56 protein-coding genes, 1 rRNA gene, 1 pseudogene and 1 riboswitch are annotated in these 55,458 nt (G+C 70.7%); of the genes and pseudogenes, 33 read left to right on the forward strand and 25 right to left on the reverse strand.

The window, feature by feature from the left end; translation table 11 throughout:
- The 11 genes from rrf to ACZ66S_RS21155 all read left to right on the forward strand — a co-directional run.
- Positions 1–95, forward strand: a 5S ribosomal RNA gene (gene rrf / locus ACZ66S_RS21105); the annotation flags it as partial.
- 109 nt (positions 96–204) lie between these two features.
- On the forward strand, positions 205–813 hold the full coding sequence (locus ACZ66S_RS21110) for a CDP-alcohol phosphatidyltransferase family protein (protein WP_469903044.1): 609 nt from the start codon (positions 205–207) through the stop codon (positions 811–813).
- A 114-nt stretch (positions 814–927) separates the two neighbouring features.
- A complete protein-coding gene (locus ACZ66S_RS21115) occupies positions 928–3,423 on the forward strand; it encodes a sugar phosphate nucleotidyltransferase (protein ID WP_469903045.1) in 2,496 nt (831 codons plus the stop codon).
- A gap of 105 nt (positions 3,424–3,528) precedes the next feature.
- Positions 3,529–4,428, forward strand: coding sequence for a DUF881 domain-containing protein (locus ACZ66S_RS21120; RefSeq protein WP_469903046.1), 900 nt, complete (start codon positions 3,529–3,531; stop codon positions 4,426–4,428).
- Positions 4,425–4,757 carry a small basic family protein gene (locus tag ACZ66S_RS21125; protein WP_003988855.1) on the forward strand — a complete coding sequence of 111 codons (333 nt, stop codon included), beginning with the start codon at positions 4,425–4,427 and terminating at the stop codon, positions 4,755–4,757. The genes ACZ66S_RS21120 and ACZ66S_RS21125 overlap by 4 nt, the downstream gene beginning before the upstream one ends.
- Positions 4,758–4,762: 5 nt before the next feature.
- On the forward strand, positions 4,763–5,602 hold the full coding sequence (locus ACZ66S_RS21130; RefSeq protein WP_469903047.1) for a DUF881 domain-containing protein: 840 nt from the start codon (positions 4,763–4,765) through the stop codon (positions 5,600–5,602).
- Between the two features lie 61 nt (positions 5,603–5,663).
- Positions 5,664–6,569 carry an FHA domain-containing protein gene (locus ACZ66S_RS21135; RefSeq protein WP_469903048.1) on the forward strand — a complete coding sequence of 302 codons (906 nt, stop codon included), beginning with the start codon at positions 5,664–5,666 and terminating at the stop codon, positions 6,567–6,569.
- Positions 6,570–6,587: 18 nt separating this feature from the next.
- A complete protein-coding gene (gene ftsR / locus ACZ66S_RS21140; protein WP_469903049.1) occupies positions 6,588–7,325 on the forward strand; it encodes a transcriptional regulator FtsR in 738 nt (245 codons plus the stop codon).
- Between the two features lie 77 nt (positions 7,326–7,402).
- Positions 7,403–7,876, forward strand: a complete 474-nt coding sequence (locus tag ACZ66S_RS21145) for a bifunctional nuclease family protein (RefSeq protein ID WP_004002801.1) — start codon at positions 7,403–7,405, stop codon at positions 7,874–7,876.
- A gap of 258 nt (positions 7,877–8,134) precedes the next feature.
- Positions 8,135–8,818, forward strand: a complete 684-nt coding sequence (locus ACZ66S_RS21150) for a MerR family transcriptional regulator (RefSeq protein WP_469903050.1) — start codon at positions 8,135–8,137, stop codon at positions 8,816–8,818.
- A gap of 55 nt (positions 8,819–8,873) precedes the next feature.
- Positions 8,874–10,232: a DNA polymerase IV gene (locus tag ACZ66S_RS21155; protein ID WP_469903051.1), complete on the forward strand. Its 1,359-nt coding sequence runs from the start codon at positions 8,874–8,876 to the stop codon at positions 10,230–10,232.
- 125 nt (positions 10,233–10,357) lie between these two features.
- Here ACZ66S_RS21155 and ACZ66S_RS21160 read toward each other — a convergent pair whose 3' ends face one another.
- On the reverse strand, positions 10,358–10,735 hold the full coding sequence (locus ACZ66S_RS21160; RefSeq protein WP_469903052.1) for a PRC-barrel domain-containing protein: 378 nt from the start codon (positions 10,733–10,735) through the stop codon (positions 10,358–10,360).
- 133 nt (positions 10,736–10,868) lie between these two features.
- Positions 10,869–10,964, forward strand: a riboswitch (glycine riboswitch).
- A gap of 175 nt (positions 10,965–11,139) precedes the next feature.
- Here ACZ66S_RS21160 and gcvP point away from each other — a divergent pair.
- Positions 11,140–14,025, forward strand: a complete 2,886-nt coding sequence (gene gcvP, locus ACZ66S_RS21165) for an aminomethyl-transferring glycine dehydrogenase (protein WP_469903053.1) — start codon at positions 11,140–11,142, stop codon at positions 14,023–14,025.
- A 47-nt stretch (positions 14,026–14,072) separates the two neighbouring features.
- Here gcvP and ACZ66S_RS21170 read toward each other — a convergent pair whose 3' ends face one another.
- Positions 14,073–14,492: a TOBE domain-containing protein gene (locus tag ACZ66S_RS21170; protein ID WP_469903054.1), complete on the reverse strand. Its 420-nt coding sequence runs from the start codon at positions 14,490–14,492 to the stop codon at positions 14,073–14,075.
- 47 nt (positions 14,493–14,539) lie between these two features.
- Positions 14,540–16,492 carry an APC family permease gene (locus ACZ66S_RS21175; protein ID WP_469903055.1) on the reverse strand — a complete coding sequence of 651 codons (1,953 nt, stop codon included), beginning with the start codon at positions 16,490–16,492 and terminating at the stop codon, positions 14,540–14,542.
- Between the two features lie 712 nt (positions 16,493–17,204).
- Here ACZ66S_RS21175 and ACZ66S_RS21180 point away from each other — a divergent pair.
- The 4 genes from ACZ66S_RS21180 (at position 17,205) to ACZ66S_RS21195 (ending at position 21,464) form a co-directional block, all read left to right on the forward strand.
- On the forward strand, positions 17,205–18,500 hold the full coding sequence (locus ACZ66S_RS21180) for an extracellular solute-binding protein (protein WP_469903056.1): 1,296 nt from the start codon (positions 17,205–17,207) through the stop codon (positions 18,498–18,500).
- Between the two features lie 6 nt (positions 18,501–18,506).
- The gene (locus tag ACZ66S_RS21185) at positions 18,507–19,505 is read left to right on the forward strand and encodes a carbohydrate ABC transporter permease (protein ID WP_469903057.1); all 999 of its coding nucleotides are present in this window, start codon (positions 18,507–18,509) and stop codon (positions 19,503–19,505) included.
- Positions 19,502–20,335: a carbohydrate ABC transporter permease gene (locus ACZ66S_RS21190; RefSeq protein WP_469903058.1), complete on the forward strand. Its 834-nt coding sequence runs from the start codon at positions 19,502–19,504 to the stop codon at positions 20,333–20,335. Before ACZ66S_RS21185 ends, ACZ66S_RS21190 begins: the two co-directional genes overlap by 4 nt.
- Before the next feature lie 91 nt (positions 20,336–20,426).
- On the forward strand, positions 20,427–21,464 hold the full coding sequence (locus tag ACZ66S_RS21195; protein ID WP_469903059.1) for an endo-1,4-beta-xylanase: 1,038 nt from the start codon (positions 20,427–20,429) through the stop codon (positions 21,462–21,464).
- A 149-nt stretch (positions 21,465–21,613) separates the two neighbouring features.
- Here the strand turns inward: ACZ66S_RS21195 and ACZ66S_RS21200 are convergent, their stop codons facing one another.
- The 3 genes from ACZ66S_RS21200 to ACZ66S_RS21210 form a co-directional block, all read right to left on the reverse strand.
- Complete coding sequence (locus ACZ66S_RS21200; protein WP_469903060.1) at positions 21,614–22,651, reverse strand: LacI family DNA-binding transcriptional regulator; 1,038 nt, start codon at positions 22,649–22,651, stop codon at positions 21,614–21,616.
- Between the two features lie 193 nt (positions 22,652–22,844).
- On the reverse strand, positions 22,845–23,042 hold the full coding sequence (locus ACZ66S_RS21205; protein WP_037711724.1) for a DUF5999 family protein: 198 nt from the start codon (positions 23,040–23,042) through the stop codon (positions 22,845–22,847).
- A gap of 374 nt (positions 23,043–23,416) precedes the next feature.
- Positions 23,417–23,983: a hypothetical protein gene (locus ACZ66S_RS21210; RefSeq protein ID WP_469903061.1), complete on the reverse strand. Its 567-nt coding sequence runs from the start codon at positions 23,981–23,983 to the stop codon at positions 23,417–23,419.
- A 525-nt stretch (positions 23,984–24,508) separates the two neighbouring features.
- Between ACZ66S_RS21210 and ACZ66S_RS21215 the strand changes: the two genes are divergently transcribed.
- Complete coding sequence (locus ACZ66S_RS21215) at positions 24,509–26,026, forward strand: glutamate-cysteine ligase family protein (protein WP_469903062.1); 1,518 nt, start codon at positions 24,509–24,511, stop codon at positions 26,024–26,026.
- A gap of 51 nt (positions 26,027–26,077) precedes the next feature.
- Here the strand turns inward: ACZ66S_RS21215 and ACZ66S_RS21220 are convergent, their stop codons facing one another.
- Positions 26,078–27,850, reverse strand: coding sequence for a substrate-binding and VWA domain-containing protein (locus ACZ66S_RS21220; protein ID WP_469903063.1), 1,773 nt, complete (start codon positions 27,848–27,850; stop codon positions 26,078–26,080).
- A 184-nt stretch (positions 27,851–28,034) separates the two neighbouring features.
- Here ACZ66S_RS21220 and ACZ66S_RS21225 point away from each other — a divergent pair, with 184 nt between their 5' ends.
- Positions 28,035–28,835, forward strand: coding sequence for a CPBP family intramembrane glutamic endopeptidase (locus ACZ66S_RS21225; RefSeq protein WP_469903064.1), 801 nt, complete (start codon positions 28,035–28,037; stop codon positions 28,833–28,835).
- Here ACZ66S_RS21225 and ACZ66S_RS21230 read toward each other — a convergent pair whose 3' ends face one another.
- The 3 genes and pseudogenes from ACZ66S_RS21230 to ACZ66S_RS21240 form a co-directional block, all read right to left on the reverse strand.
- Complete coding sequence (locus tag ACZ66S_RS21230; RefSeq protein ID WP_469903065.1) at positions 28,836–29,648, reverse strand: PhzF family phenazine biosynthesis protein; 813 nt, start codon at positions 29,646–29,648, stop codon at positions 28,836–28,838. It lies immediately after the preceding gene.
- A gap of 224 nt (positions 29,649–29,872) precedes the next feature.
- Positions 29,873–30,210: pseudogene (locus ACZ66S_RS21235) on the reverse strand (aminoglycoside phosphotransferase family protein); the annotation flags it as partial.
- A gap of 57 nt (positions 30,211–30,267) precedes the next feature.
- Positions 30,268–30,942 carry a formylglycine-generating enzyme family protein gene (locus ACZ66S_RS21240; protein WP_469903066.1) on the reverse strand — a complete coding sequence of 225 codons (675 nt, stop codon included), beginning with the start codon at positions 30,940–30,942 and terminating at the stop codon, positions 30,268–30,270.
- A 129-nt stretch (positions 30,943–31,071) separates the two neighbouring features.
- Here ACZ66S_RS21240 and ACZ66S_RS21245 point away from each other — a divergent pair, with 129 nt between their 5' ends.
- On the forward strand, positions 31,072–31,695 hold the full coding sequence (locus ACZ66S_RS21245) for a PadR family transcriptional regulator (protein ID WP_469903067.1): 624 nt from the start codon (positions 31,072–31,074) through the stop codon (positions 31,693–31,695).
- A gap of 75 nt (positions 31,696–31,770) precedes the next feature.
- Here the strand turns inward: ACZ66S_RS21245 and ACZ66S_RS21250 are convergent, their stop codons facing one another.
- Positions 31,771–32,199, reverse strand: a complete 429-nt coding sequence (locus ACZ66S_RS21250; RefSeq protein WP_469903068.1) for a type II toxin-antitoxin system Rv0910 family toxin — start codon at positions 32,197–32,199, stop codon at positions 31,771–31,773.
- A 141-nt stretch (positions 32,200–32,340) separates the two neighbouring features.
- Entirely contained in the window at positions 32,341–32,529 is a 189-nt protein-coding gene (locus ACZ66S_RS21255; protein WP_469903493.1) for a hypothetical protein, read from the reverse strand.
- 198 nt (positions 32,530–32,727) lie between these two features.
- Here ACZ66S_RS21255 and ACZ66S_RS21260 point away from each other — a divergent pair, with 198 nt between their 5' ends.
- From ACZ66S_RS21260 to ACZ66S_RS21270, 3 genes are all read left to right on the forward strand, one after another.
- Complete coding sequence (locus ACZ66S_RS21260) at positions 32,728–33,294, forward strand: Clp protease N-terminal domain-containing protein (protein ID WP_469903069.1); 567 nt, start codon at positions 32,728–32,730, stop codon at positions 33,292–33,294.
- A gap of 52 nt (positions 33,295–33,346) precedes the next feature.
- Positions 33,347–34,342, forward strand: a complete 996-nt coding sequence (locus ACZ66S_RS21265) for an EamA family transporter (protein WP_469903070.1) — start codon at positions 33,347–33,349, stop codon at positions 34,340–34,342.
- 191 nt (positions 34,343–34,533) lie between these two features.
- Positions 34,534–35,517 (forward strand): DMT family transporter, encoded by a 984-nt coding sequence (locus tag ACZ66S_RS21270; protein WP_469903071.1) that lies wholly within the window; start codon positions 34,534–34,536, stop codon positions 35,515–35,517.
- Positions 35,518–35,586: 69 nt separating this feature from the next.
- On the opposite strand, the gene ACZ66S_RS21275 is transcribed toward ACZ66S_RS21270, so the two are convergent.
- Both ACZ66S_RS21275 and ACZ66S_RS21280 read right to left on the reverse strand, forming a co-directional pair.
- Positions 35,587–36,219: an FMN-binding negative transcriptional regulator gene (locus ACZ66S_RS21275; protein ID WP_469903072.1), complete on the reverse strand. Its 633-nt coding sequence runs from the start codon at positions 36,217–36,219 to the stop codon at positions 35,587–35,589.
- Positions 36,219–36,902, reverse strand: coding sequence for a pyridoxamine 5'-phosphate oxidase family protein (locus ACZ66S_RS21280; protein WP_469903073.1), 684 nt, complete (start codon positions 36,900–36,902; stop codon positions 36,219–36,221). The genes ACZ66S_RS21275 and ACZ66S_RS21280 overlap by 1 nt, the downstream gene beginning before the upstream one ends.
- 35 nt (positions 36,903–36,937) lie before the next feature.
- On the opposite strand from ACZ66S_RS21280, the gene ACZ66S_RS21285 reads away from it, so the two are divergent.
- A complete protein-coding gene (locus tag ACZ66S_RS21285; RefSeq protein ID WP_469903074.1) occupies positions 36,938–38,272 on the forward strand; it encodes an aminotransferase class I/II-fold pyridoxal phosphate-dependent enzyme in 1,335 nt (444 codons plus the stop codon).
- A 92-nt stretch (positions 38,273–38,364) separates the two neighbouring features.
- Here ACZ66S_RS21285 and ACZ66S_RS21290 read toward each other — a convergent pair whose 3' ends face one another.
- Positions 38,365–39,288, reverse strand: a complete 924-nt coding sequence (locus tag ACZ66S_RS21290) for a DMT family transporter (RefSeq protein WP_469903075.1) — start codon at positions 39,286–39,288, stop codon at positions 38,365–38,367.
- A 74-nt stretch (positions 39,289–39,362) separates the two neighbouring features.
- Here ACZ66S_RS21290 and ACZ66S_RS21295 point away from each other — a divergent pair, with 74 nt between their 5' ends.
- Positions 39,363–40,265 (forward strand): LysR family transcriptional regulator, encoded by a 903-nt coding sequence (locus ACZ66S_RS21295; RefSeq protein WP_469903076.1) that lies wholly within the window; start codon positions 39,363–39,365, stop codon positions 40,263–40,265.
- A gap of 1 nt (position 40,266) precedes the next feature.
- On the opposite strand, the gene ACZ66S_RS21300 is transcribed toward ACZ66S_RS21295, so the two are convergent.
- On the reverse strand, positions 40,267–40,734 hold the full coding sequence (locus tag ACZ66S_RS21300; RefSeq protein WP_469903077.1) for a pyridoxamine 5'-phosphate oxidase family protein: 468 nt from the start codon (positions 40,732–40,734) through the stop codon (positions 40,267–40,269).
- A gap of 178 nt (positions 40,735–40,912) precedes the next feature.
- Between ACZ66S_RS21300 and ACZ66S_RS21305 the strand changes: the two genes are divergently transcribed.
- Positions 40,913–41,554 (forward strand): cysteine hydrolase family protein, encoded by a 642-nt coding sequence (locus ACZ66S_RS21305; protein ID WP_469903078.1) that lies wholly within the window; start codon positions 40,913–40,915, stop codon positions 41,552–41,554.
- A 4-nt stretch (positions 41,555–41,558) separates the two neighbouring features.
- Here ACZ66S_RS21305 and ACZ66S_RS21310 read toward each other — a convergent pair whose 3' ends face one another.
- Positions 41,559–41,999 (reverse strand): Rieske (2Fe-2S) protein, encoded by a 441-nt coding sequence (locus ACZ66S_RS21310; protein ID WP_469903079.1) that lies wholly within the window; start codon positions 41,997–41,999, stop codon positions 41,559–41,561.
- Positions 42,000–42,090: 91 nt separating this feature from the next.
- Between ACZ66S_RS21310 and ACZ66S_RS21315 the strand changes: the two genes are divergently transcribed.
- The 7 genes from ACZ66S_RS21315 to ACZ66S_RS21345 all read left to right on the forward strand — a co-directional run bounded on the left by ACZ66S_RS21315 (position 42,091) and on the right by ACZ66S_RS21345 (position 48,112).
- Positions 42,091–42,846: a HipA family kinase gene (locus tag ACZ66S_RS21315; RefSeq protein ID WP_469903080.1), complete on the forward strand. Its 756-nt coding sequence runs from the start codon at positions 42,091–42,093 to the stop codon at positions 42,844–42,846.
- Positions 42,843–43,259, forward strand: a complete 417-nt coding sequence (locus tag ACZ66S_RS21320) for a DUF3037 domain-containing protein (RefSeq protein WP_125190520.1) — start codon at positions 42,843–42,845, stop codon at positions 43,257–43,259. Before ACZ66S_RS21315 ends, ACZ66S_RS21320 begins: the two co-directional genes overlap by 4 nt.
- 153 nt (positions 43,260–43,412) lie before the next feature.
- Positions 43,413–44,174, forward strand: coding sequence for a 3-oxoacyl-ACP reductase FabG (gene fabG / locus ACZ66S_RS21325; protein ID WP_469903081.1), 762 nt, complete (start codon positions 43,413–43,415; stop codon positions 44,172–44,174).
- Between the two features lie 12 nt (positions 44,175–44,186).
- Positions 44,187–44,951 carry an SDR family oxidoreductase gene (locus ACZ66S_RS21330; RefSeq protein ID WP_469903082.1) on the forward strand — a complete coding sequence of 255 codons (765 nt, stop codon included), beginning with the start codon at positions 44,187–44,189 and terminating at the stop codon, positions 44,949–44,951.
- Positions 44,952–45,142: 191 nt separating this feature from the next.
- Positions 45,143–46,723 carry an ABC transporter substrate-binding protein gene (locus tag ACZ66S_RS21335; protein WP_469903083.1) on the forward strand — a complete coding sequence of 527 codons (1,581 nt, stop codon included), beginning with the start codon at positions 45,143–45,145 and terminating at the stop codon, positions 46,721–46,723.
- 68 nt (positions 46,724–46,791) lie between these two features.
- The gene (locus ACZ66S_RS21340) at positions 46,792–47,475 is read left to right on the forward strand and encodes a uracil-DNA glycosylase (RefSeq protein WP_053850687.1); all 684 of its coding nucleotides are present in this window, start codon (positions 46,792–46,794) and stop codon (positions 47,473–47,475) included.
- A gap of 118 nt (positions 47,476–47,593) precedes the next feature.
- Positions 47,594–48,112 (forward strand): hypothetical protein, encoded by a 519-nt coding sequence (locus ACZ66S_RS21345; RefSeq protein ID WP_469903084.1) that lies wholly within the window; start codon positions 47,594–47,596, stop codon positions 48,110–48,112.
- A 13-nt stretch (positions 48,113–48,125) separates the two neighbouring features.
- On the opposite strand, the gene ACZ66S_RS21350 is transcribed toward ACZ66S_RS21345, so the two are convergent.
- Positions 48,126–48,476, reverse strand: a complete 351-nt coding sequence (locus tag ACZ66S_RS21350) for a hypothetical protein (RefSeq protein WP_469903085.1) — start codon at positions 48,474–48,476, stop codon at positions 48,126–48,128.
- A gap of 316 nt (positions 48,477–48,792) precedes the next feature.
- Positions 48,793–49,305 carry a DinB family protein gene (locus ACZ66S_RS21355; protein ID WP_469903086.1) on the reverse strand — a complete coding sequence of 171 codons (513 nt, stop codon included), beginning with the start codon at positions 49,303–49,305 and terminating at the stop codon, positions 48,793–48,795.
- 121 nt (positions 49,306–49,426) lie between these two features.
- Between ACZ66S_RS21355 and ACZ66S_RS21360 the strand changes: the two genes are divergently transcribed.
- Positions 49,427–50,332: a Gfo/Idh/MocA family protein gene (locus ACZ66S_RS21360; RefSeq protein ID WP_469903087.1), complete on the forward strand. Its 906-nt coding sequence runs from the start codon at positions 49,427–49,429 to the stop codon at positions 50,330–50,332.
- Here ACZ66S_RS21360 and lnt read toward each other — a convergent pair.
- The 6 genes from lnt to ACZ66S_RS21390 form a co-directional block, all read right to left on the reverse strand.
- On the reverse strand, positions 50,256–51,815 hold the full coding sequence (lnt, locus tag ACZ66S_RS21365) for an apolipoprotein N-acyltransferase (RefSeq protein ID WP_469903088.1): 1,560 nt from the start codon (positions 51,813–51,815) through the stop codon (positions 50,256–50,258). The genes ACZ66S_RS21360 and lnt overlap by 77 nt on opposite strands.
- A 64-nt stretch (positions 51,816–51,879) precedes the next feature.
- The gene (locus ACZ66S_RS21370; RefSeq protein WP_469903089.1) at positions 51,880–52,362 is read right to left on the reverse strand and encodes a nuclear transport factor 2 family protein; all 483 of its coding nucleotides are present in this window, start codon (positions 52,360–52,362) and stop codon (positions 51,880–51,882) included.
- A 94-nt stretch (positions 52,363–52,456) separates the two neighbouring features.
- Positions 52,457–53,629 carry an FAD-dependent monooxygenase gene (locus tag ACZ66S_RS21375; protein ID WP_469903090.1) on the reverse strand — a complete coding sequence of 391 codons (1,173 nt, stop codon included), beginning with the start codon at positions 53,627–53,629 and terminating at the stop codon, positions 52,457–52,459.
- 43 nt (positions 53,630–53,672) lie between these two features.
- Positions 53,673–53,852, reverse strand: a complete 180-nt coding sequence (locus tag ACZ66S_RS21380; RefSeq protein ID WP_469903091.1) for a hypothetical protein — start codon at positions 53,850–53,852, stop codon at positions 53,673–53,675.
- 68 nt (positions 53,853–53,920) lie between these two features.
- A complete protein-coding gene (locus tag ACZ66S_RS21385) occupies positions 53,921–54,481 on the reverse strand; it encodes a DUF1877 domain-containing protein (RefSeq protein ID WP_469903092.1) in 561 nt (186 codons plus the stop codon).
- A gap of 7 nt (positions 54,482–54,488) precedes the next feature.
- Positions 54,489–55,364 carry an undecaprenyl-diphosphate phosphatase gene (locus ACZ66S_RS21390; RefSeq protein WP_469903093.1) on the reverse strand — a complete coding sequence of 292 codons (876 nt, stop codon included), beginning with the start codon at positions 55,362–55,364 and terminating at the stop codon, positions 54,489–54,491.
- Between the last annotated feature and the right edge of the window lie 94 nt (positions 55,365–55,458).

Here is a 55,458-nt window from a genome sequence, read left to right on the forward strand (position 1 = left end):
AAACGCCCGGTTACATTTCGAACCCGGAAGCTAAGCCTTACAGCGCCGATGGTACTGCAGGGGGGACCCTGTGGGAGAGTAGGACACCGCCGAACTCCTTTTAGAGCTCTGGCTCTTGGGCACGCAGCCCAAGAGCCAGAGCTTTTTTGCGTTGAGGTAGGGTCAGGGAGCATCGTTGGCACGTTTCCCACAGGAGGCCCCCGGGTGGAGGTCCAGGAGACCCGGGTCCAGACGGACCGGGTCCTCACCATCCCCAACATTCTCAGCATGGCGCGGCTCGTTGGGGTGCCGCTCTTCCTGTGGCTGATCCTCAGGCCCGAGTTCGGAGGGCCCAAGAGTGACACCTGGGCGTTGCTGGTACTGGCTCTGAGCGGCATCAGCGACTACCTGGACGGCAAGCTCGCCCGCCGGTGGAACCAGATCAGCAGCCTCGGCCGGCTGCTCGACCCCGCGGCCGACCGCCTCTACATTCTCTCGACCCTGGTCGGCCTTACGTGGCGCGAGATTCTGCCAATCTGGTTGACGGCTGCACTGGTCTTGCGGGAGCTGATGCTCCTGGTGATGGTGGGCATCCTCAGGCGTCACGGTTATCCGCCGCCGCAGGTGAACTTCCTCGGCAAGGCCGCCACCTTCAACCTGATGTACGCCTTCCCGTTGCTGCTGCTCAGTGACGGAACTGGATGGATCTCGTCACTCGCTGCTATTTTCGGATGGGCGTTCGCCGGATGGGGTACAACGCTGTACTGGTGGGCAGGAGTGCTCTATGTGGTCCAAGTCCGCCGCCTGGTCCGAGCGGACGTCAGGGCCGACTGAACTCGCCCATAGGCACGGCCGTAGTGGCTCGATGGCCCCCGACGGAAATGTGCGGGACAATCTGGACGGGTGAAGTCGGCTGGACCGTCATCTCTTAAGGAGGACGCTTCCGACATGAAGGCCGTCGTGATGGCCGGAGGCGAAGGCACGCGCCTTCGTCCCATGACCTCGAGCATGCCCAAGCCGCTCCTGCCGGTGGCGAACCGGCCGATCATGGAGCATGTTCTGCGGCTGCTCAAAAGGCATGGGCTCAACGAGACCGTCGTCACCGTCCAGTTCCTGGCCTCACTGGTCAAGAACTACTTCGGTGACGGTGAAGAGCTCGGCATGGAGCTCTCCTATGCCAACGAGGAGAAGCCACTCGGTACCGCCGGAAGCGTCAAGAACGCCGAAGAGGCGTTGAAGGACGATGCTTTCCTCGTCATCTCCGGTGATGCCCTGACCGACTTCGACCTCACCGAGCTCATCAACTTCCACAAGGAAAAGGGCGCGCTGGTCACCGTCTGTCTGACGCGTGTACCCAATCCGCTCGAATTCGGCATCACCATCGTCGACGAGGAAGGCAAGGTCGAGCGCTTCCTGGAGAAGCCGACCTGGGGCCAGGTCTTCTCGGACACCGTGAACACCGGAATCTATGTCATGGAGCCCGAGGTCTTCGACTACGTCGACCCCGATGTGCCCGTCGACTGGTCCGGTGATGTCTTCCCGCAGTTGATGAAGGAAGGCAAGCCGATCTACGGCTATGTCGCGGAGGGCTACTGGGAGGACGTCGGCACCCACGAGAGCTATGTGAAGGCGCAGGCCGACGTCCTGGAAGGCAAGGTGGACGTCGAGATCGACGGCTTCGAGCTCTCCCCGGGCGTATGGGTGGCCGAGGGTGCCGAGGTGCATCCCGACGCCGTCCTCCGTGGCCCGCTGTACATCGGTGACTACGCCAAGGTCGAGGCCGGCGCCGAGATCCGGGAGCACACCGTCGTCGGCTCGAACGTGGTCGTGAAGAGCGGGGCGTTCCTGCACAAGGCCGTCGTGCACGACAACGTGTACGTCGGGCAGCAGAGCAATCTCCGCGGCTGTGTCGTCGGGAAGAACACCGACATCATGCGGGCGGCTCGTATCGAGGACGGCGCGGTCATCGGCGATGAGTGCCTCGTCGGCGAAGAATCGATCATTCAGGGGAATGTACGGGTCTACCCGTTCAAGACCATCGAGGCCGGTGCCTTCGTCAACACCTCGGTCATCTGGGAGTCCAGAGGGCAGGCGCATCTCTTCGGCGCCCGCGGTGTCTCCGGCATCCTGAACGTCGAGATCACTCCGGAACTCGCGGTGCGGCTGGCCGGTGCCTATGCGACGACCCTCAAGAAGGGTTCGACGGTCACCACCGCCCGCGACCACTCCCGTGGCGCGCGGGCGCTGAAGCGGGCCGTCATCTCCGCTCTCCAGGCCAGCGCCATCGACGTACGCGACCTGGAGAACGTACCGCTGCCCGTCGCGCGGCAGCAGACCGCGCGGGGCAGTGCCGGCGGGATCATGATCCGGACCACGCCCGGGGTGCCGGACTCCGTGGACATCATGTTCTTCGACGGGCGGGGTGCCGACCTCTCGCAAGGCAGTCAGCGGAAGCTGGACCGGGTGTTCGCGCGGCAGGAGTACCGGCGTGCGTTCCCCGGTGAGATCGGGGACCTCCACTTCCCCGCCAGCGTCTTCGACTCGTACACCGGTTCGCTGCTGCGGAACGTCGATATCACCGGGATCTCCGAGTCCGGGCTGAAGGTCGTCGTGGACGCGTCCAACGGCAGTGCGGGGCTGGTGCTGCCGAGTCTGCTCGGGAAGCTCGGGGTGGACTCGCTGACCATCAACCCGGGGCTCGACGAGTCCAGGCCGACGGAGACGGCGGACGCCCGGCGGTCGGGGCTGGTGCGGCTGGGCGAGATCGTGGCGTCCGCGCGGGCGGCGTTCGGCGTGCGGTTCGACCCCGTGGGCGAGCGGCTGTCCCTGGTGGACGAGAAGGGGCGGATCATCGAGGACGACCGGGCGCTGCTCGTGATGCTCGACCTGGTCGCCGCGGAGCGTCGTAGCGGCCGGGTGGCCCTTCCCGTGACCACCACGCGAATCGCCGAGCAGGTGGCGGCGTACCACGGGACGCAGGTCGAGTGGACGACCACCTCGCCCGACGACCTCACCCGGGTCGGACGCGACGACTCGACGATCTTCGGCGGTGACGGCAAGGGTGCCTTCATCATCCCGGAGTTCAGCAGCGTCTTCGACGGTACGGCGGCCTTCGTACGGCTGATCGGCCTGGTGGCGCGGACGCAGCTCACGCTCAGCCAGATCGACGCGCGGATTCCGCGGGCGCACGTCCTCAAGCGGGATCTGGCGACTCCGTGGGCCGTCAAGGGACTGGTGATGCGCAGGGTCGTGGAGGCGGCGGGCGATCGCTTTGTCGACACGACTGACGGTGTCCGGGTCGTGGAGACCGACGGACGCTGGGTGATGGTGCTGCCGGATCCGGCGGAGGCGGTCACCCACCTGTGGGCCGAGGGGCCGGACGACGCGTCCGCGCAGGCCCTGCTGGACGAGTGGGCGGCGGTCGTGGACAGCGCCGGCCGCTGAGCCACCCCACGCGCGCGTGCCGGACAAGTGTCCCCAACGGGGCCTGTCCGGCACGCTGATGGGGCCATTCGGAGGTAAGGGCCGCGACGTGCGACGATGTGCGGCATGCCGCAGCAGCCCCCCATTCGGAGCACCCCCACGCGCCCGTCGCGCCCGGACGCCTCCATGTCGCTGCTCACCAACGTCATGGACCACAGCCTCGACGACGGGTACGCCGAGGCCGCTGCCCGCAAGAAGGCCGCCGGTGACGGTGGGTTGCCCAAGACGTTGCGGGCGAGACTCGGTCTCGCGTTGGGCTTGGTGCTCGCCGCCCTCGTGGTCACCGTGGGAGCGGCGCAGGCGCGCGTGGCCGCGCCGGTCGTGGCCAAGGAGCGCGAGGAGCTCATCGACCGCATCGACCGCGAGACCGAGACGGCGGACAAGCTCGAGGAGAGCGTCGACCGGCTGCGCGACGACGTGGGAACCCGGCAGCGCGAGGCCCTCAAGCAGAGCGGCGACAGCGGCCAGGCCGATCTCGTGGGCATCCTGTCGGGCGCTGTCGAGGTGCACGGCCCGGGCGTCAAGCTGGTCGTGAACGACGCCAAGGAAGCCAGCACGGGCGGCGGCGACGGCAATCCGCGGGAGACCTCGGGATTCTCCGACACGGGTCGGGTCCGCGACCGGGACATGCAGCGGGTCGTGAACGGACTGTGGGAGTCCGGCGCCGAGGCCGTCTCCATCAACGGACAGCGGCTGACCGCCCTGTCGGCGATCAGGGCCGCGGGTGACGCGATACTGGTCGACAACAAGCCGCTGGTTCCGCCGTATACGGTGCTTGCCGTGGGGGACGGGAAGCGGCTGAGCACCAGGTTCCAGGACAGCGCCGACGGGCTGTACCTGCACGCGCTGCAGGAGAACTACGGCATCCGGACGGCAATCTCCGTGGAGGACGACCTCCGGCTGCCCGCCGCACCGAGTGTGATCGTACGTACAGCAGAGCCGAGAACTGAGAAGGGCACATCGTGATCGCCGTACTGGGCCTCGTCGTGGGAGTCGTGGCCGGCCTGTTGGTCCGGCCTGAGGTTCCGGCGGTTGTCGAGCCTTATCTGCCGATCGCCGTGGTGGCGGCGCTCGACGCCGTCTTCGGAGGCTTGCGGGCCATGCTCGACGGCATCTTCGACGACAAGGTGTTCGTCGTGTCGTTCCTGTCGAACGTGGTCGTGGCCGCGCTGATCGTGTTCCTGGGCGACAAGCTGGGTGTGGGCGCCCAGTTGTCGACCGGTGTCGTCGTCGTGCTCGGCATCCGGATCTTCTCCAACGCCGCGGCGATCCGCCGGCACGTCTTCAGGGCGTGAGGCCGATGCGCGAGCAGGAGGAGACGCCCGGAGGCGGGCTGCGCAGGGAACTGCCGGAGGAACGTCCGGCAGCGCCCGCCAAGGAGAGCGAGGGCCCCGGCGCCCCGGCAGCGGAGACCGGGCTGACCGGCCGGCAGCGCCTCGTGCAGGGGCTGTGGCCGCCGCGTGTCACCAGGGCCCAACTCATCGTCGCGGTACTGCTGTTCGGCCTGGGCTTCGGCCTCGCCGTCCAGGTGGCGTCCAACAGTGACAGCGACAGCGCGTTGCGAGGGGCGCGACAGGAAGATCTTGTACGCATCCTCGATGAACTGGACGACCGTACTCAGCGTCTTGAAGACGAGAAGCAGGGCCTCGAGAAGCAGCGGGACGAGCTGGAGAACAGCTCCGACCAGGCGGAGGAGGCCCGCAAGCAGACGGTCGAGAAGGAGCGGCAACTCGGCATCCTCGCGGGCACGGTGGCCGCGCAGGGGCCGGGCATCACGATGACGATCGATGACACCAAGGGGACGGTCGAGGCGGACATGCTGCTCGACGCGGTCCAGGAACTGCGAGCGGCCGGGGCGGAGGCGATCCAGGTGAACGGCGTCCGGGTCGTCGCCAACACGTATCTGTCGGAATCGGGCAAGAGCGTGAGCGTCGACGGGAACAAGATCACCGCGCCGTTTCGTTTCAAGGTCATCGGCAATCCGCAGGACCTCGAACCGGCGCTGAACATCCCTGGAGGCGTGGTGCAGACTCTGGAGAAGGAGCAGGCCACCGTTGCCGTCGAGCGGTCGGACAAGATCGTCGTGGACGCCTTGCGAGCAGCGAAGCAGCCTGACTACGCTCGGTCGTCCTCCCAGTGAACCGGGGGTGCATGGGGGGCATCCGGCCAGGGCATGAGGTTGCGGGGGGTCGGCGCACCGATTGGGTGGTGCGTGGTGGAAACTGTCTGGTGGAAACGGACGTTGTGAGGATGTCCGGGTCGACCGGTGTGTTCAATCAGGGTTCGTCCTGCCCCACGGGCGGGTCTGTTTCGGTCAAGGGGAATCGCCCGTGAAGTTGTTTCAGAAGTTGTTCGGCAAGAGCGCGCGAGAAGGCAACGAAAACGCCACCGCCCGCCATCGCGCACAGCCCGACGCCGAGGGTCAGCGCCCGCTGTTCCGGGACCAGGTCGCCGGTCAGGGTGGTGACGTTTCCGGAGGTCAGGGCGTGCCGTCTGTTGACCCTGCCCAGTCCGGCGGCATAGGTTTCGGGCAGCCGTCAACCTCAAGTACGGGTGGAGGGTTTTCCCCTATGTCGGCCCTGGTGTGTACGAGGTGCGGTAACCGCAACGCGGAGAACAGCCGCTTCTGTTCCAACTGCGGCGCCCCGCTGCGGCCCGGAGCCGTCCCCGAGCGCCCCTCGGAGACGACCTCCACCATCTCCATCTCGGGCCTCGAGGCCTACGACTCCGAGGTCACCGGCCAGACGCAGATGCCGGCGCTCTCGCCGGAGGCGCAGGCCGCTGTCGACGCGCTCCCGCTGGGCTCCGCGCTCCTGGTCGTGCGCCGCGGACCGAACTCGGGCAGCCGCTTCCTGCTGGACGGCGAGCTGACCACGGCCGGCCGGCACCCGCAGAGCGACATCTTCCTCGACGACGTCACGGTCTCGCGCCGGCACGTGGAGTTCCGCCGCGGTCAGGACGGTTCGTTCACGGTGTCCGACGTGGGCAGCCTCAACGGCACGTACGTCAACCGCGAGCGGATCGACTCGGTCGCCCTGAACAACGGCGACGAGGTGCAGATCGGCAAGTACCGCCTGGTGTTCTACGCGAGCCAGCGGGGCTACTGACCCTCCCAGGGAAGGTCCATGCTTCAAACACCGAGCGGCGGTGCCGGCCACGGCACCGCCGCCACGGACAGTGGGCTGATGAGCATCGGCACGGTGCTGAACGTGCTGCGCGACGAGTTCCCCGAGGTCACGATCTCCAAGATCCGTTTCCTGGAGTCCGAGGGCCTCATCGAGCCCCAGCGGACCCCCTCCGGGTACCGCAAGTTCAGCAACCGGGACGTGGAGCGCCTCGGTCACGTCCTGAGGATGCAGCGGGACCACTATCTGCCGCTCAAGGTGATCCGGGAGCACCTGGACGCCATGGAGCGCGGCGAGGCCGTCGCGCTGCCCACCGTGGGCCGCCAGCGGGATGGAGAAACGGTCCTGGAGGTCTCCGAGAGCCCGACCGCGGCCAGGATCGGCCGGGCCGAGCTGCTCGCCGCCGCCGAGATCGGCGAGACGGAGCTGACGGAGTGGGAGTCGTACGGGCTCATCACCCCGCTGCCGGACGGGGCCTACGACGCCGAGGCGGTGACCGTGGCCGCGCTCGTCGTGGAACTCGGGCGGTTCGGGATCGAGCCGCGGCACCTGCGGGCGATGAAGGCGGCCGCCGACCGGGAGGCCGGGCTCGTGGACCAGGTGGTAGCCCCGCTGAAGCGCCACCGCAACCCGCAGACCCGCGCTCACGCGGAAGCCCGCGCCAAGGAGCTCGCGGGGCTCACGGTGAAGCTGCACGCGGCACTTGTGCAGACCGCGCTCGGCGTACGCCTGCCCTGAGGGCGCGCGGGCCCCGGATCGTCCCCCGTTTCCTGCCCGACTACCCAAACGTCCCGGGCACGGCCTAGGGTTGCTGTGTGAACGAGCTCGATGTCGTAGGTGTCCGGGTCGAAATGCCCTCCAACCAACCGATCGTGCTCCTGCGTGAAGTGGGAGGCGACCGCTACCTCCCCATCTGGATCGGGCCCGGGGAGGCGACCGCGATCGCCTTCGCGCAGCAGGGCATGGCCCCCGCACGACCGCTGACCCACGACCTGTTCAAGGACGTGCTGGAGGCGGTCGGCCAGGAGCTCACCGAAGTGCGCATCACGGACCTGCGTGAGGGCGTCTTCTACGCGGAGCTGGTCTTCGCCAGCGGGGTCGAGGTGAGCGCGCGGCCGTCCGACGCCATAGCGCTGGCCCTGCGCACCGGGACGCCGATCTACGGCAGTGACGGGGTGCTCGACGACGCCGGTATCGCGATCCCGGACGAGCAGGAGGACGAGGTGGAGAAGTTCCGCGAGTTCCTCGACCAGATCTCCCCCGAGGACTTCGGCACCAGCAGCCAGTGAGGCGGATCCGGCGGAGTCGGCGGAGGTCCGTGACGGTTCGGCGGTGTCCGGTCGTCACGCAAATGCCGGCATTTGCCACCGGCGCGTGAGTGCGTCCTACGGCCCGCTCGGAGCGCATTCGGCTAGCCTTTCCCCGCGGTGGGGTACGGCAAACCACTCCTTGGGTGATTATCACTCGGCGTGCCGAGTGTGGCGATCGTTGACGCACCCCTGGTGACTGCCTACCGTCGAGAAGGCAGGTCAAGGACGGAGGTCGGCGTGAGAAGCAGCGGCGACGGTACGGCTGGGGGTGCCCCCGGACGGAGTCTTGGGGCGAGCGGTCCGTACCCTCCCCCGAGCTCTCAACTGCGTTCGAGTTGGGGGGACCCTCATCTCGGTAACGCGGCCGATCACGCTCCGCAGCGACCGGCGGCCGTGCCGAGCAGCGGAGGGGCGACGTCCATGGCGTCCGAGCAGATCGGCTACCGCGGTCCCACCGCGTGTGCGGCGGCCGGCATCACCTACCGGCAACTGGACTACTGGGCGCGCACCGGGCTCGTGGAGCCGAGCGTGCGGCCCGCCTACGGGTCGGGGACGCAGCGGCTGTACAGCTTCCGGGACGTCGTCGTCCTGAAGATCGTCAAGAGGTTCCTCGACACCGGTGTGTCGCTGCAGAACATCCGCACCACGGTCCAGCACCTGCGTGAGCGCGGATTCCAGGACCTGGAGCGCATGACGCTCATGAGCGACGGGGCCACGGTCTACGAGTGCACCTCGCCCGACGAGGTCCACGCGCTGCTCCAGGGTGGCCAGGGGATCTTCGGGATCGCCGTGGGTGTCGTGTGGCGGGACGTCGAGAGCGCGCTGTCGCAACTGCACGGGGAGCGCATCGACACCGGGGAGACGCTGGTCGGGCACAACCCCACCGACGAGCTGGCCAGGCGCCGCAACAAGGCGGTCTGAGCCGCCCGCTGTTTCCGGCGGGGCATTGTCAGTGGCGTAGGGCAGCATCGGACATGTGAGAAAAGCGCCCACGATCCTGCATCTCGACATGGATGCCTTCTACGCCTCGGCGGAGCAGGCGTCCAAGCCGAGTCTGCGCGGGAAGGCCGTCGTCGTGGGCGGGCTGGGGCCGCGGGGTGTGGTGGCCACCGCGTCCTACGAGGCCCGGGTGTTCGGGGTGCACTCGGCGATGCCCATGGCCCAGGCGAGACGGCTCGCGCCGAACGCCGCGTATCTGGTGCCGCGCTTCGGGTTCTACAAGGCGATCAGCGAGCAGGTGATGGGGCTGCTGCGGGAGCTGTCGCCGCTGGTGGAGCCGCTGAGCCTGGACGAGGCGTTCGTGGATCTGGAGGCCGGGGGAACGGCCTGGGACGAGGCGTCGGCTCGGTTGGTCGGGGCGAGGCTGCGGGCCGACATACGGGCCTTCACGGGGCTCACGGGCTCGGTGGGGCTGGCCGCGTCGAAGATGCTCGCGAAGATCGCCTCCGAGCAGGCCAAGCCGGACGGGCTGGTGGTGATCGAGCCGGGCACCGAGCGGGCGATGCTGGGGCCGATGTCGGTGCGGACCCTGCCGGGGGTGGGGCCGGCGACCGGGGACCATCTGCGGCGGGCCGGGATCCACACGGTGGACGAGATCGTCGAGGCGGGGGAGGACGAGCTCGTACGGCTGCTCGGGAAGGCCCACGGGCACGGGCTGTACGCGATGGCACTGGCGCGGGACGAGCGGGCCGTGGTGGCGGAGCGGGAGGCCAAGTCGGTGTCGGTGGAGGACACCTACGACGTGGACATCCACGACCGGGTCCGGGTGGGGCTCGAGGTGCAGCGGCTGGCGGACCGGTGTGTGCGGAGGCTGCGGCAGGCCGGGCTGTCGGGGCGGACCATCGTGCTGAAGGTGCGGCGGTACGACTTCTCGACGTTGACGCGGTCCGAGACCCTGCGGGGGCCCACGGACGACCCGGCGGTGGTGCGGGAGGCCGCCCTGCGGTTGCTGGAGGGTGTCGACTCGACGGGGGGTGTGCGGTTGCTGGGGGTGGGGGTCTCGGGGCTTGCCGACTTCACCCAGGAGGATCTGTTCGCCCAGGCCGCGGGGGAGGGGGCGGAGCAGGCCGTCGAGGAGGTGGCCGACGACGTCCCGGCCGAGGAGCGGGACGTGGTGGACGAGCGGCGGTGGGTCGCCGGACACGATGTGCGCCACTCCGAGTTCGGGCACGGGTGGGTGCAGGGGAGCGGGCTGGGGAGAGTGACCGTGCGCTTCGAGACACCGGACTCGGAGCCGGGTCGGGTACGGACGTTCCCTGTCGACGACCCGGCACTGGAGGCGGCTGAGCCGTTGCCGCTGGTCGAGGGGGTGGGGGTTCGGGAGCGGCAGTCTTGAGGGGTGGGGTGACCTGCGGAGGGGGTGGCCAGTCGAGACTGAGGGCGTGGACCTGTGGGGCCGAGCGTCCCGCCGGTCCTGGTGAGCAGCCGTGGGTCTCTCCGTGCAGGGTGGTCGGGAGGGCCTCAGGTGCCCGCGTCCTCCGTGCCTGCCAGCTTGCCGAAGTCGTGGTCCGGGAGGGTGGAGGGGGAGGCCACGTCGAGGCCGTAGTGGTGGTAGAGCTGGAGTTCCTGGTCGGGGGAGAGGTGGCGGCCCACGCCGAAGTCGGGGGCCTCTTTGATGAGGGTGCGGTCGAAGGGGACGTGCAGGGTGCCCTCGACCAGTCGGCTCGGCTCCAGGGGGACGAAGGCGTCCCGGGAGAAGAGACCGGTGCGTATGGCGGCCCACTCGGGCACGCCCGTCGCGTCGTCGAGGTAGACCTCGTCGACGGTGCCGATCTTGGTGCCGTTGCGGTCGAACGCCTTGCGGCCGATCAGGTTGCGCGGATCGATGTCGGTCTGCACGTGCCCTCCACTTGGTCGCAACTCATCCGAAGCGGTCGTAAGCACTACAAAAGAGCACATCGGGGTGTGCGGCCACTCGAAGACACTCGAAGACTCGTGCGGCGACCTCGCTGGTAGGCTTGCGAACGGCTGCTGACCCCGTGCGGGAGAGTCCTCCAGACACCATCGGAGGCGCCGAAGGAGCAAATCCTCCCCGGAATCTCTCAGGCTCACGTACCGCACGGACGAGGTCACTCTGGAAAGCAGGGCGGGTGTCGACGGCTTCCGCTCTCACCGACGGTGAAAGCCGGCGGCCTTCGGGCGGCCGGTGAAGCTCTCAGGTCGAGATGACAGAGGGGGAGGCCGTCGGGGTACCCGCGCCGGGGTACCCCTCGAAGGTCGCGTCAGACCAGGAGGCCTCCGCAATGACCGCCCATCGCACCCCGCTCTCCGAGCTCGAACAGGGAATCCCCTTCGAGCAGCGTCACATCGGCCCCGATCACGAGGCTCGGGCCAAGATGCTCGCGCAGGTCGGCTACGGCTCGCTCGACGAGCTCACCGCCGCCGCGGTCCCGGATGTGATCAAGAACGCCGATGCGCTGGACCTGCCCGGTGCGCGCACCGAGGCCGAGGTGCTGGCCGAGCTGCGGTCGCTGGCCGACCGGAACCAGGTGCTCGACTCCATGATCGGGCTCGGGTACTACGGCACCTTCACCCCGCCCGTCATCCTGCGCAACGTCATGGAGAACCCGGCCTGGTACACGGCCTACACGCCGTACCAGCCGGAGATCTCGCAGGGACGGCTCGAGGCCCTCCTCAACTTCCAGACCGTGGTCGCCGACCTGACCGGGCTGCCGACCTCCGGGGCCTCGCTGCTCGACGAGGGGACCGCCGCGGCCGAGGCCATGGCACTGTCCCGGCGGATGGGGAAGAACAAGAAGGGGCTCTTCCTCGTCGACGCCGACGTGCTGCCGCAGACCATCGCCGTGATCGAGACCCGTGCCGAGCCGACCGGCCTGGAGGTCGTGGTCGCCGACCTCAGCGACGGCATCCCGGCCGAGGTCGCCGGGCGTGAGATCAACGGCGTGCTCGTCCAGTACCCCGGCGCCTCCGGTGTCGTACGGGACATCAAGCCGCTCATCAACCAGGCTCACGAGCTCGGCGCGCTCGTGACCGTGGCCGCCGACCTGCTGGCGCTGACCCTGCTGAAGTCGCCGGGCGAGCTCGGGGCGGACATCGCGGTCGGGACGACGCAGCGCTTCGGTGTGCCGATGGGCTTCGGCGGACCGCACGCCGGCTACATGGCCGTACAGGAGAAGTTCGCCAGGAGCCTGCCCGGGCGGCTCGTGGGCGTGTCCGTGGACGCCGACGGCAACAAGGCCTACCGGCTCGCGCTGCAGACGCGTGAGCAGCACATCCGCCGGGAGAAGGCGACCAGCAACATCTGCACCGCGCAGGTGCTGCTCGCGGTCATGGCCGGGATGTACGCGGTCTACCACGGGCCCGACGGGCTGAGGGCGATCGCGCAGCGGACCCACCGGTACGCCAACATCCTCGCCGCGGGGCTCACCGCCGGCGGGGTGGAGGTCGTGCACGGCTCCTACTTCGACACGCTCACCGTGCGCGTGCCCGGGAAGGCCGCCGAGGTCGTCGCCGCGGCGCGGAAGAACGGCGTCAACCTGCACCTCGTCGACGCCGACCAGGTCTCCGTCGCCTGTGACGAGACCACCGCGCGCGCCCAGGTGGCCGCCGTGTGGAGCGCCTTCGGGGTCGAGGGCGACATCGAGGCGCTGGACGCGGCCACCGCGGAGGCGCTGCCGGACGCGCTGCTGCGCGGCGACGACTTCCTCACCCACCCCGTCTTCCACCAGCACCGCTCCGAGACCGCGATGCTGCGCTACCTGCGCCGGCTCGCCGACCGCGACTACGCGCTCGACCGCGGCATGATCCCGCTGGGCTCCTGCACCATGAAGCTCAACGCGACCACGGAGATGGAGCCGGTCACCTGGCCCGAGTTCGGGCAGCTCCACCCCTTCGCGCCCGCCGAGCAGGCGCAGGGCTATCTGACGCTGATCCGGGAGCTGGAGGACCGGCTCGCCGAGGTCACCGGGTACGACAAGGTGTCCCTGCAGCCCAACGCGGGGTCGCAGGGCGAGCTGGCCGGACTGCTCGCGGTGCGCGGGTACCACCGGGCGAACGGCGACGAGCAGCGGACCGTGTGTCTGATCCCGTCCTCCGCGCACGGCACCAACGCCGCGAGCGCCGTGATGGCGGGCATGAAGGTCGTCGTGGTCAAGACCGCCGAGGACGGCGAGATCGACGTCGAGGACCTGCGGGCCAAGATCGAGAAGCACCGCGACGAGCTGGCCGTGCTGATGATCACCTACCCGTCCACGCACGGCGTGTTCGAGGAGCACGTCGCCGACATCTGCGCCCAGGTGCACAAGGCCGGCGGTCAGGTGTACGTCGACGGGGCCAACCTGAACGCGCTGGTGGGGCTGGCCAAGCCGGGGCACTTCGGCGGTGACGTCTCGCACCTGAACCTGCACAAGACCTTCTGCATCCCGCACGGCGGCGGCGGTCCCGGCGTGGGACCGGTGGGCGTACGGGCGCACCTGGCGCCGTACCTGCCCAACCACCCGATGCAGCCCGAGGCCGGTCCGGAGACGGGCGTCGGGCCCATCTCGGCCGCGCCCTGGGGCTCCGCGGGGATCCTGCCGATCTCGTGGGCGTACGTCCGGCTCATGGGCGGTGAGGGGCTCAAGCGGGCCACGCAGGTGGCCGTGCTCTCCGCCAACTACATCGCCAAGCGGCTGGAGCCGCACTACCCCGTGCTCTACACCGGCCCCGGCGGGCTGGTCGCGCACGAGTGCATCATCGACCTGCGGCCGCTGACCAAGGCGACCGGGGTGAGCGTCGACGACGTGGCCAAGCGGCTCATCGACTACGGCTTCCACGCGCCGACCATGTCGTTCCCGGTCGCCGGCACGCTGATGATCGAGCCGACCGAGTCCGAGGACCTGGGCGAGCTGGACCGGTTCTGCGAGGCGATGATCGCCATTCGCGCGGAGATCGAGAAGGTCGGCGCCGGGGAGTGGGACGCGGAGGACAACCCGCTGCGGAACGCCCCGCACACCGCCGGTGCGCTCGGCGGGGAGTGGGAGCACGCGTACACGCGCGAGGAGGCCGTCTTCCCGGGCGGTGTCTCGGTCGCGGACAAGTACTGGCCGCCGGTGCGGCGGATCGACCAGGCCTACGGTGACCGGAACCTGGTGTGTTCCTGCCCGCCGCTGGACGCGTACGAGGACTGACCTGCCGTGAGAAGGGCCCCGCTGCGGCGGGGCCCTTTCCCGTGTCGTCAGGCGGTCGCCAGGGACACCTCGGTCGACTTGATCAGGGCGACGACCGGGGAGCCGACGGCCAGGGCGAGGTCGGTCGCGGAGTCCGCGGTGATCGCGGAGGTGAGTTCGCCCCCTTCGACGGCGATCCGCACGGTGGCCATGGCGGCGCCCGTGGCCACGGCGGTGACCGTGCCCGGGAGCTGGTTGCGGATGGACACGCCCTGGACCGGACCGGTGGCGAGGGACACCTCCGTCGACTTCACCAGAGCGCGGACGGAGGAGCCCTGCACGAGGCCGAGATCGTCCACGGCGTCGAGGGTGATCGCGGCCGTGAGGTCCTGGCCGCCGTCGAGACGGATCCTGACGGTCGCCATGGCCTCGCCCGGGGTGACGGCGGTGACGGTGCCGGGGAGCTGGTTGCGGATGCTCAAGGTCATGGACAGCAACTTAGGACCGGGTGCCGCCCGTGCCCGGCATGCGCGGCTCAGCCGGTGTGGACGCGCGGGCGGCGGGCGCGGTCGGGTTCCGCCTCGCGCAGGACCTCCCGGGTGACGGGGGCGACCTCGCCCTGGCCGAAGAGGAAGAAGCGCAGGAAGTGGTGGAAGGGGCTGCCCTCCGTCCACTCGAAGTAGATGTGCGGGATGCGCCCGGTGACGTCGCGGACGTGCAGGAGGAGAGCGGCCAGGGCGTTCGGGATGGAGGAGGACTCCAAGGTCAGGACGCGGTAGCGGCCGTGCAGGACCTCACCGCGGACGGTCAGGCTCGCCTCGAACTCCGAGGGGTCGAGGACGGTGACCTCGACGAAGACGAAGTCCTCGCCGGGGATGTCGTTGTCGGCGCAGATCTGCTCGATCTTGTCGCGGTACTCGGCCTGGTCGCGCTGGTCGGGTTCGTTGGCGATGAAGCGGATCTTGCGGCTGGCGATGTCCCTGATGAAACGTTCCGCCATGGCGTCCAGCCGCACGCTGGTCACGCGCAGCTCGAAGGCGCGGGCCAGCCGGGACAGCAGGGAGACGAGGATGATGCCGGCGATGAAGCAGGCGCCGATCTTGACGCCGTCCGGGCGCTCGATGACGTTGGCGACGGTGACGTAGAGGAACACCGCCGAGATGACCGCGAAGCCGATGGTCCAGCCCCGCTGGCCGGCCTTGCGGGCGGCGATGGTCACCGCGATCGCCGCCGAGCTGATGAGGACCAGCACGCCGGTGGCGTAGGCGCCGCCCTGGGCGTCGACGTCGGCGTCGAAGATCCAGGTGACCAGGAAGCCGATGAGGGTGAAGACGATGACCATGGGGCGTACCGCGCGGGCCCAGTGCGGGGCCATGCCGTAGCGGGGCAGGTAGCGGGGCATCAGGTTGAGCAGGCCGGCCATCGCGGAGGCGCCGGCGAACCACAGGATGGCGATGGTCGAGATGTCGTAGACCGTGCCGAAGACGCCGCCCAGGTAGTCGTGCGCCAGGTAGGCGAGGGCGCGGCCGTTGGCCTGGCCGCCCGACTCGAACTCCTTCTCCGGGATCAGAAGGGTGGTGATGAAGCTGGTGGCGATCAGGAAGACGCTCATGATCAGGGCGGCCGCGGTGAGCAGCTTCTTGGTGTCGCGGATGCGGCCTGTGGGGCGCTCCTCGGTGTCGTCCGGGTCGCCCTTGACGTGCGGCATCACGGCGACGCCGGTCTCGAAGCCGGACAGGCCGAGCGCGAGCTTGGGGAAGACGAGCAGGGCCACGCCGACCATGGCGAGGACGTTGCCGTGCTCGGCGGTCAGGGCGCTGGACCAGTCGGTGACGACATGGCCCGCGGTGACGACGTGCCACAGGCCGACGACCACGACGACGACGTTGAGGGTGAGGTAGACGCCGACCAGGGCGACCGCGACGCCGACGGCCTCCAGGAAGCCCTTGAGGAAGACCGCGCCGAGCAGGGCGACCAGGACGAGGGTGATCAGCATCTGCCGGCCGTGCAGGACGCCGGTGAGGTGGGGGTTCTCGACCAGGTGGGTGGAGGCGTCGGCGGCGGAGAGGGTGATGGTGATCAGGAAGTCGGTGGCGGCGAAGCCGAGCAGGGTCAGCACGAAGAGCTTGCCCTGCCAGAAGGACAGGAGGCGTTCCAGCATGGCGATGGAGCCCTCGCCGTGGGGGCTCTCCTCGGCCACGCGGCGGTAGACGGGCAGGGCGCCGACCAGGGTGACGAGGACGAGGACGACGGTCGCGACCGGGGAGAGCAAGCCGGCCGCCAGCGCGGCGATGCCCGGCTGGTAGCCCAGGGTCGAGAAGTAGTCGACGCCGGTCAGGCACATCACCCGGTACCAGGGCTGGCCCCGGTGCGGGGCCTCGGGCTCGGCGTGCGGGCCCACGTGGCCGCCGCCCTTGCCCATGTCCGACAGCCCTTCCAGCATCCAGGAGCGCAGACGACTCGGGGGAGGGTGCTCGGTGGTGGCCATCTCGGGGTGCTCCTCGGTGCCGCTCGGTTCGTTCGGGCCGTCTGTCCGACGGCGGGACCAGCGTAAGCAGAGAGTGACGCTCGGGCCTGTGAATGGAGGGTCGAAGGGCGTCAAACTTCCGTTAAGACTCGGGCTGCGGGCGTCGGAGGCAGGAGACGGGCCTGGTTGGAGGGCTGCACGGCCCTGCCGGTGCTGCTCGCGCAGGAGCCCGGGCGGATGGACACGCAGCGTCATGACGGAGTGCGAGGGGAAGCGGTGCGCGTCCTGAGCGGCGACACGCGACGCACCGCTTCGAAGGGCGCGTCGAGCGGTGACGGCGAGGTGCTTCGTAATGTTCGCCGGTGTTGCCGAATGTTTCGCGACTTCGGAGGGTCGTCCGGGCGACAGCGTTGTCGGGTCCCGGCAGTCGGAGGTTACCTCCGGCTGCCCGTGCCGGGAACCGTTCCGTTGCGGATCAACTGCCCCACGGCTGACCGCCCCGCGTCCCTCCATGCCCCGAAGTCCGGTCACCGCGGAGCGTCCGGTGGGGCGCCGGGCCCTGTCGGGGGAGTCGTCGGCGCAATCCGTGAACATTCCCCGTGCACAGGGGGTTGCCACCGTTTAGTAGCTGTCTCTAGGGTGCGGCAGCAGCGAAGCTTTCTGGATCTACTCCGAAACTTTCGGACCGCAGGACGGACAAGGACGGCTCCGTCCCGTACCCAAGGAGCGCATCATGGGCGACCCGGCACTGTCCCGCCGTAATTTTCTGGCGGCGTCCGCCGCGGCCGGTCTGGGCATGACGGCACTGACAGGTTGTGGCGGCGACTCGGACGGAGGATCGTCCGACGACACGACCACGGTCGAGTGGTGGAACATCTCCACCACCGAGCCGGCGAAGAGTGTCTGGGCGGGCCTGGTCAAGAAGTACGAGGCCGCGAATCCCAAGGTCAAGATAAAGGTCGTCCAACTGGAGAACGACGCCTACAAGTCGAAGATGACGGCGCTGACCGCGTCCGGGAAGCTCCCCGACATCTTCCACACCTGGGGCGGCGGCGTCCTCAAGCAGCAGGTCGACGCGGGCCTCGTCGAGGATCTGACCGAGCGGACCAAGCCCTGGTCCGACGGCCTGCTGAAGGTCACCAAGGAGCCGTACATCCTCGACGACAAGCTCTACGGCGTTCCCTTCGACATGGGCATGATCGGCTTCTGGTACAACAGGGCCCTCTTCGCGCGGGCCGGTGTCAGCGAACCCCCCACCACCTGGGGCGGCTTCCTGGAGGCCGTGAGCAAGCTGAAGTCGAAGAACATCACGCCCATCGCCCTGGCCGGCAAGGAGAAGTGGCCCGGCATGTACTACTGGGCCTACCTCGCGATGCGCACCGCCGGTATCGACGCCCTCCAGAAGGCCAGTGAGGACAAGGACTTCACCGGTGCCGGGTTCGTCGACGCCGGCCGCCACCTCAAGGAACTCGTCGACCTCCAGCCCTTCCAGAAGGGCTTCCTCAACGCCGCCTACTCCACCCCCACCGGTCAGGCGGCCACCGTCGGCAACGGCAAGGCGGCCATGGAACTCATGGGCCAGTGGGCCCCGTCCGTGCAGGCCGACTCCGGCAAGGGGCTCGGCGACGACCTCGGCTTCTTCCCGTTCCCCGCGGTCGAGGGCGGCAAGGGCGCCATCACCGAGGTGTTCGGCGGCGGTGGCGGACACGCACTGCGCCGGGGCGCCCCGCAGGCGGCCGTCGACTTCCTGAAGTTCTTCGCCTCCGAGGCCACCGAACTGGAACTGGTCAAGAAGACCAGCGTCCTTCCCGTGCTCCCGAACGCGGAGAAGGCCATGACCGACCCCAACCTCAAGCTCGTGCAGCAGCAGTTGAAGGCCGCCACCGGCTTCCAGCTCTACCTCGACCAGGCGTACGCCCCCGCCGTCGGCCAGGAGGTCAACGACAGCGTGGCCGCCCTGATCGCCGGCTCCAAGTCCCCCGAACAGGTCGCCCAGTCGATCACGCAGACGGCGAAGGAAGAGCAGTAGCCCGCGATGACCTCCACGTTCCTCGCAGACAAGCGGAGCGGTCCGGGCACCGATCTCCCGCCCCCGGAAGCAGTCAGGGCCCGGGGGCGGGGCCGCCGGCGCGTACTGCACTGGCTCACGGCGGTCGGCTTCCAACTGCCCGCCCTGGTGCTGTTCATCGGCATGGTCCTGCTGCCGATGCTGTTCGCGCTGTACGCGGCCTTCTTCCGCTGGGGCGGCTTCGGCATGCCCTCGGACTACGTCGGCACGGACAACTTCACCGACCTGTTCGACAACCCGGTCTTCCTGGGCGACCTGTGGCGCTGCCTCGTCCTGGTCGGACTCTCCCTGGTCGTCCAACTGCCCTTCGCGCTCGCCATGGCCGTCCTGCTCAACCAGAAGCTGCGCGGCCGGGCCGTCTACCGGATGCTGTTCTTCGCGCCCTACGTGCTGTCCGAGGCGATCACCGGCGTGCTGTTCAGCATGGTCTTCGCCCCGGACGACGGACTCGCCGACCACGTCCTGGGCGCGGTCGGGCTCGACGGCCTGGGCGGACTGTGGTTCGCCGACCCCTCCTACGTCATGGCGACGCTCTTCATCGTGATGACCTGGAAGTACTTCGGCTTCCACATGATGCTCTACCTGGCCGGACTCCAGTCGATCCCGCGGGAGTTGACCGAGGCCGCGCTCATCGACGGGGCCAGTGCCTGGCAGCGGTTCCGCAACGTCACCCTGCCGCTGCTCGCGCCCACCCTCAGGATCAGCGTCTTCCTCTCCGTCATCGGGGCGATCCAGCTCTTCGACCTGGTCTGGGTGATCACCCAGGGCGGGCCCGACCACCACTCCGAGACGATGGCCGTGACCATGTTCCAGTACGGCTTCAAGCGCTACCAGGTCGGCTACGCCAGCGCGATCAGCGTGGTCATGTTCGGCATCTGCCTCGTCTTCGCCCTCGCCTACCAGCGGTTCGTGCTCCGCCGCGACCTCGAAGGGGCCACCACGACGATGAGGGGGGACGGCAAGTGACCAGCCGTACAAGGGGAGTCCGGACCCTGCCGCTGCACGCGATCCTTGTGGTGGTCGGCGCGGTGATGGTCGTACCCCTGGTGTACGCCGTCCTCTCCGGGTTCAAGTCCACCGACGAGCTCTCCAGCAACCCCTTCGGACTGCCGAAGCGGTGGCTGACCAGCAACTACACCGACATCCTCGGCGGCGGCGACTTCTGGCGGCTGCTCGGCAGCAGCACACTGATCGCGGTCGGTACGACGGTGCTGGTGGTCGCCCTGTCCGCGCTGGCCGCGTTCTCGTTCGCGCGCTTCGCCTTCCGCGGCCGGGAGGCGCTGTTCACGCTCTTCACGATGGGGCTGATGTTCCCCTTCGCGGTGGCGGTGCTCCCGCTGTTCCTGCTGCTGCGTTCGCTGGGCCTGCTGGACAACCCGCTCGGTGTGATCCTGCCGCAGGCCGCCTTCGGACTGCCGATGACCATCATCATCCTGCGGGCCTTCTTCCGGGAGATCCCCGGCGAGCTGGAGGAGGCGGCCACCCTCGACGGGTGCAGCTCCTTCGGCTTCTTCTGGCGGGTGCTGCTGCCCATGGCGCGGCCCGCGCTCGGCACGGTCTCGGTGCTGGCCGTGGTCACGAGCTGGAACAACTTCATGCTGCCGCTGCTGGTGTTCACCGACAACACGTGGTGGACGCTCCCGGTGGGCGTGCAGCAGTTCCAGGGCCAGTACTCCGCGGAGTACGCCCGGGTCTTCGCCTATCTCGTCCTGGCGATGGTGCCCGCCCTCGCCTTCTACTCGGTCGCCGAGCGCCAGCTCGTCGGCGGCCTCACCGCCGGTGCCACGAAGGGCTGACGGCGGCGCTCTCCCTTCCAGTACGGCTCACCCTCCCCCGCTCGCGAAGTGCTCGAGCGGGGGACCCCAACCGCACGTGAGGAGTCGCCCCATGCGCACGAACCGTCTCAGACTCGTCGGAGTCCTGGCCGCGGCCCTGGTCGTCACCGGGCTCGGCGCACCCGCCCAGGCTCACGACAAGTCGGCCACCCTCGCCGACCTCGCCCAGCGCCACGGCCGGTACTTCGGCAGCGCCACGGACAATCCCGAGCTCGTGGACGAGCCGTACAAGAAGATCCTCGGCAGCGAGTTCGACCAGATCACGCCGGGCAACGGCATGAAGTGGTACGCCACCGAACCTCAGCCGGGTGTCTTCGACTTCTCCCAGGGCGACGAGATCGTGAACCTGGCCCGGGCCCACCACCAGAAGGTGCGCGGCCACACCCTCGTCTGGCACAGCCAGTTGCCCGACTGGATCACCTCCCGCGCGTGGACGGCGGAGGAGCTGAGGCCGGTACTTAAGAGGCACATCCAGACCGAGGTACGGCACTACCGGGGCAAGGTGTTCGCCTGGGACGTCGTCAACGAGGCCTTCAACGAGGACGGCACGTACCGCGAGACCGTCTTCTACAACACCCTCGGCCCCGGGTACATCGCCGACGCCCTGCGCTGGGCCCGGCAGGCCGACCCGAAGGTCAAGCTGTACCTCAACGACTACAACATCGAGGGAGTCGGCGCGAAGAGCGACGCCTACTACAACCTGGCCAAGGAGCTGAAGGCGCAGGGCGTCCCGCTCGACGGCATCGGCCTCCAGGCCCATCTGGCGCTCCAGTACGGCTATCCCACCACCCTGGAGAACAACCTCCGGCGCTTCGCCCGGCTGGGCCTCGACACCGCGCTCACCGAGGTCGACATCCGGATGATCCTGCCGGCGACGGAGGAGAAGCTGGCCCAACAGGCCGACTGGTACGCCGACTTGACCGACGCGTGCCTCGCGGTGCGCCGGTGCGTGGGCATCACGGTCTGGGACTACACCGACAAGTACTCCTGGATCCCGGCGTTCTTCGAGGGCGAGGGCGCCGCGCTGCCCTGGGACGAGCAACTCCAGCCGAAGCCGGCGTACTTCGCGATCCGGTCGGCGTTGAAGTAGGGGCGGGAGGCGCCGGTGCCGGGTGGGGGTCGCCGCCCGGCACCGGGGCCCTGGCCGGGCCGGGGGTGGCCGGTCGGGGGGTGCGCACCGGACGTCGGCCGCGAGGGGCGGTCGGCGTCCGGTGCGTCCGTCCCTCCTCCCGCCGCCCCTCACCCAGGCGTCGGAGGTGCCGTGCTGGAGCGGATGATCAGCTCTGTGCCCAGTTCCACCCGGGGGGAGGCCGGGTGTTCGTCGCGGGCCAGCTCCAGGGCCGTGCGGGCGGCCAACTTGCCCATGTCGGCGAGGGGTTGGCGGACGGTGGTGAGCGGGGGTGCCGACCAGCGGACCTCGGGGAGGTCGTCGAAGCCGACCACGCTCATGTCCTCCGGGACCCGCAGTCCACGCCTGCGCAGCGCCTCGATCGCGCCGAGGGCCATCTGGTCGCTGGCCGCGAACAGGGCCGTCGGCGGGTCGGGCAGGTCGAGGAGCTTCTCGCAGCCCGCGAAGCCGGACTCCGCGTGGAAGTCGCCCGGCACGACGAGCGCCTCGTCGAGGGTGAGCCCGGCACCTTCGAGGGCTGCGCGGTAGCCGTCGAGGCGGGCGCGTGAGCACAGCAGCCGGGGCGGCCCGGCGATCAGGCCGATCCTGCGGTGGCCGAGGGACAGCAGGTGCTCGGTGGCCGCGAGCCCTCCCGACCAGTTGGCGGCACCGATGGTCGGCGCGTCCAGCGCGGGGGAGCCGGCCGGGTCCACGATGACCAACGGCACGCCCAGCACGCGCAGTTCGTCGTGGAGGACCATGTCCAGCGCCGAGGTGACGAGGATGACCCCGCCGGAGGCGCGGGCCCGCAGGTTGCGCATCCACTCGCGGGCGTCGCCCGAGCGGCCGTGGATCGCGGAGACCACGGTGCCGACGCCCTCCGCGTGCGCGACCTCCTCGACACCCCGGATGATCTCCACCGCCCAGGGGCTGTCGAGGTCGTTGAAGACCAGGTCGAGCAGGGGCGCGCGGGTGCCGGGGGCCGCGGGGCGCCTGCGGTAGCCGTACCTCTGGAGCAGTTCCTCGACCCGGGCGCGGGTGTGCGGGGCCACGTCCGACCGGCCGTTGACCACCCGGGACACCGTCGGCACCGAGACCCCGGCCTGCCGGGCGATCTCCGTGATGGTGACTCTGCCCCGGGGCTCGGCGTCGGTCTCGCCTGCTGTCACTTGCCCACCTCCGCGTCGGAGCGCCGAAGCGTCGCGCTCGAAACTTCCAGGAGTCTTCCGGAAAAGTGCGCTCCCACACAAGGCGTCACAGGGAGTGATCGTGGGCGGACATGCGTCGGGGCCGGTGCGCAGGCGGTCGCTGCGAGCCGGCCCCTCAAGGTCCCCGGGCGGTTCGACGGCCGCCCGGTCGTGCTCAGGCGGCTGTCGCCACCGCGAGCGGGCGGTGCGGGGCGATGACCCGACCGTCGGGCAGGAGCTCACCGGTGTCCTCGAAGAGCAGAACGCCGTTGCACAGCAGGCTCCAGCCCTGTTCCGGGTGGTGCGCCACGAGGCGGGCGGATTCCCGGTCGGCGGAGTCGGCGGTGGGACACGGTGGCTGGTGCTGGCACATTGGTGGGATCTTTCGCTGTGTTGTGGTCATGACGGCCCCCGTTGCGATAACTCAGTCCGAACCCAGTGTTGCCCTACGGGCGTCGATCCGCAGGGATTTCGCATCACCACTTCTTCACAGGTTGGAGACGCGTCACCCGGCCGGACGGTTCATCCCAACTGCACTGTCCCTTCGGGTGGTTCGAGGGGGCCGGAAAGGGCTAGTCCACCTGGAGTCACGTTCCCTGTCGGCTCGTCCGAGCAATTGTGTGCTCGTACGAGCGAATTGTTCTGTGGTCCCCGGGGATTTTGTACGACCCTAATGGCGCCCGGAACGAAGTCGTACCCCGCTGCCCGGAATTCGGGGCGGGGTACGAGAGCGGGAGGGGCGAGGTCTCAGGCGGGTGAGCCGAGCAGCGGGGCCGGTGTCACCCGATGGGTCAGGACCGGGAGCAGTTCGGCGGCCTGGTGCGGGCGGTGGGCGGCGATACCGGGTGGGGCCGGTGCCAGCGGGACGAGCAGATCGGTGGCGGCGAGACGGCCCGTGCCGGCGTCCGCCGCACAGTCGCCGTGCAGCCACAGCGCGAGCATGTACAGGCCCGGGATCGACAGCAGCCGCGGCTGGTAGGGCTGGGGCATCAGCTCGGCCTGGCGCAGCGCGCGCTCGGTGGACGGGATGTAGGGCCCCTCGAAGAAGTGCGAGAACGCCCAGCCGTCCGGGGTGAGCATGGTCTCGGCCGCGGCCACCGCGCGTTCCCCGCAGCGGATCAGGAAACGCCACCCGGCCAGCCTGGTGGTGGTGCCGTCCAGGACGTGCACGGGCAGCGGCAGCTCGGGTGTGACAGGTCCCTGGGCGCGCAGCAGGGACGGGGTCCGCGCCTCGCGGACCGCGGTGGGCGAGGCGAGTGCGGTCAGGACGGAACGAAGTGCGGGTGCGGGAGCCGGGGGTACATGCAGCGGCATGGTGGGTCGCCTCTCATTCGACAGGCACGGTGGCGCGAGGGCGGGGGCGGACGACGCTGTCAGCTCAGGGGGTCAGAGAGGCGGGGGCCGGGGTCCGGTGACGCGGGGGCGGACGAGGACCGCCGTACGTCACCCGACGGCAGGATCAGGACCGCGGGCGCCAACCCTCTGCCTTGTTCGCGGAGTTTATACGACATGTGTTCAGACGATGTTTCGTCTAGCCGTTTCCGCCGTATCCGGCAAGGAGTCATTCGGTCGGCGATACGCGGGGAATCATCCCGATACCGCGCCTACTTCGAGGCGGTGACCTCGGGAAATGTGCCGGAAGCGGTCGGCCAATTCTCGTCGGCGTTTTTCACGAGTTCTTCGGGGCACCCGAAACTGCTGACAGCTCCATGCCGAGTGAATGTGCCACCGGTCACATCCAACAGCGTAGCGGTCCCGGAGCGGTCGCGGGACGTTATCGATCGTTCCGGCGGGGCATCATCCCACCTGACTCATGACGCAACGAGGAAGGACCCTTCCATGGGGGAGAAGGTCGTGGCAGGCCAGTTCGACCTGTCCGATCGCCAGCGCTACCGCGACAAGCTCCGACAGTGCCTGACGGGGCTGGAGCGGCTTCTGGCGGAGCAGCGGTTCGATCGCCCCAAGAACCTGATGGGGCTGGAGATCGAATTGAACCTGGTCGGCCCGGACGGTATGCCGAAAATGCTGAATGGAGAGGTCCTCGAACGCATCGCGAGCCGCGACTTCCAAACAGAACTCGCCATGTTCAACCTGGAAGTCAACATAGCCCCACACCGCTTGGGCGGCCGGGTATTCGACCGGCTCGCGGAGGAAATCCGCACCTCGCTGGCGTACGCCGACCGCAAAGCGGGCGAGGTCGACGCGGGAATCGTGATGATCGGCATTCTGCCGACGCTCGACCGGGACCACCTGGTCTCCTCCAACCTGTCCGACGTCGACCGCTACACCCTGCTCAACGACCAGATCGTGGCCGCGCGCGGCGAGGACTTCCTGCTCGACATCGACGGGGTGGAGCGCCTCACCTGCACCTCCAAGTCCATCGCCCCGGAGGCCGCGTGCACCTCCGTGCAACTGCACCTCCAGGTCACCCCGGGGCGCTTCGCGGACGTGTGGAACGCCGCCCAGGCGGTGGCCGGCCCGCAGATCGCCCTGGGGGCCAACTCGCCCTTCCTGTTCGGCCGTGAGCTGTGGCGGGAGTCCCGGCCCCCGCTCTTCCAGCAGTCCACGGACACCCGTCCGCCGGAGCTCCAGAGCCAGGGCGTGCGGCCGCGCACCTGGTTCGGGGAGCGCTGGATCTCCTCGGCGTACGACCTCTTCGAGGAGAACCTGCGCTACTTCCCGGCCCTGCTGCCGATCTGCGACGACGAGGACCCGCTGAAGGTGCTCGACGAGGGCGGGGTGCCCTCGCTCGCCGAACTCGTCCTGCACAACGGCACGGTGTACCGCTGGAACCGGCCCGTCTACGACATCGCCGACGGCGTCCCGCACCTGCGGGTGGAGAACCGCGTGCTGCCGGCCGGCCCCACCATCACCGACGTCATCGCGAACGCGGCCTTCTACTACGGCCTCGTGCGCGCCCTCGCAGAGGAGCAGCGGCCGGTGTGGACCCGGATGCCGTTCGAGGCGGCCGCGGCCAACTTCGACGCGGCCTGCCGGCACGGCATCGACGCGCGCATGACCTGGCCCCGGCGCGGCCGCCACGGCGGCACGGTCGAGGTCGACGCGGTGACCCTCGTACGCGACGAACTGCTGCCGCTGGCCGAGACGGGGCTCGCGGCCTGGGGCGTCGAGCCCGCCGACCGGGACCTGTACCTCGGGGTGATCGAGGAGCGGTGCCGGCGCCGGGCCAACGGGGCGTCCTGGCAGGCGGCGACGTTCCACCGGGCCCTGGAGGCGGGGCTGTCGCGGGAGGCGGCGCTGGCCGCCACCACACGGCGGTACGGCGAGCTGATGCGCCTGGGAGAGCCGGTGCACACCTGGCCGGTGGGGTTGCCGGAGCCGGCGCCGCTGGGGTGAGGGCCACTGGGGTCAGGGTCGATGGGGCGAGGGCCGCTGTGGGGCGCGGGGTCAGGCACCGCCCTGGGCGCCCGCGGCCACGATCGCCCTCAGGATCACCGTGTGGATCTGGGCGGGGTCGTTGACCTGCTGGCCGGAGCCGCCGGTGGCCTCGGCGAGCTGCTGGGCCTCCGCGCGGTCGGCGTCGGGGCCCACCGCGATCACGATGAGCGGGACCGGGCGTTCGGGGCTGGAGAGCTTCTCCAGTTCGGAGATCAGCGCCCCGCGGGAGATGCTGCCGGGGTCCTGGTTGACGCCGTCGGTCAGCACCACCAGCGCGTTGAACTTCCCCTCGGCGTAGGACGAGGTCGCCGCCCGGTACGCGGCGAGCGTGGTGTCGTACAGGCCCGTCGCGCCGCCCGGCACCGGCTCCAGGCCGCCGAAGGCCGCCGACAGCCGGTCCCGCTGGGTGCCGCCCGCGGCCGTGCTGTCGCCCAGCCGGTCGGTCGGCACCAGGATCTTGTAGTCCTTGGCGCCGTCCAGCTTGGTGGAGAACTCCCACAGGCCGATCTCGTCCTCCTGGGTGAAGGTGGCGAGGGCCTGGAGGAGGGACGCCTTGGTGACGTCCATGCGGGAGCGGCCGGTGCCCGGGACGGTCTCCGACATGGACGAGGACGCGTCCACGACCGTGGTGATCCGCGCGCTCTGGACGGTGATCGTCCAGGTGCCGAGAGCCTCCTGGAGCGCGGTCGCGGAGGCCGGCTCACCGGCCGCCGCCGCGAACGGCTGCGGCACCTCGCCCCCGGCCCTGGCGACCAGTGAGGACGACACCTGGTCGTCGGAGGTGCGGAACCCCCGGTCCGTCAGGAGCTGCTCCTGCTCGGGCTTGCGCAGATACGTCATGAAACGGATCGCCGCCCGGCTCTCGTCGGTGCTCAGCCGTGTCTCGTCGACGAGCGCGTACGGGTAGTCGAGCCGCGGTGCCCCGTCCTTCGGGTAGAAGAAGTCGAGACCGTCACCGGCCTCCGCCGAGGTGTTGTGGGCGAAGGCCGCCTGCTCGGACAGGACGAGCGCCTGGTTGCGCTTCGGGTTGCCCTGCTCGGTGCCCGAGGAGTCCCGCGGCAGCGTCTCCACGAGCTGGCCGTCGCTGTCGGAGATGCGCTGCGAGAGCGACTTCATCATCGCCGCGGCCTGGGTCGCCCCGCCCTCGGCCCGGCCCGCCGCACTGCTGAGCTGGGTCAGGGCGAGCAGCCCGGACGCGCTGCGCGCCGGGTCGGCGGCGCCCAGCCGGAGGGAGTCGTCCCGCAGGGCGGCGCCGGCCAGTTCCAGCCAGCCGTACGTCTTCTGCGGCCAGCCCAGCGACTTCGCGGCGGCCGGCACCATCGCCATGCCGACCGGACTGGAGGCGACGTTGCCGACGCGGGCCACCTTCGTCGCGCCCGTGTCCGCCGAGATCTGCTCGACCCACACGTCCGAGTCCGGCACCCACACCTGCGCGCCGGGGTTCTTGCCGGCCGTGAGCGTGTCCCTGACCTTGTACGACTCGCGGGCGGTCACCGAGATGTCGAGGCAGCGCCCATCGGAGGTGAGGTTCTCGTCGTGGGCCCGCTCGGCCGCGGCACGCAGGGCCGGGGCCACGTCGGGGGAGGCGGCGACCGTGAGCCGTACCGCCTCGTCGCGGCAGGAGGAGCCGAAGGAGAGCAGGCCGCCCTGGACGGCCGCGGCCGTACCGCCGGCGACGGTCAGGACCAGCACCGTGGCGATGGCGACGGTGCGGCGGCGCGCGCGGGGGCGGGGGCCGCTGCCGCCCGCCCCATACTGATCGGGCAAGCTGTGACGTCCCATGTCGGTGGTGCCCTCCCCTGATGTCCGTGCCGGCACAGCCGTGTACGACAGGAAAGAGGGAGGTACGCCCCCGTACGGCGTCCGTCCCCCCGACGGCCTTGCGCACGATCTTCGTAAGTTCTTTCGAAGGACCCTAGCGGGGCGGGGATACGGATGAGGCTGGATTACTCAACTGGAGGCAGGTGTGCAGGCGGAGGAAGGGGCAGTGGCCGATTCTTTTCCGCAGAGGGCGCTCTCACGGAAGTTCTTCCGTGACGAGACGCTGCTCGTTCTGGGGCTTTCGCTCGGTGCGAGTGGTGTGTCCGCGCTGATCAGTTTTGTCGGATCGGTCACCAAACCAGGGGGTCTCAAGGACCAGGCGGCGACCCTCAACGCCTCGGCCGCGCCCGGCCGTCCCTGGCTGGATCTCGCCTGGCAGCTCTTCGGGATCGCGTCCGCCCTGGTGCCCGTCGCCCTGGTCGCGCACTTCCTGCTGCGCGAGGGGCAGAGCCTGCGGACCCTCGGCTTCGACCGCACCCGGCCCGGCCCCGACCTCACCCGCGGGGCCGGGATCGCGGCCGTGATCGGCAGTACCGGCATCGCCTTCTACCTGGCCGCGCGCGGCCTCGGCTTCAACCTCACCGTGGTGCCCGAGGCGCTGCCCGACGTGTGGTGGAAGTACCCCGTGCTGATCCTCTCGGCGATGCAGAACGCGATCCTCGAAGAGGTGATCGTCGTCGGGTACCTGCTGCGCCGGCTGAACCAGTTGGGCTGGACCCCGGGCACCGCCCTGGTGGCCAGTTCCGTACTGCGCGGCAGCTACCACCTCTACCAAGGCATCGGCGGCTTCCTCGGCAACATGGTCATGGGCGTGGTGTTCGTCTGGCTGTACCGGCGGTGGGGGCGGGTGGGCCCCCTGGTGGTGGCGCATTCCCTCCTCGACATCGGGGCGTTCGTCGGATACGCGCTGCTCGCGGGCAAGGTGGGCTGGCTGCCGACCGCGTGATCAGGCGAGCAGTTCGCCCTCGATGACCGTGACCGCCCGGCCCGTCAGCAGCGTGCGCCCACCGCGCAGTCCGGTGCGGACCCGGCCCGAGCGCGGCGAGGCCTGAAGCCCGGTGAGGTCCGTACGGCCGAGCCGCTCCGCCCAGTAGGGCGCCAGGGCGGTGTGGGCGCTGCCGGTGACCGGGTCCTCGTCGATGCCGACGTTCGGGAAGAAGCAGCGGGAGACGAAGTCGTAGCCCAGCTCCGGGTTCTCGGCGCGGGCGGTGGCGATGATCCCGCGCTCGGAGTAGGCGGCCAGCGCCTTCAGGTCCGGGCGCAGGGCGTGCACGGTCCTCTCGTCGGCGAGTTCGAGCAGCAGGTCACCGATGTTCGGCCCGGTGTCGAAGGCGGCCCGCGGCTCGGCCCCCAGCGCCTCGGCGACCCCCTCGGGCAGCGCGACCGACGTCAGTGGGGCCGTCGGGAAGTCCAGGGTGATCGAGCCGTCCTCGCCGGGCGTGGCGACGAGGACCCCGCTGCGGGTGGCGAACCGTACCGGACCGCGGTGGGCGCCGGTGCCGTGCAGGACGTGGGCCGTGGCGAGCGTGGCGTGCCCGCACATGTTCACCTCGGTGGCGGGCGTGAACCAGCGCAGCGCCCAGTCGGCCTCGCCGCCCGCGGGGAGGGGGTGGGCGAAGGCCGTCTCGGCGTGGTTCACCTCCAGGGCGATGTTCTGGAGCCGGTCGTCCTCCGGGAAGGCGTCGTCCAGGAGCAGGACCCCGGCCGGGTTGCCGGCGAACGGGCGGTCGGTGAAGGCGTCGACGATTCGGATGCGCATGGCCCGACGGTACGGGGTGATCTTGCGGCCGGGACAAGGCCAATCCCGGGCCGCTGGACCGAATTCCGGCCCTCGGCATGGTGGCCCGGTTCTACGGCCCTGGTAGCCCGGTCCTACGGCCCCGGTGTCCGTCCGCGCTCCATGGCCCCCGGTGTTCCGCGGCCGGCGTTGACGGGGGAGCGGCACCGCGCCCATTGCGCTGGCGGCGACGAGCCTTCTTCCTCCTCCGGGTCGGCGAGGTCCAGGGGCCACTCGCCGCGGGTGTCGACGGCGACGGCCGCGCTGGTCTCACGCAGACGCCGCAGCAGGCTCCCCGCCGATTCGAGGGCAGAACACGGTGGCAGAGCCACGTCGCCAGGGATGTAGGTCAGATGCTCATGACCATCCGAGGTGAGATCGAGGGGTTGGCCCGCCGCGTCGAAGCAGTGCTGCTTCAACGCAAGGAGATAGGCATGGAGGGCCACGCGTTGCCCGGTGCCGGTCGCTCCACCCACTCCCCTCGGCGAAAGACTGCTCCTGCGTTCGCCATGCCGCCGGTCAGCGCCTCGTCTCCAGCCGTCATGGGGCTCACGCTAGGGCCCGACCGGCCCAGCGCGGGCCGGGCCGCACACGACGTGGATCAGCTCACGACGGAACGCGCGACGCGGAATCCCACATCGTCGACCTGGAAAGTCGGGTGGCTGCGGCGGCACGCGGAGGCCCGGCAACTCCAGTGCTCATCGAACCAACCCCCGCCACGGAGCACCCGGTAGGCGCCATAGACCTCGGCGTCGTAGACATCCCAGCACCAGTCCCAGACGTTGCCGAGCATGTCGTAAAGCCCCCACGAGTTGGGGCGTTTGCCGCCCACCTCGTGAAGGCGCTCCTGCGAGTTACCGCGGTACCAGCCGATCTCGTCGAGATCCCCGTAGCGCGGCCCGGTCGTCCCGGCACGGCAGGCGTGCTCCCACTCGGCTTCGGTGGGCAGTCGATACCCGTCTGCGGACGCGTCCCAGTCGATGTCTTCGGCCTCGGCACAGAAGTGGTACGCGGGCGTGAGGCCGGTGCACTGGGACAGGGCGTTGCAGAACCGCGCCGCGTCCCACCAGGAGACGGACTCGACGGGCATCCGGTCCCCAGGGGCGGTACTCGGCCGCCGGCCTGTGATCTGTGCGTACAACGCCTGGGTGACCGGGAATGCCGCGAGTTGGTAGGGCGCGAGCTCGACCGACCAACTGCGCTGTGTCCGCCGGTCCGACAGCGTCACCTGCCCCGGCGGGATGGCGATCATCTCGTTCCCCGTCATCACGTCCATGATCAGGAGATTTTAACGAGGCCTGCCAGTGCGAGATGGCAGAGCCATCAACGAGGGCCTTGCCAGGCGATCGGTTCCGATATATCGTTGAGGCATCGCGACAGATCAACGATGGATGGAGTGATTGCGATGCGTTCCCACGGATTCGAGCGTGGACATGGTGGAGCCGGTCGTCGGGGCCGTGGTGGTCCCGAGGGGCTGCGAGGTGCCTTCGGTCCCTTCGGGCCGGGCGGCCCCGGCGGCCCCGGCTTCGGAGGGCCGGGCTTCGGTCCCGGGCCCTGGGGTCACCGGGGGCGGGGCGGACCCAGGGGGAGGGCGCGGCGCGGTGACGTGCGCGCCTCGATCCTGGCCCTGCTCAAGGACCGGCCGATGCACGGCTACGAGATGATCCAGGAGATCGCCGAGCGCAGCGGCGGGGCGTGGAAGCCCAGCCCGGGCTCGGTGTACCCCACCCTCCAGTTGCTGGAGGACGAGGGGCTGATCGCCAGTGAGACCGAGGGCGGCAAGAAGCTGTTCTCGCTCACCGAGGCCGGCCGCACCGCGGCCGACGAGGGGCCCGAAGCGCCCTGGGAGGAAGCCTCCCGCGGCATCGATTTCGAGGCGCTCGGCGAGATCCGGCAGGCCGGCTTCGGTCTGATGGAGGCCTTCGGCCAGGTCTGGAAGACCGGCAGCAAGGAACAGCGCGAGAAGGCGGTGGCCGTCATCAACGAGGCCCGCAAGAAGCTGTACCTCATCCTCGCCGACGAGGACTGATCACGGATCACCGCCCGACGGCGGCGACAGGCGCCCCGGGAGACCCTCCCGGGGCGCCTTCGTGTGCCCGGGCCGTCAGGACACCAGGCCGGCCAGTTTGCGCAGCGACTCGTTCAGCGCGGCGGTGCCCGAGTCCTTGAGCCTGCCCGCCATCAGGGACACGGCGGCGCCCGTGAACTCGCCGTCGATGCGGACCGTGGTGGCGTCCCCGTCGGGGGTCAGGGTGTAGCGGGTGGCGACGCTCACCGCCATCGGGCCCTTGCCCCGGATGGCGAACAGCCGGGCCGGCTCCACCTGGTCGATGGTCCACTCGACCTCGGCGGGGAAGCCCATCAGCTTCATGTTCTCCTGGAAGGTCCCGCCCGGTTCGAGGGCCGTCGGACCGCCCTTGGGGAAGCTGGTGTGGGTCGCGTTCCACTCCCCGTACGCCGACCAGTCGGTGAGCTGGGCCCAGACCTTCTCCGCGGGTGCCGGGATGCGTGCCTCCGCGCTGATTTCCGCCATGCGGCCACCTCTTCGTGTCGGGCTGTGGTGTCGCGGAAAGTAGCCGCAGGGGGCACAACATTCAATACTGATGAACCGTCAGGAAGTGTGGGGACTTCATCGCGGCGGGGACCGACCTCAGAGGGCTCCACCGGAGCGGGCTCACCCCACCCGTCGTATCACCGCCGCGTCGAACAGGTCCCACGCGCGCGGGAAGGCGCTCTCGTCGTGGCAGTGCCACGCCTCCCAGAACAGGTCGGCGGGCAACGCGTCCTCCGGGGCGTACACCCGGTACACGTACTGCTTGCCGTCCACGGCCGGCAGTGCCACCAGCCAGCTCCAGCTCTCCACGCCTGTGGGGGACGAGTGGCGCGGCGCGGCGGTTGCGCGAGGGGCGCGCGGCAAGGTGGCGCGCGCCCACCGGGGCGGAAGCGGTTTGATCTCATCCGTAAGGAGGAGAATTCCGCCCGGGGGTCCGCTCTGCGTGGGACGCGGAAATGCTTCCCTCCGGGGATGCCCGGATTCGGTGGGACTGATGAGGTAGGGGATGTGCACCCCCGTATCCCCCGGCAGTCGGACCGCGAACAGAGCGGCCTGCCGCCGGTCCGCCCGGACGGCGATGTCAGGCTCAGCGCGGAACTGGCAGCGGTGGTGTCCGGCGCCCGCAGACGCGCGCTGCGGGACGGGGACCGGCAGATCGACACGGCCCACCTGCTGCACTCGCTGCTGGACGCCGACGCCGAGGCGTACGCCGTCCTGGAGGCGGAGCCCCACTTGCCGCGGCTCCTCGGATACCTCGTGCAGCGCAGCATCGGATACGGACTGCGCTGGCAGGGCACCGTCGAGGACTCGGGCGCGGTCCCCGTCGTCCCGGCGGCCGAGGGCTTCTCGCCGCTCGCGGCCGGCGCCATGGAACTCGCCTGGGCCCGGGCCGGGCACCGCGCCGACGGCCCCGCCCGCGGGGTCGACCTGCTCGCGGCGATCCTGGCGGACCCGGAGTCCCGGGCCGTGGAGGTGCTGACCCGGGCGGGAATCGACGCCCGGGCGGTGGTCGCGCGGATCGAGGGCCGCCTCGCCGGAGACCTGTGGGGCGGCCCGCCCCGGTCCAGCCGCTGAGACAGGAGTCAACGGGGGTGACGCTCATGTCGTGCCCTGTCATCATGGGCCGGTGCATACGTCTGAGAGCAGCAGGGCCGGTGGCGGCAAGGGAGTCGGGCTCGGTCTCGCGCTGGTGTCCGCGCTCGCCTTCGGCGGTTCCGGGGTCGCGGCCAAGCCGTTGATCGAGGCGGGCCTCGACCCGCTCCACGTGGTGTGGCTGCGGGTGGCGGGCGCCGCCCTGGTGATGCTGCCGCTCGCCGTCCGGCACCGCGCGTTGCTGCGCAGCCGCCCCGCCCTGCTCGCCGGTTTCGGGCTGCTCGGCGTGGCCGGCGTCCAGGCCTTCTACTTCGCCTCGATCTCCCGCATCCCGGTCGGTGTCGCCCTGCTCGTCGAGTACCTCGCCCCGGCCCTGGTGCTCGGCTGGGTGCGGTTCGTGCAGCGACGGCCGGTGACCCGGGCCGCCGCCCTCGGTGTGGTCCTCGCGGTCGGCGGGCTCGCCTGTGTCGTCGAGGTCTGGTCGGGCCTGAGCTTCGACGCCCTCGGACTGCTCCTCGCGCTCGGCGCCGCCTGCTGCCAGGTCGGCTACTTCGTCCTGTCCGACCAGGGCAGCGACTCCGGCGAGGCCCCCGACCCGCTCGGTGTGATCGCCTACGGCCTGCTCGTGGGCACCGCCGTGCTGACCGCCGTGGCCCACCCGTGGACCATGGACTTCTCCCTCCTCGCACATCCCGCCGACATGAACGGCACGTCGGTGGCGGCCGGACTGCTGCTCGGCTGGATCGTGCTGATCGCCACCGTCCTCGCCTACGTCACCGGAGTGGTCTCGGTACGCCGGCTCTCGCCGGCGATCGCCGGGGTCGTGGCCTGCCTGGAGGCGGTCGTCGCGACCGTGCTCGCCTGGGTGCTGCTCGGCGAGCACCTCTCCGCCCCGCAGATCGTGGGCGGCGCGGTCGTCCTGCTCGGCGCCTTCATCGCGCAGTCCTCGACGCCCGCCAAGGGTTCCCTGGAGCCGGTCGCGGCCGGTGGCGCCGAAAGTCGGTTGTCCGCGCGGGAGAACGCCGCCTAGGCTCCCGGACCATGCACACGCGTACCCGCATCGTCTCTCCGCCGGCCGTCTGAGGCGGGCCCTCCGGAGACCACGCCCGGCCGTCGCCGGGCCGAACGGTGCTGCCCGCAGACGAAGTCCGCGGGACCCCGCCGCCGAGCGGGCGTCCTCTTCCGAACTTCCGCGCCTCGGCGCGACTGCGGAGAGAACACGTGTCGCATGCTTCCTCAGGCCTGCCCGTCGGGCGGGGCCTCCTTTATCTGATCGTCGCCGGTGTCACCTGGGGCACCGCGGGAGCCGTCGCTTCCCTGGCCTACCGGACCAGTGACCTGGGTCCGGTCTCCCTGTCCTTCTGGCGCTGTGCGGCCGGGCTCGCGGTGCTGCTCGCGGTCCGTCTCGTACGGCCACGCGCGCGTACGGCCGCACCGGAGCCCCTCGGTCGCAGGGCCCTGCGGGTCGGCGCCTCGGGCGTCGGGCTCGCGGTGTTCCAGACCGCCTACTTCGCCGCCGTACGGTCCACCGGGCTCGCCGTGGCCACCGTCGTCACCCTCGGCGCGGGCCCGGTGCTCATCGCGCTCGGGGCCCGCCTCACCCTCGGGGAGCGGCTCGGACGCGGCGGAACCCTCGCCGTCGCCGGAGCACTCGCCGGACTCGGCGTGCTGACGCTGGGCGGTGCCGACGCGTCGGTGCGCCCCGTGGGGGTGCTGTTCGGGCTGCTCTCCGCCGCGGGCTGCTGTGTGATGACCCTGATCACCCGTGCCGCCCGGGCCGAGTCCTCCGGGACGTCCGTCGCGGTGTTCGCGGTCACCAGCCTGTGTCTGCTGCCGCTCGCGCTGAACGAGGGGCTGCTCCCGCACACGGCCCGGCCCGCGCTGCTCCTGGGCCTGCTGGTCTATCTGGCGACCCTCCCGACGGCGCTCGCCTACGGCCTCTACTTCGCGGCAGCCGCTGTTGTCCGTCCCACCACCGTGTCCGTGATCATGCTGCTCGAACCGGTGAGCGCGGCGGTGCTGGCCGTCGTGGCGTTCGGCGAGCACCTCACCCCGGCCGTTCTCCTCGGCACCCTGCTGATGCTGGGCGCCGTCGCGGGGCTCGCGGTGGGCGAGGCGCGCGTGCCCGCGGCCGCTCAAGTGGGGGTGGAAGCGGTGGCGGGCGGCAGACCGGCCGTGACCGCCCTTCACAAACGCGGCCGGTAACTGCTTTGTGCGCGTAACTCCGTGTGCCTGACGAGCGAGGGGACCCTTCTCCGTGAAGGGCCCCCTCCGTCAGGCGCCTTGCCGGCGCAGCAGGTGGTCGCGTGCGGCCGCGTCCCCGGGACCGCCCCGGCCGGCCAGCCCGTCCGCGATCCGCTCCCGCACCCGCGCGTTCCGCTTCCCGGCGTACTTGAACTTGGCCCGCACCCCGGTCACTTCGAGCCGCAGCCCCCGAATCCCCGACAGCATCCGCCCGTACGGCACCTCGCCCACCGCCACCCGCGCGGAGCCGCCCTCCGGCTGGAAGTGGCCGACCTGGTGGTTCAGGAGCGCGGCCTTCTCGGCCGGGTCGTCCACCACATGCGCACGGCAGCGCAGTTGGACCGCCGCGTAGAAGCTCGTGGGCGTGCCGTGCTCCGACGGGCCGTCCGGTTCGGCCTGCCACGGGCCCGGGACGTACGCGTAGTCGTCGACCACGCTCAGCAGACAGACCGGACTCGCCTCCAGCGCGGCCCACAGCGGGTTGGGCCGCGCGAGGTGGGTGAGGACCTCGCCCCGCGCGGGGTCGTGGACGAAGTGCAGCGGCTGGACGAACGGCGGCTCGCCCGCAGGGCCGTTGACGGCCAACTGCCCGAAGTCGTGGACGGCGAGCCACTGCTGCCACTCGGCGTCGTCGCGGGCCGCGTCCCATGGGGGGATCAGCATCACAGCACCGCGAGGTAGTCCGGGACCTCGGTGCCGGGGGCCAGGTGCCCGTCGGCGACCGGGGCGTCGTAGCCCTTGCGCAGCGGGACCACGCCGGCCCAGTGGGGGAGGTCGAGGTCCTCGGGCTCGTCGTTGACCCCGCCGGTGCGGAGCTTGGCGGAGACCTCGTCGAGGTCGAGGCGGATGACGGCGGTGGCGGCCAGTTCCTTCTTGTTGGCGGGGCGGGAGTCGACCGCGCGCCCCGGGACCACGTGGTCGACCAGCGCGTCCAGGGCGAGGCGCTTCTCCTCGGGGTCCGTGACGTCGTACGCGAGCCCGTGCACCACCACCGACCGGTAGTTGATCGAGTGGTGGAAGGCCGAGCGGGCCAGGATCAGCGCGTCTACGTGCGTGACGGTCAGGCACACCGGAAGCCCGGGGTCGGCCTGGCCGGTCATCCGCAGCGGGCGCGAGCCGGTCGAGCCGTGCACGTAGAGGCGCTCGCCCACCCGGCCGTAGAGCGTGGGCAGCACCACGGGGGTGCCGTCCCGGACGAAGCCGAGGTGGCAGACATAGCCCTCGTCGAGTATCGAGTGCACCAGGTCCTTGTCGTACGAGGCCCGGTCGGGGGAGCGCGTCGGGACGGTGCGGTCGGTCGGCGCGTAGGCGGTCGGCTCCGGCGTGGTCGCGGTGGTCCCCTGCATTGCGGTCTCCATTGCACTAGTGCATAATCTGCTTTGTGCTAGGAGAATATCGGATCGAAGGGCGACGCGCAGCGGATATCGCGGCGAGCGTCGAGCGCGCGGTGGGTGCCGGGGAGCTGGAGCCCGGTCAACTGCTGCCCCCCATGCGGGAGTTGGCGACCGAGCTGGGCGTCAATCCCAATACGGTCGCGGCCGCGTACCGCACCCTGCGGGAGCGCGGGGTCATCGAGACCTCCGGGCGGCGGGGCAGCCGGGTCCGGTCGAAGCCGGCGACCACGGGCCGCGAGTCCATCCGGGTCGAGGTCCCGGAGGGCGTGCGGGACGTGTCGAACGGCAACCCGGACCCCGCGCTGCTGCCCCCGCTCGCGCCCGCCTTCGCGGCGGCTGCCGCACAGGGCGACCGGGAGCCGGTCCTGTACGGGGAGGCGACCGTGGACCCCGAACTGGCCCGCCTGGCGCGAGAGGCGCTGGACGCGGACGGCGTCCCGGACGGCCCTCTCGCCGTGGCCTCCGGGTCCCTCGACGTGATCGAGCGGGTTCTGGCCGCCCATCTCAAGCCGGGCGACACGGTCGCCCTGGAGGACCCCGGCTGGGGCAGCCTCCTGGACCTGGCCCCGGCGCTCGGCCTGCGCACCGCCCCGGTGGGGGTGGACGACGAGGGCCCGCTCGCCGACGACGTGCGCCGGGCCCTGGAATCCGGCGCCCGCGCCCTGATCGTCACCGACCGGGCCCAGAACCCGACCGGCGCCTCGGTGAGCGCCACGCGCGCGCGTGCCCTCCGCTCGGTCCTCGAAGGCCACCGAGACGTCCTCCTCGTCGAGGACGACCACGGCCACGGGATCGTCGACCTGCCCCTGCATCCCCTGGCCGGGGTCACCCGCCACTGGGCCTTCGTCCGCTCGGTGGCCAAGGCCTACGGCCCCGATCTGCGCCTCGCCGTCCTCACCGGCGACGAGGTCACCGTCGACCGCGTCCACGGCCGGCACCGGCTGGGGCCCGGCTGGGTCAGCCTCGTCACCCAGCGGGCGGTGGTGCGCCTGTGGGCGGACGGCGTACTCGACACCGCGAAGGTGGCGGCCGCCTACCGTGAGCGCCGCGACCGGCTGATCGACGCCCTGGCCGTACGCGGGGTCGAGGCCCACGGGCGCAGCGGCCTCAACGTGTGGATCCCGGTTCCCGACGAGACGGGCGCGGTGTCCCGCCTCCTGCACGCGGGTTGGGCGGTGGCCCCGGGCGCCCGCTTCAGGATGGGCGCCCCACAGGGGATCAGGGTGACCGTGTCCACCCTGACGGAGGCCGAGGTGGCTCCCTTGGCGGACACGGTCGCGAGGGCGCTGGGGTCGGTGCGGACTGCGGGTACGTACAGGTGAGTGGCGGTGTGGGGGTCTGGGGAACGTGAGTGGCGGTACGGGGTGCGGAGTCCGACCGGGACTGCGACGGTTCGGACCCGGCACTCCTCTTCTCAGCCCCCGCGCCGCACCTGACTCAGCCCCGCCCCCGCCAGTACGACCGCCGCCCCCACCGGCGTGGACCAGCTCAGCGGCTCCCCGAGCAGGGCGACCCCCGCCGCCGTGGCGATGACCGGGATGAAATACGTGACCATCTGCGCGGTGGTGGGCCCCACTTCCGCCACCAGTCCGTACTGCAGGAGCACGGCCAGCCCCGTACCGAGCGCCCCCAGGGCGGCGACGGCGAGCAGGGGCAGCAGATCGAAGTGAGTCGGCGCACCGGTGAACAGGGGAGTCACGACGGCGAGTTGCAGGGTGGCGAGCAGCAACTGCGCGCCCGTCAGGGAGATGTGGGAGTACCCCACCCCGGCCAGGGTCCGGCGTACGTAGATCCACCCGACGGGATAGCTGAGCGAGGCCAGCAGGGCCAGTGCCGTCCCCCTGCCGTCCAGGCCGCTGAACCCCTGCCATGCGCCGAGAACCGTCAGCACTCCCAGGAACCCGAGTCCGAGGCCCGCGACACGCACGCGCGTGGGCCGGTCCTCGGACAGCGCGACCAGGGACAGGGCCATGCCCCACAGTGGTGAGGTCGCGTTGCAGATCCCCGCCAGCGTGGACGGGATCGTCAACTCCGCGTAGGCGAAGAGCGAGAACGGCAGCGCGTTCAGCAGGAACGCGGCGACCGTCAGATGTCCCCATGTCCGCATCCCGCGAGGGAGCCGCTCCCGCTTCACCGCCATCGCCGCGCCGAGCACCAGCGTCCCGAAGACGAGTCGCCCGAGCGTCACCTGGAAGGGCGCGTACCCGTCGGTGCCCACCTTGATGAGCAGAAAGCTGAACCCCCAGATCAGCGAGAGCGCGCCGAAGCGCAGACGCCAGTCGAGGGCGGGGCGGCGGGCGGTGGGAACCGGGGACTCGGCGACGGTCGCGGTGGTCATGCCGACCACGATCCGGCATACGATCTCGTAGCACAAGCGAGTATTTCAGCGAGATATCTCGTAGTATTGCTTACATGTTGAACCTGGAGCGCCTGCGCACCCTCGACGCTCTCGCCCGGCACGGCTCGGTCAGCGGCGCCGCCGAGGGCCTGCACATCACGACCTCGGCCGTCTCGCAGCAGATGTCCAAGCTGGAGCGCGAGGTCGGCCAGCAGCTCCTCGCGAAGAACGGCCGGGGGGTGCGGCTCACCGACGCCGGCCGGCTCCTCGCCGACCACGCGGCCCGCATCCTCTCCCAGGTCGAGCTCGCCCAGTCCGACCTGGAGGCGCAACGCGGCCAGGTGGTGGGGGAGTTGACGCTCACGGCGTTCCCGACGGCGGCACGCGGGCTGTTCCCGGCCGCGATCGCCGCCCTGCGCGCGGCGCATCCGGGCCTGCGGATCGGCTCGCGCGAGATCGAGCCGGAGCCCGCGGTCCTCGCCGTGCTCCGCGGCGACCACGATCTCGCGGTCGTCCTGGACTGGTACAACAAGCCGCTGCCCATGCCCGAGGGCCTGGTGAAGGCCTCGATCGTCGACGACACGGCCGACGTGGCGATGCCCGCGACCCACCGCCACGCGCACCGCGACGAGGTCGACCTGGAGGACTTCGCCGACGACGACTGGATCACCTGGGGCGAGGGCGCCTTCTGCGACGAGTGGCTGATGCACACCCTGCGCTCCAAGGGCGTCGAACCGCGCGTCGCGCACCGCGTGCAGGAGCATCCGACCCAACTGGCCCTGGTCGGCGCCGGGCTCGGGGTGTGTGTGGCGCCCCGGCTCGGCCGCGGACCGGTCCCGGAGGGCGTGCGGACCGTGCCCGTGCGGCAGTCGGTCAGCCGGCACATCTACGCCGTCTGGCGCGCGGACGCCGACCGCCGCCCGTCGATCCGGGCGGCGGTCGAGGCACTCAAGTCGGCGGCGGAGAAAGCCGTCTGAGTCAGGCGGAGCCCAGCTTGCGGAAGTCCCAGGAGACGATCTTCTCCGGGGTCAGCCGTATCCACGCGTGCCGTCCGTCGTGCGGCATCTCCTCCAGACCGAAGTTCTTGCGGGCGAACAGCGTCTCGGGGACGTCGAGTTCGGCCCGGAGCTCGCCGGTGCGCGGGGCCTCGCCCACGAAGTCCACGGTCCCGGACAGCTCGACGCCGCGCAGTTCGTCGTACTCCTCGCCGGTGTCGACCACGATCGCGACCCGGGGATCGCGCCGCAGATCCGTCCAGCGCTTGCTGCGCACCACGGAGTACAGCCACATCGAGGTGCCGTCCCAGGCGAACCAGAGTGTGCTCACATGCGGAGCGCCGTCGGCCGAGACCGTGGCGACCCGGCAGGTGCGCTGGCCGGTGAGGAACTCGTCCAGCTCACCCGGCGTCATCATGATCTTCCGGCCCCGGCGCTGCGTGACGGTCATACATCCCCCTCTGTCTCTCACGTCGTGTCAGAGGAGAGATCCTCTGACATCACGTCAGAAAAGGATGGGTCGTCTTCCGTCCCCACGCAATGGTCGTTACTGTCACCGGCTCCGGGCCACCGTGCGCGGACCGCGGCCCCGGACCTCGGCTCCGGGCCACCGGCGACGAGGGGGAACCGTGCCGTCGTACGAACACTTAAGCGAACTGCTCGATCCCGGGACCACCGTGCTGCTCACCGTCGAGTGCCAGCAGGGCGTCGTCGGTCCGGACAGCGCCCTGCCCGAACTCGCCCGTGCGGCACGGACCTCGGGCGCACTCGCCAACGTCGCCCGCCTGGTCGCCGCCGCGCACACGAGCGGGGTCCAGGTGATCCACGCGATCGCCGAACGCCGTCCGGACGGGCGCGGCGCGAACCGCAACGCCCGCCTGTTCAGCGCCGCCGAGCGGCTGCCCGTCCAGCAGCTCTCCGGGACCACCGCGGTGCGGGTGGCCGCCCCCGTCGAGGTGAGCGAGGAGGACTTCGTCGTACGACGGCTGCACGGACTGTCGCCGATCCAGGGCACCGAGGTCGACGCGCTGCTGCGCAACCTGGGCTGCCGCACCCTGGTCGTCACCGGGGTCTCCGCCAACGTGGCGGTGCCCAACGCCGTCTTCGACGCCGTCAACCGCGGCTACCGGGCCCTGGTGGTGACGGACGCGATCGCCGGGGTGCCCTCCGACTACACCCCGGTGATGATCCGCCACACGCTCGCCCTCGTCGCCACCCTCGCGACGACGGACGAGGTGCTGGCCTGTCTCCTGCGGCCCCGCGGTGCCTGACACCTCAGGCGAGGGTGATCGAGTCCCCGCTGACGGTGATCTTCTCCTCGGGCAGCGGCTGGGTCGCCGGCCCCTTCTTCACGCTGCCGTCGGCCACCGAGAACGCGCTCTTGTGGCAGGGGCAGGTGATGACCCCGTCGGCGATCCCCGTCACCGCGCACCCCTGGTGCGTGCACTTCGACGAGAACGCCTTGAACTCGCCCGCCGTGGGCTGGGTGACCACCACGCCCGAGTCCTTGAAGATCTTGCCGCCGCCCTCGGGGATGTCCGAGGTCTTGGCGATGACGCTGCCGCCGGCACCGGCGTCGGCGTCCGAGGACGACGAGGAGGAGTCGTCCTCCGACCCGCACGCGTTCAGAGTGAGGGCGAGCCCCGCCGCGCCGACCGCCGTCACCACGACCCGACGACTGGGGCCCGATGCGGGATGAATCGATTCGCTGGCCATGCTGACGTCCCCTTCCAAGGAATCTCCGGACTGCCCTGAGGTACGGCCCCGGAGGGCCCGTTGTTCAGTCACCCCCCAGTAACCTGGGGCGATGCTCAAGGAAGCCATCGCGACCCGCTACATCACGCCCCTGCGTGAGGGCGGCTCGCTGCCGGGGCTCGTCGAGGCCGACGACCGCGGGACGTACGTCATCAAGTTCACCGGCGCCGGACAGGGCCGCAAGACGCTGGTCGCCGAGGTGGTGGCCGGGGAACTCGCCCGCCGGCTGGGCTTCCGGGTGCCGCGGCTCCTGACCCTCGACCTCGACCCCGACCTGGGGCTCGGCGAGCCCGACGAGCGGGTGCAGGAACTCCTGAAGTCCAGCGGCGGCACCAACCTCGGCATGGACTTCCTCTCCGGAGCCCTCGGCTTCGACCCGCTGGCCTTCCCGGTGGAGCCCGGGGAGGCCGGCCGGATCGTCTGGTTCGACGCGCTGGTCAACAACGTCGACCGCTCCTGGCGCAACCCCAACCTGCTGTGGTGGCAGCGCGAGGTGTGGCTCATCGACCACGGCGCGACCATGATCTGGCAGCACAACTGGCCCGGCGCCGAGAAGTCCGCCGCCCGTCCCTACGACGCCTCGGACCACGTCCTCAAGCCCTTCGCGCCCGATGTCGCCGCTGCCGCCGCCGAGCTGGCCCCCCGGGTCACCGAGGACCTGCTCGCCGAGGTCACCGCCGAGATCCCGGACGCCTGGCTGGCGGACGAGCCCGGCTTCGAGTCGCCGGACGAACTCCGGCGCACCTACGCACGGCCGCTGCTCGCCCGCGCGGCCGTCGTCCACGAGCGGATCGAGGGGATCAAGTGACCGAGCGCCACATCATCAGGGGCGGCCGCACCGACGACCGCGAGGTGTTCGAGTACGCCCTGCTGCGGGTCGTCCCCCGGATCGAGCGCGGCGAGGGCATCAACGCCGGAGTCCTCGTGTACTGCCGCGCCAAGGCGTACGTGGGCGTGCGCACCCATCTCGACGAGGCCCGGCTGCGGGCGCTCGACCCGGACGCGGACGTGGCCGGCGTACGGGCCGCGCTCCAGGCCGTCGAGGGCGTCTGCGCCGGCGGTGCGGCGGCGGGGCAGGCGGCGCGCGACGACGCCGGCCGGCGCTTCCGTTGGCTGATCGCGCCCCGTTCCACCGTGGTCCAGCCGGGTCCCGTGCACACCGGGCTCACCACCGATCCGGCCGCCGAACCGGAGCGTCTGCTCGATCTGCTGGTCAGGTAATGGATCACACACGGCTCATGTGACGTTGACACCGCGTGCCATGGCTTCTAGCGTCACGTCTGCTGAAGGTACTAAGCGGTCGCTCACCGAACGGGCCGTTCTTTCGCAGGTCGATTTCCCAGGGCGATTTCTCAAGGGCGAGGAGAACCAGCAATGTCCACCACTGAGCAGCGGGTAGCCGTGGTCACGGGCGCCGCGCGCGGCATCGGCGCGGCCACCGCCGTACGACTGGCGGCCGAGGGCCGTGCGGTCGCCGTGATCGATCTCGACGAAGCCGCCTGCAAGGACACCGTGGAGAAGATCACCGCGGCCGGCGGCCGGGCGATCGCCGTCGGCGCGGACGTCTCCGACGAGGCCCAGGTGCAGGCCGCGATCGCGCGCGTGGCCGAGGAGCTCGGCGCGCCGACGATCCTCGTGAACAACGCGGGCGTGCTCCGCGACAACCTGCTGTTCAAGATGAGCGTCTCGGACTGGGACACCGTCCTGAACGTGCACCTCAAGGGCTCGTTCCTGGTGACCAAGGCCGTTCAGAAGCACATGGTGGACGCGGGCTTCGGCCGGATCGTCAACCTGTCCTCGTCCTCGGCGCTCGGCAACCGCGGCCAGGCCAACTACTCCGCCGCCAAGGCCGGCCTGCAGGGCTTCACCAAGACCCTCGCCATCGAGCTCGGCAAGTTCGGCATCACTGCCAACGCCGTCGCCCCCGGTTTCATCGCCACCGACATGACCGCCGCGACCGCCGAGCGCGTCGGCATGGGCTTCGAGGAGTTCAAGGCCGCGGCCGCCACCCAGATCCCGGTCGCCCGCGTGGGCGAGCCCGACGACATCGCCAACGCCATCGCCTTCTTCACCGGCGAGGCGGCCGGATTCGTCTCCGGCCAGGTGCTGTACGTCGCCGGCGGACCGCTCGACTAGGGAAACAGGACCATGACTTCGCAACTCCCCGAGCCTTCGGGCAAGGTCGCGCTCATCACGGGCGCCAGCCGCGGCATCGGTTACGGCGTCGCCGAGGCGCTCGTCGCGCGCGGCGACCGGGTGGTCATCACCGGCCGCACCGAGGACGCCCTCAAGGAGGCTGTCGAGCGGCTCGGCGCCGAGCGCGCCGTCCACGTCGCCGGCAAGGCGCACGACGAGGAGCACCAGAGGGTCGCCGTCGAGCGCGCCATGGACGCCTTCGGCCGCGTCGACTACCTGATCAACAACGCCGGTACCAACCCGGTGTTCGGGCCCATCGCCGACCTCGACCTCAACGTGGCGCGCAAGGTCTTCGAGACCAACGTGATCTCCGCGCTCGGCTTCGCCCAGAAGACCTGGCACGCCTGGCAGAAGGACAACGGCGGCGCGATCGTCAACATCGCCTCCGTCGCGGGCATCGCGCCCTCGCCCTTCATCGCCGCGTACGGCGTCAGCAAGGCCGCGATGATCAACCTCACCCAGCAGCTCGCGCACGAGTTCGCGCCCAAGGTGCGGGTCAACGCGATCGCCCCGGCCGTCGTGAAGACCAAGTTCGCGCAGGCGCTGTACGAGGGCCGGGAGGCGGAGGCCGCCGCGTCCTACCCGCTGGCCCGGCTCGGTGTGCCCTCCGACATCGGCGGCGCCGCGGCCTTCCTCACCTCGGCGCAGTCCGACTGGGTCACCGGCCAGACCCTCGTCGTCGACGGCGGCATCTTCCTCAACGCCGGCGTGGGCTGACCCCGGTCGCCTCGGCACGGGCGCCCGTTGACACCGACGGCGCCCGTGTCGACGCACAAAAGCCGCACAGGTGCATTACAGGGTCATCACCGGTGCGGTGATCAAACCCCCTCTTGCCGAACCGGTTGAGTGTGCGTGGCGCTGCGGTATGTTTTGCCGACTCTCGGCACGGCATTTCGAGGAGCAAGCGCGTGTTCAAGCGGAACCGATACCTGCCGCCTCTCGCGGCGCTCGTGTCCATATCCACGACGGCCGGCTGCGGTGTGTTCTCCTCGGACCCGTCCGACAGCGACAAGGCGATCGTCGTGGGCACCACCAGTGCCCCGGCCACGCTCGACCCCGCGGCCTCCTGGGACAACTCGTGGGAGCTGTTCCGCAACGTCTACCAGACGCTCCTCAACTACTCGCCGGGCGCGTCCGACCCCGAGCCCGACGCCGCCGAGCACTGCGAGTTCACCGACTCGTCGAGCACCGTGTACTCCTGCACCCTGCGCGAGGGGCTGAAGTTCTCCAACGGACACGCCCTGGACGCCCAGGCCGTCAAGTACTCGATCGACCGGATCAAGAGGATCAACGTCAACGGCGGCCCCGCGGGCCTGCTGGGCACGCTCTCCCGGGTGCAGGTCAAGGGCGACCGCGAGGTCGTCTTCCGCCTCAGCCAGCCCGACGCCACCTTCCCCCTGGTGCTCACCACCCCGGCCATGTCGATCGTGGACCCCGAGGAGTACTCCGAGGACGCGATCCGCAAGGACGGGAAGATCAGCGGCTCGGGGCCCTACGCCCTCGACTCCTACCAGGAGGGCGAGAAGGCCGAGCTGGTCCGCAACGACCACTACAAGGGCATCGCCGACCTCAGGAACAAGGCCGTCACCATCCGCTACTTCCCGCGGTCGGACCAGATGGTCAAGGCCCTCAAGAACAAGGAGATCTCGGTCGTCTACCGGGGGCTCGGCGCCGCCGACACCGTGGACATCGAGGTCAACCAGAAGAAGGAGGGGCTCCAGCTCATCGAGAACCCCACCACCGAGATCAGCTACCTGGTGTTCAACCCGAGCGACCCGTGGTCCGCGAAGCCCGCGGTCCGCAAGGCCGTCGCCCAGCTCGTCGACCGTCCGGCGCTCGTGCACTACGTCTACAAGGACACCGTCGAACCGCTGTACTCCATGGTCCCGGCCGGGCTCACCGGCCACACCACGGGCTTCTTCGACGACTTCGGCGACCCCAGCGTGGCCAAGGCCAAGAAGTACCTCACCGAGGCGGGGATCACCGAGCGGGTCCCGCTGACCCTCTGGTACACCAGCGACCGCTACGGCTCGACCACCAAGCCCGCCTTCGAGGAGCTGAAGCGGCAGCTCGAGGCCTCCGGTCTCTTCAGGATCACCCTCAAGAGCCGCCCGTGGAAGACCTATGTCGAGGGCTACCAGAAGGGCGAGTACCCGGTGTTCGGGCGCGGCTGGTTCCCCGACTTCCACGACGCCGACAACTTCATCGCGCCCTTCGTGGGCAAGCAGAACGCGCTCGGCACCCCCTACGAGGCCCCCGAGATCACCGGCAAGCTGCTCCCGGAGTCGCGCGCGGAGAGCGACCGCGGGGCCGTCGGCCAGCAGATCGAGGACGCCCAGCAGGTCTTCGTGAACGACGCGCGGCTGGTGCCGCTGTGGCAGGGCAAGCAGTACGTGGCCGCGAGCGAGGAGATCGCCGGCCTCGAGAGGGTCATCGACCCGGCGACCATGATGACGATGTGGGAGCTGTACTGGAAGACGAGCTGGTAGCAGCGATTGTCAGTGCGCGGCTGTAGGTTCTGAACCCTGCAAGTGACCGCACATCGTGAGGAATTGACGTGACCGACACCGCCATGCTGCCCGAGTCCTGGCGCGGGGTTCTGGGCGACGAGCTGCAGCAGCCGTACTTCAAGGAGCTGACGGAGTTCGTCGAGGACGAGCGGGCGAAGGGTCCCGTCTACCCGCCCCGTGAGGAGGTCTTCGCCGCGCTCGACGCCACGCCGTACGACCAGGTCAAGGTCCTGATCCTCGGTCAGGACCCGTACCACGGCGAGGGCCAGGGACACGGCCTGTGCTTCTCGGTCCGCCCCGGTGTGAAGACCCCGCCCTCCCTGCGGAACATCTACAAGGAGATGAAGGAGGAGCTGGGCCTGGAGATCCCGGACAACGGCTACCTCATGCCGTGGGCCCAGCAGGGCGTCCTGCTGCTCAACGCGGTGCTCACCGTCCGCTCCGGAGAGGCCAACTCGCACAAGGGCAAGGGCTGGGAGAAGTTCACCGACGCGGTGATCCGCGCGGTGGCCGAGCGCCCCGACCCGGCGGTCTTCGTGCTGTGGGGCAACTACGCGCAGAAGAAGCTCCCCCTGATCGACGAGAGCCGGCACGCGGTGGTCAAGGGCGCGCACCCCTCGCCGCTGTCGGCGAAGAAGTTCTTCGGCTCGCGTCCGTTCACGCAGATCAACGAGGCGGTCGCCCGGCAGGGCCACGAGCCCATCGACTGGACGATCCCGAACCTCGGCTGATCCCTCCACCGGGCCGGTGCAGGACGGGCCGGCCCGGTCCCGCCTGACCGGGATTGTCAGTGGTGGCGGCTAGCGTCGGGAGGGACAGCGACGACAGCCGACCGGGCCTGGAGGATGCGTGACGGAGCGACAGGAGCAGACGGCGTCGGATGCCGTGATGACACGGATCGGGCAGGTCGTCATGCTGTGCCACGCGGGGGACCGCGAGGAGGCCCGGCACCGCTTCCTGGCGCTGTGGGCGGAGATCGGCGAGGACGGCGACCCGCTGCACCGCTGCACCCTGGCCCACTACATGGCCGACGCCCAGGACGACCCCTGTGACGAACTCGCCTGGGACCTCAGGGCGTTGACGGCCGCCGAGGAACTCACCGACGACCGGACGGCCCGGCACCAGAGCGCGCTCGCGGTACGCGCCCTGTACCCCTCGCTGCACCTCAACCTGGCCGCCGACTACGTCCGGCTCGCCCGCGCCGACGCCGCCCGCACCCATCTGCGCCGGGCCCGCAGGGCGGCGGACGCCCTGGGGGAGGACAGCTACAGCGACGGGGTGCGGGCGGCCATCAGCAGACTGGAGCTGCGACTCGGCGAGGGCGGCTCGACCGACGGCAGGTGGGGGCCGCCGCGTCAGCGGCCCTGAGACCCCGGCGGCCTCAGCGCCCGTAGGTCTGGTCGCAGATGACCGACTCCGGGCTGCCCTCCTGCCAGCGGCCGTACTTCCTGCCCAGCGCGCAGACGTCCTTCGGCCCCTTGGGCACGGACTTGGGCACCGACTTGGGCACGGAGCGGGCCACGTCCGGGATCTCGACGCGCGGCTGCCGGTGGTGCGGTGCGTCCTGGTGCCACGGCTGCGGATGGGCCCGGCGTGCGGGGCGCTCCGGGTGCGCCGGATGTGCGTGTGCGGGCTGCCGGTCCCGCGGGTGCGCGGGGGCCGCCGCGGCCCCCGGGGTCCTGTCGTGGGGTGCGGTCCCCTCCCGCTCGGAGCGCGGGGACGGATCGATCATGGACAGCGCCTCCTGGGCCGGGGCCTGCAAGATCTGCGGCTCCGCCTGACCGTCCGGACGGGCGTCCCCCGGTCCCGGGAGCTGCGACGGCGCTGACGTCGGCGGCGGCCCGGACACGGGTGGACGCTGGACCGTCACACAGCCGGTGAGGGCCGATACAGCCACGGTGACCAGGAGCGTTGCGGTAGTCGTGGTTCGATGCACCCGCGTCACTCTGGTGGTTCGGGCGACCTCGGCGACAGCGGACAAGCGGAGGTTGCCCCGCACGGGTGATCTCCGCCCCCGTACGGCGTGCTCGGGGTGTCCGGTGCTGACGTCAGTCGCCGGTGACGCCGTCGAGCCGCTCGCGGATCAGGTCGGCGTGGCCGTTGTGGCGCGCGTACTCCTCGATCATGTGGGTGTAGAGCCAGCGCAGGTTGAAGCGCTCGCCGGTCCGGCGGTGCTTGCCCACGGTGAGGTCGTCCAGGCCGAAGCGGGCCGCGTTCTCCCGGCTCCGGTCGATCTCGGCCTGCCAGGTGCCGTACGCCTCCTGCCAGGTGTCCGCCTCGGTGAGGCGGAACTCGCCGTCCGGGTCGGCCTCGCTGTAGTAGATCGGCCCCGCCTCCTCGTCGGCGAGGACCCGGCGGAACCAGCTCCGCTCCACCTCCGCCATGTGCCGTACCAGGCCCATCAGGGAGAGCGTGGACGGCTCCACCGCGGGGGTCCTGAGCTGGGAGTCGGTCAGGCCCTCGCACTTCCAGGCGAGGGTCTGCCGGTGGTAGTCGAGCCAGCCCTCCAGCATGCTGCGTTCGTCGGCGGTGGTCGCGGGTTCCCGGCGCTGCGTCGTCATCCTCGCATCCTGACCCACCCGACCCCCGATCACCAGCGAATTCCCGGCCCTCGATCGGGCCCCGGAGCCGCCGCCGTATGCTTCCGGCAACGCCCTGACCGGACAAGATGAAGGAGTCCACGTGAAGGTCGGCTGCATCGGACTCGGTGACATCGCGCGGAAGGCGTACCTGCCGGTGCTCGGCAGTCGGCCCGGCATCGAGCTGCATGTGCAGACGCGGACGCCGGCGACGCTGACCCGGGTCGCCGACGGGCTCCATCTGCCCGAGGGGCAACGGCACCGGGACCTCGACTCGCTGCTCGCCCAGGACCTCGACGCCGCGTTCGTGCACGCGCCGACCGCCGTGCACCCCGAGATCGTCGCCCGCCTGCTGGAGGCGGGCGTACCGACGTACGTCGACAAGCCGCTCGCCTACGAACTGGCCGACTCCGAACGGCTGGTGGCGCTCGCCGAGCAGCGGGACGTGAGTCTGGCCGTCGGCTTCAACCGGCGCTTCGCCCCCGGGTACGCGCAGTGCGTCGAGCACCCGCGCGAGCTGATCCTCATGCAGAAGAACCGGATCGGGCTCCCGGAGGAGCCGCGCGCGATGATCCTCGACGACTTCATCCACGTCGTCGACACCCTGCGGTTCCTGGTGCCGGGGCCGGTCGACGACGTGACGGTACGCGCGCGCGTGGAGGACGGACTGCTGCACCACGTCGTGCTCCAGCTCGCCGGGGACGGCTTCACCGCACTCGGCGTGATGAACCGGCTCAGCGGCTCGGCCGAGGAGATCCTTGAGGTGTCCGGGCAGGACACCAAACGGCAGGTCCTGAACCTGTCCGACGTGATCGACCACAAGGGCCAGCCGACCGTGCGCCGACGCGGCGACTGGGTGCCGGTGGCCCGGCAGCGCGGCATCGAGCAGGCGGTGCTCACCTTCCTCGACGCCGTGCGCGCGGGGAAGGTGCTCAGCGCCCGGGACGCGCTGGCGACCCATGAGCTGTGCGAGCGGGTGGTACGCGCGGTTCAGGAGCGGGCCGCCTGAACCGCCGGCCCAGTTCGACCGCGCACCACACGGCGAGCACGAGCAGGGATGCGTGCACCGGCCAGTCGCCGAGGCGGACGTACGGCGTCGTCCCGGTCGCCAGCGGTACGTCGTACACGCGGGACGTGCTGGCGTCGGTGCCGACCCACCGGCCGACGCGCTGTCCGCTCGCGTCGTAGACGGCGGAGACCCCGGTCAGGGTCGCGTGCACCATCGGGCGGCCGGACTCGGCGGCGCGCAGGGCGGCGAGCGAGGCGTGCTGCTCGGGGGCCCAGCTCCGCTGGAAGGACGAGGTCGCCGACTGGGCGACGAGCAACTGGGCGCCGTCCTCGGCGAGATGACGGCTCATGTCGGGGAACGCCGACTCGAAGCACACCATTGGACCGACCTTCAGGCCGTGGCCGACGTCCATCACGACCTGTTCGGAGCCGTGCCTGCGGTTCTCGGCGGCCGCCTTGCCGACCGAGGTGGCCCAGCCGAGCAGCGAGCGGGCCGGGATGTACTCGCCGAAGGGGACCAGGCGCATCTTGTCGTAGCGGTCGCCGGTGAGCCCGTCGGGGCCGACCAGGACCGAACTCTTGTAGATGCCGGGCTGGTCGGAGCGGCGGGCGTCCACGTTGACGAGGATGTCGGCGCCGGTCTCCGCGGAGAGCGCCGCGATCCGCTTCGCCAGGTCGGGGCGGTCCCCGAGGTCGAAGCCGACACTGCTCTCGCCCCAGACGATCAGGTCGACGTCCTGCCCGGCGAGGTCGCGGGTGAGCTGCTCCTCACGGGCGAAGCGCCGGTCGGGGCCGTCGACGACACCGGGCTGGACGACCGCGATCCGGGTGGCGCCGCCGGTGTCGGGGCGCGGCGACCACATCCAGGCCGCCGAGGTCACGGCCGCGCAGGCGGCCAGGCCCGCCACCGCGGGCACCCGGGACTCACGGACCGTCGCCAACACGGCGAACGCCACGTTGACGGCCACGATCAGGAAACTGATCAGCCACACCCCGCCCACCGAGGCCAGTCGCAGCGCCGGCGCCACCTCCCACTGGCTGGCGCCGAGCACGCCCCAGGGACCGCCGAGCCCCTGCCAGGAGCGGACGAGTTCGATGCCGAGCCAGCCCGAGGGCAGTACGGCCAGGGCGGCGGCGATCCGGCCGCGCGAGGGCGTCCCGGTCAGGAGACGGCGCACCAGCGCGCCCCAGGGGGCCCACAGCGCGCCGAGCAGGGCGCCGATCACGAAGATGAACACGCTCAGGCTCGGCAGCAGCCAGTGGTGCATCCCGACCATGAACCCGAAACCGCCGGCCCAGCCGTCGTAGGCCGCCCGTTTCGCCGTCGGGGCCGTGCGGATCAGCGCGATCCACGGGACGAGGGCGACGTAGGCGAACCACCACAGGGACGGGGCCGGGAACGCGAGGACGGGGAGGGCGCCTGCCAGCACCGCGACGGTCGAGCGCCGCCACGGGGAGGCAAGCCAGTGGCCGAACGTGTTCATACGGCGCCTCCTACCCCGTGTGGGTCTGTGACGTGCGTGGGGTTGACCACCCGAGCGCGTCGGCTCAGTTGATCACAGGAGCGGGCCGGGGGTCCGGCAGACGCCGCCACTTCTCCCGCACGACGACCTCGCTGAGCCGCCAGCCGTCCGCCGTGCGCAGCACGGCGAAGGCGTAGCGGCCGCCGCAGACGAAGTCGGGGGCGGTGGCGGGGGTGTCGGCGGCGAGCCGCATGGGGTTGATGTAGTCGGCCTGGACCCGGGCCGTGTCGCCGGTGTCCTGGTCCAGGGTGCCGAACCGGACGCGGCGGTTGACGATCAGGTGCTGCCGCATCGAGAACAGCTCCAGGCTCTCCGCGAGCCAGGCGGCGACCCGCCGCGCGTCTCCCTCCACCCCGCCCGCCGAGCGGTAGTCGGCCCGTCCGTCGGAGGTGAACAGTCCTCGGTACGCCTCCCAGTCGCCGTCGTCCACGGCCACGGCGTAGTCGGTGACGAGTGCGTCCACGGCCAGCCGGTCCATCACGGTCGCGAGCTCCACACGCTGCGTCATCGGCTCAGTGTTGGGCATGGGGCGGGCCGAGCCAAGGGGCGTGCGGTGACATTCGGACGGCCGGCGGTGGCGGTCGCCCCGGGGGAGGTGCTTCTCAGCCGTCGGCCAGGACGTCGACCGGCCAGGCGGCCGAGTGGGGGCCGAACCTGTTCTCGGCGGCGAGGGCGACCAGGCGGGCGTCGCGCTCCTCGGCCTCGGGGCCGTCCGGTACGTGGTAGTCGTGGCCCGCGCGTGCGGAACTGGCCTGCACGGCGGTGGCGGCCGGGGCCCGTCTGCGGACGTACCGGTCCAGTGCGTCGGGCACCTCGTCGGGTGCCGAGCCGGTGAGGCAGTCGCCGAGGACGGCCGCGTCCATGACGGCCTGGGCCGCGCCCTGGGCCTGGAAGGGCACCATCGCGTGGGCGCTGTCCCCGAGCAGGGTGACCCGGCCGACGTTCCACCGCGGGAGCGGGGCGCGGGTGTGGATGCCGTAGCGGAAGACCTGGCCCGCCCGGTCGAGGAGGGTCAGCACCCGGGGGTCCCAGCCGGCGAAGGTGCGTGTCTGCTCGCCGGGTTCCGCCTGCGCGGTCCACGACTCCCGGGCCGCCCGGTCGGTCACGAACACGCCCACGACGTTGAGGAGTTCGCCGCGGCGCAGCCAGTAGTGGACGACATGGCGGTCCGGGCCGAGCCAGGCGGCGTACTCCGGGAGGTCCAGGTCGGCGACCTCGGCGGCGGGGAGCAGGGCCCGGTAGGCGGCGGTGTGCGAGAACACCGCCTCGTCCGCGCCGAAGAGCCACTGGCGGGCGGCGGAGCGGATGCCGTCGGCGGCCACGACGACATCGGCGTCCAGGCGTGCACCGTCCGCCGTGCTCACCCGGACCTCCTTGTCGTCCTGGTCGATCCCCACGACGGCGGTGGCCAGGCGCAGCGACCCGGGCGGTACGGTGGCGACCAGGGCCCGTTGCAGATCGGCCCGGTGGAGCTGGAGGTACGGCGCCCCGAACTCCTCCTCCGCCTCCCGGCCGATGACGTAGCGACAGATCTCGGAGCCGTCGGACCAGGTGCGGAAGCTCACGTGGGACGGGCGCGTGGCGTGTTCCGCGACGGCGTCGAGCAGGTCCAGCCGGCGCAGTACGCGGGTGGCGTTGGGGGCGAGCTGGATGCCGGCGCCGATCTCGGTGAGCCGCCGCGACTGCTCGACGAGCGTCACGTCATGGCCGGCCCGGCGCAGGCTCAGCGTCGCGGTGAGTCCACCGATGCCGGCGCCCACGACGATCGCTCTCATGGCATGACCTCACTTCGAGGGACGCGCCTTCTTCAGGGGGTGCTCAGGCCGCCTTGATGACGTCACCGCGGATCGCGGCCGCCCATTCGACCACCAACAGCTCGTACTCCGCGCGCTCCTGTGCCGACAGGGTGCCGCAGGCGCGCATCCACAGCGCCCGGATCTGCTCGTTCACCTCGGCAGCGGACCGCACGGAACCAGGGGTCACGGAATCGGGGGACATGCGCACAAGCCTAGGCGCAAGCACTGACAGTGCGCTACCGGACGGCTACGCACAACGTATGTGATGGGTCACGGGTTTCGGGGCGACCGCCCTGTATCGGTGCCGCGGGTCAGTCGATCCAGACGACCACGCACCGGCTGGCGCCGGGTGGCCTCGCGGTAGAACTCCCGCATCGCGTCGAAGTGTTCCACCAGGTGGGCGCGCACGTCACCGCCGGCCCACGGGCCGAAACCGCAGACGGCGGCGGCCTCGTCGGGGGAGTCCGGCAGACCGGCGAGCAGGACGTCCGTGTCGATGGCGTCGAGGCCACGCGTGACCTCGGCGACTGCGCCGGGGGTGAGGAGCCGGGGCGGGTCCCCGAAGCCGTCGTGGACGTCGGGGTGGTCCAGGAAGCCGGGAGCGGCGTCCGGGTCGCCGGACACCGCGCGGTCCAGCAGGGCCTGCGTGCGGGGGTCGACGCGCGACGCGCGGCAGTGCCGGATGAGCCCCCACACCGCCCAGTCGGTGTCCAGGAGGTCCGCGGCCGGCGGGTCCCAGCCCGGTGCCGCGCCCGGCGCGTCCAGGGCCGTGACGCGGCAGCGCTCCAGGTACTCCGGTGCGACCCGCGCGAACTGCTGTGTCAGGGCCACCCGCGGCTCAGCCCGCCGACTCCGCCGCGTGCGGGCTCAGGACGCCCATCGTGACCAGGGCGATGATGACGATGCCGAGGGCGATCCGGTACCAGACGAAGGGCATGAAGCTCTTCGTCGAGATGAACTTCATGAACCAGGCGATGACCGCGTAGCCGACGACGAAGGCGATCACCGTGGCGAAGATCGTCGGGCCCCAGGAAACGTGGTCGCTCTCCAGCGCGTCCTTCAACTCGAAGAGCCCGGAGGCCAGTACGGCCGGGATGGCGAGGAGGAAGGAGTAACGGGCCGCCGACTCGCGCCTGTAGCCCATGAAGAGGCCGCCGCTGATGGTGGCGCCGGAGCGGGAGACACCGGGCACGAGCGCCATGGACTGGCACAGGCCGAAGATCAGGCCGTCCTTGACGCCGAGGTCCTCAAGTCCCTTGCGCTGCTTGGGCGCGCGGTGCCGTCCGCCGCTCTCGTCGCGTGCCGCCAGCCGGTCGGCGATGCCGATGACGATGCCGACGACGATCAGCATGGTGGCGGTGATGCGCAGATCGCGGAACGGCCCCTCGATCTGGTCCTTGAACAGCAGCCCCAACACCCCGATGGGGATCGATCCGACGATCACCAGCCAGCCCATCTGGGCGTCGTGGTCGCTGCGCAGCTCCTTCTTGACGAGGGAACGGCTCCACGTCGAGACGATCCGCCCGATGTCCTTGCGGAAGTAGATCAGCACGGCGGCCTCGGTGCCGATCTGGGTGATCGCGGTGAAGGCCGCCCCGGGGTCCTTCCAGCCCGAGAAGGCCGCGGTCAGCCGCAGATGCGCGCTGGAGGAGACGGGGAGGAACTCGGTCAGCCCCTGGACGAGTCCGAGGATGAGTGATTCGAACCAAGACATGAAGTTACGGCGTCCAAGTGCTGGTCGTGTGACGGAAGTCGGGCGCGCCGCATCACCGGGCGCGGTGATCGGGGTGCGAGGGCAGCGTAGCGCC

The organism is Streptomyces sp. NPDC107471, assembly GCF_055582845.1.

Bases quoted from the DNA above. Each gene is read 5' to 3' on its own strand.
- ACZ66S_RS21115 (WP_469903045.1), top strand. From the start codon at position 928: ATGAAGGCCGTCGTGATGGCCGGAGGCGAAGGCACGCGCCTTCGTCCC.
- ACZ66S_RS21120 (WP_469903046.1), top strand. From the start codon at position 3,529: ATGCCGCAGCAGCCCCCCATTCGGAGCACCCCCACGCGCCCGTCGCGC.
- ACZ66S_RS21130 (WP_469903047.1), top strand. From the start codon at position 4,763: ATGCGCGAGCAGGAGGAGACGCCCGGAGGCGGGCTGCGCAGGGAACTG.
- ftsR (WP_469903049.1), top strand. From the start codon at position 6,588: ATGCTTCAAACACCGAGCGGCGGTGCCGGCCACGGCACCGCCGCCACG.
- gcvP (WP_469903053.1), top strand. From the start codon at position 11,140: ATGACCGCCCATCGCACCCCGCTCTCCGAGCTCGAACAGGGAATCCCC.
- ACZ66S_RS21170 (WP_469903054.1), bottom strand. From the start codon at position 14,492: ATGACCTTGAGCATCCGCAACCAGCTCCCCGGCACCGTCACCGCCGTC.
- ACZ66S_RS21175 (WP_469903055.1), bottom strand. From the start codon at position 16,492: ATGGCCACCACCGAGCACCCTCCCCCGAGTCGTCTGCGCTCCTGGATG.
- ACZ66S_RS21180 (WP_469903056.1), top strand. From the start codon at position 17,205: ATGGGCGACCCGGCACTGTCCCGCCGTAATTTTCTGGCGGCGTCCGCC.
- ACZ66S_RS21185 (WP_469903057.1), top strand. From the start codon at position 18,507: ATGACCTCCACGTTCCTCGCAGACAAGCGGAGCGGTCCGGGCACCGAT.
- ACZ66S_RS21195 (WP_469903059.1), top strand. From the start codon at position 20,427: ATGCGCACGAACCGTCTCAGACTCGTCGGAGTCCTGGCCGCGGCCCTG.
- ACZ66S_RS21205 (WP_037711724.1), bottom strand. From the start codon at position 23,042: ATGTGCCAGCACCAGCCACCGTGTCCCACCGCCGACTCCGCCGACCGG.
- ACZ66S_RS21210 (WP_469903061.1), bottom strand. From the start codon at position 23,983: ATGCCGCTGCATGTACCCCCGGCTCCCGCACCCGCACTTCGTTCCGTC.
- ACZ66S_RS21215 (WP_469903062.1), top strand. From the start codon at position 24,509: ATGGGGGAGAAGGTCGTGGCAGGCCAGTTCGACCTGTCCGATCGCCAG.
- ACZ66S_RS21220 (WP_469903063.1), bottom strand. From the start codon at position 27,850: ATGGGACGTCACAGCTTGCCCGATCAGTATGGGGCGGGCGGCAGCGGC.
- ACZ66S_RS21230 (WP_469903065.1), bottom strand. From the start codon at position 29,648: ATGCGCATCCGAATCGTCGACGCCTTCACCGACCGCCCGTTCGCCGGC.
- ACZ66S_RS21240 (WP_469903066.1), bottom strand. From the start codon at position 30,942: ATGGACGTGATGACGGGGAACGAGATGATCGCCATCCCGCCGGGGCAG.
- ACZ66S_RS21245 (WP_469903067.1), top strand. From the start codon at position 31,072: ATGCGTTCCCACGGATTCGAGCGTGGACATGGTGGAGCCGGTCGTCGG.
- ACZ66S_RS21250 (WP_469903068.1), bottom strand. From the start codon at position 32,199: ATGGCGGAAATCAGCGCGGAGGCACGCATCCCGGCACCCGCGGAGAAG.
- ACZ66S_RS21275 (WP_469903072.1), bottom strand. From the start codon at position 36,219: ATGCTGATCCCCCCATGGGACGCGGCCCGCGACGACGCCGAGTGGCAG.
- ACZ66S_RS21280 (WP_469903073.1), bottom strand. From the start codon at position 36,902: ATGCAGGGGACCACCGCGACCACGCCGGAGCCGACCGCCTACGCGCCG.
- ACZ66S_RS21290 (WP_469903075.1), bottom strand. From the start codon at position 39,288: ATGACCACCGCGACCGTCGCCGAGTCCCCGGTTCCCACCGCCCGCCGC.
- ACZ66S_RS21295 (WP_469903076.1), top strand. From the start codon at position 39,363: ATGTTGAACCTGGAGCGCCTGCGCACCCTCGACGCTCTCGCCCGGCAC.
- ACZ66S_RS21300 (WP_469903077.1), bottom strand. From the start codon at position 40,734: ATGACCGTCACGCAGCGCCGGGGCCGGAAGATCATGATGACGCCGGGT.
- ACZ66S_RS21310 (WP_469903079.1), bottom strand. From the start codon at position 41,999: ATGGCCAGCGAATCGATTCATCCCGCATCGGGCCCCAGTCGTCGGGTC.
- ACZ66S_RS21315 (WP_469903080.1), top strand. From the start codon at position 42,091: ATGCTCAAGGAAGCCATCGCGACCCGCTACATCACGCCCCTGCGTGAG.
- fabG (WP_469903081.1), top strand. From the start codon at position 43,413: ATGTCCACCACTGAGCAGCGGGTAGCCGTGGTCACGGGCGCCGCGCGC.
- ACZ66S_RS21330 (WP_469903082.1), top strand. From the start codon at position 44,187: ATGACTTCGCAACTCCCCGAGCCTTCGGGCAAGGTCGCGCTCATCACG.
- ACZ66S_RS21350 (WP_469903085.1), bottom strand. From the start codon at position 48,476: ATGATCGATCCGTCCCCGCGCTCCGAGCGGGAGGGGACCGCACCCCAC.
- ACZ66S_RS21355 (WP_469903086.1), bottom strand. From the start codon at position 49,305: ATGACGACGCAGCGCCGGGAACCCGCGACCACCGCCGACGAACGCAGC.
- lnt (WP_469903088.1), bottom strand. From the start codon at position 51,815: ATGAACACGTTCGGCCACTGGCTTGCCTCCCCGTGGCGGCGCTCGACC.
- ACZ66S_RS21370 (WP_469903089.1), bottom strand. From the start codon at position 52,362: ATGACGCAGCGTGTGGAGCTCGCGACCGTGATGGACCGGCTGGCCGTG.
- ACZ66S_RS21375 (WP_469903090.1), bottom strand. From the start codon at position 53,629: ATGAGAGCGATCGTCGTGGGCGCCGGCATCGGTGGACTCACCGCGACG.
- ACZ66S_RS21380 (WP_469903091.1), bottom strand. From the start codon at position 53,852: ATGTCCCCCGATTCCGTGACCCCTGGTTCCGTGCGGTCCGCTGCCGAG.
- ACZ66S_RS21390 (WP_469903093.1), bottom strand. From the start codon at position 55,364: ATGTCTTGGTTCGAATCACTCATCCTCGGACTCGTCCAGGGGCTGACC.